At 74.1% G+C, this 57,671-nt stretch carries 46 protein-coding genes; 26 read left to right on the top strand and 20 right to left on the bottom strand.

The genetic code is table 11. The features are described 5' to 3' along the window. The first annotated feature begins 1 nt into the window (after position 1). A complete protein-coding gene (gene fxsA, locus ABT041_RS28065; protein WP_351189351.1) occupies positions 2–595 on the top strand; it encodes an FxsA family membrane protein in 594 nt (197 codons plus the stop codon). 238 nt (positions 596–833) lie between these two features. Here fxsA and ABT041_RS28060 read toward each other — a convergent pair whose 3' ends face one another. The 4 genes from ABT041_RS28060 to yczE all read right to left on the bottom strand — a co-directional run bounded on the left by ABT041_RS28060 (position 834) and on the right by yczE (position 4,403). Next, positions 834–1,208 (bottom strand): RNA polymerase-binding protein RbpA, encoded by a 375-nt coding sequence (locus ABT041_RS28060; RefSeq protein ID WP_015032218.1) that lies wholly within the window; start codon positions 1,206–1,208, stop codon positions 834–836. 255 nt (positions 1,209–1,463) lie between these two features. Next, positions 1,464–2,834 carry an MFS transporter gene (locus ABT041_RS28055; RefSeq protein ID WP_351189348.1) on the bottom strand — a complete coding sequence of 457 codons (1,371 nt, stop codon included), beginning with the start codon at positions 2,832–2,834 and terminating at the stop codon, positions 1,464–1,466. A gap of 40 nt (positions 2,835–2,874) precedes the next feature. Beyond that, positions 2,875–3,639, bottom strand: a complete 765-nt coding sequence (locus ABT041_RS28050) for a glycerophosphodiester phosphodiesterase family protein (protein WP_351189345.1) — start codon at positions 3,637–3,639, stop codon at positions 2,875–2,877. Next, a complete protein-coding gene (yczE, locus tag ABT041_RS28045; RefSeq protein ID WP_502976607.1) occupies positions 3,636–4,403 on the bottom strand; it encodes a membrane protein YczE in 768 nt (255 codons plus the stop codon). The genes ABT041_RS28050 and yczE overlap by 4 nt, the downstream gene beginning before the upstream one ends. A gap of 103 nt (positions 4,404–4,506) precedes the next feature. Here yczE and ABT041_RS28040 point away from each other — a divergent pair, with 103 nt between their 5' ends. Then, entirely contained in the window at positions 4,507–6,006 is a 1,500-nt protein-coding gene (locus ABT041_RS28040; RefSeq protein ID WP_351189339.1) for an SCO1417 family PLP biosynthesis transcription factor, read from the top strand. A gap of 70 nt (positions 6,007–6,076) precedes the next feature. Here ABT041_RS28040 and ABT041_RS28035 read toward each other — a convergent pair whose 3' ends face one another. Both ABT041_RS28035 and ABT041_RS28030 read right to left on the bottom strand, forming a co-directional pair. Further along, positions 6,077–7,834 carry a hypothetical protein gene (locus ABT041_RS28035; RefSeq protein ID WP_351189336.1) on the bottom strand — a complete coding sequence of 586 codons (1,758 nt, stop codon included), beginning with the start codon at positions 7,832–7,834 and terminating at the stop codon, positions 6,077–6,079. A 37-nt stretch (positions 7,835–7,871) separates the two neighbouring features. Continuing rightward, positions 7,872–8,066: a hypothetical protein gene (locus tag ABT041_RS28030; RefSeq protein WP_015032212.1), complete on the bottom strand. Its 195-nt coding sequence runs from the start codon at positions 8,064–8,066 to the stop codon at positions 7,872–7,874. Between the two features lie 308 nt (positions 8,067–8,374). Between ABT041_RS28030 and ABT041_RS28025 the strand changes: the two genes are divergently transcribed. The 7 genes from ABT041_RS28025 (at position 8,375) to ABT041_RS27995 (ending at position 18,009) form a co-directional block, all read left to right on the top strand. Next, entirely contained in the window at positions 8,375–8,767 is a 393-nt protein-coding gene (locus ABT041_RS28025) for an ankyrin repeat domain-containing protein (RefSeq protein ID WP_351189332.1), read from the top strand. A 259-nt stretch (positions 8,768–9,026) separates the two neighbouring features. Further along, a complete protein-coding gene (locus ABT041_RS28020; protein ID WP_351189329.1) occupies positions 9,027–10,442 on the top strand; it encodes a HEAT repeat domain-containing protein in 1,416 nt (471 codons plus the stop codon). Positions 10,443–10,739: 297 nt separating this feature from the next. Then, positions 10,740–11,861 carry a glycosyltransferase family 4 protein gene (locus ABT041_RS28015; protein WP_351189326.1) on the top strand — a complete coding sequence of 374 codons (1,122 nt, stop codon included), beginning with the start codon at positions 10,740–10,742 and terminating at the stop codon, positions 11,859–11,861. Then, positions 11,858–12,073 carry a hypothetical protein gene (locus ABT041_RS28010; RefSeq protein WP_502976606.1) on the top strand — a complete coding sequence of 72 codons (216 nt, stop codon included), beginning with the start codon at positions 11,858–11,860 and terminating at the stop codon, positions 12,071–12,073. The genes ABT041_RS28015 and ABT041_RS28010 overlap by 4 nt, the downstream gene beginning before the upstream one ends. Beyond that, positions 12,070–13,254: a glycosyltransferase gene (locus ABT041_RS28005; RefSeq protein WP_351189323.1), complete on the top strand. Its 1,185-nt coding sequence runs from the start codon at positions 12,070–12,072 to the stop codon at positions 13,252–13,254. Before ABT041_RS28010 ends, ABT041_RS28005 begins: the two co-directional genes overlap by 4 nt. A 226-nt stretch (positions 13,255–13,480) precedes the next feature. Further along, positions 13,481–14,419: an SGNH/GDSL hydrolase family protein gene (locus tag ABT041_RS28000; RefSeq protein ID WP_502976608.1), complete on the top strand. Its 939-nt coding sequence runs from the start codon at positions 13,481–13,483 to the stop codon at positions 14,417–14,419. Beyond that, the gene (locus ABT041_RS27995) at positions 14,416–18,009 is read left to right on the top strand and encodes a hydantoinase B/oxoprolinase family protein (protein WP_351189320.1); all 3,594 of its coding nucleotides are present in this window, start codon (positions 14,416–14,418) and stop codon (positions 18,007–18,009) included. Before ABT041_RS28000 ends, ABT041_RS27995 begins: the two co-directional genes overlap by 4 nt. Positions 18,010–18,037: 28 nt before the next feature. On the opposite strand, the gene ABT041_RS27990 is transcribed toward ABT041_RS27995, so the two are convergent. From ABT041_RS27990 to ABT041_RS27975, 4 genes are all read right to left on the bottom strand, one after another. After that, positions 18,038–18,901, bottom strand: coding sequence for a 5-oxoprolinase subunit C family protein (locus ABT041_RS27990; protein WP_351189317.1), 864 nt, complete (start codon positions 18,899–18,901; stop codon positions 18,038–18,040). Next, complete coding sequence (gene pxpB, locus ABT041_RS27985) at positions 18,898–19,518, bottom strand: 5-oxoprolinase subunit PxpB (RefSeq protein ID WP_351189314.1); 621 nt, start codon at positions 19,516–19,518, stop codon at positions 18,898–18,900. Before pxpB ends, ABT041_RS27990 begins: the two co-directional genes overlap by 4 nt. Continuing rightward, on the bottom strand, positions 19,515–20,279 hold the full coding sequence (locus ABT041_RS27980; RefSeq protein WP_351189311.1) for a LamB/YcsF family protein: 765 nt from the start codon (positions 20,277–20,279) through the stop codon (positions 19,515–19,517). The genes pxpB and ABT041_RS27980 overlap by 4 nt, the downstream gene beginning before the upstream one ends. A 179-nt stretch (positions 20,280–20,458) precedes the next feature. Continuing rightward, a complete protein-coding gene (locus ABT041_RS27975; protein ID WP_351189308.1) occupies positions 20,459–21,739 on the bottom strand; it encodes an MFS transporter in 1,281 nt (426 codons plus the stop codon). Positions 21,740–21,900: 161 nt separating this feature from the next. Between ABT041_RS27975 and ABT041_RS27970 the strand changes: the two genes are divergently transcribed. The 5 genes from ABT041_RS27970 to ABT041_RS27950 all read left to right on the top strand — a co-directional run bounded on the left by ABT041_RS27970 (position 21,901) and on the right by ABT041_RS27950 (position 30,602). Beyond that, positions 21,901–22,611, top strand: a complete 711-nt coding sequence (locus ABT041_RS27970) for a GntR family transcriptional regulator (RefSeq protein WP_351189305.1) — start codon at positions 21,901–21,903, stop codon at positions 22,609–22,611. An 88-nt stretch (positions 22,612–22,699) separates the two neighbouring features. Beyond that, the gene (locus ABT041_RS27965) at positions 22,700–24,244 is read left to right on the top strand and encodes a hypothetical protein (protein WP_351189302.1); all 1,545 of its coding nucleotides are present in this window, start codon (positions 22,700–22,702) and stop codon (positions 24,242–24,244) included. A gap of 392 nt (positions 24,245–24,636) precedes the next feature. Beyond that, positions 24,637–25,005: a hypothetical protein gene (locus tag ABT041_RS27960; protein WP_351189300.1), complete on the top strand. Its 369-nt coding sequence runs from the start codon at positions 24,637–24,639 to the stop codon at positions 25,003–25,005. Then, the gene (locus tag ABT041_RS27955; protein ID WP_351189297.1) at positions 25,002–25,904 is read left to right on the top strand and encodes a hypothetical protein; all 903 of its coding nucleotides are present in this window, start codon (positions 25,002–25,004) and stop codon (positions 25,902–25,904) included. The genes ABT041_RS27960 and ABT041_RS27955 overlap by 4 nt, the downstream gene beginning before the upstream one ends. 39 nt (positions 25,905–25,943) lie before the next feature. Continuing rightward, on the top strand, positions 25,944–30,602 hold the full coding sequence (locus ABT041_RS27950) for a hypothetical protein (RefSeq protein ID WP_351189294.1): 4,659 nt from the start codon (positions 25,944–25,946) through the stop codon (positions 30,600–30,602). A 93-nt stretch (positions 30,603–30,695) separates the two neighbouring features. Here the strand turns inward: ABT041_RS27950 and ABT041_RS27945 are convergent, their stop codons facing one another. Next, positions 30,696–31,064 (bottom strand): hypothetical protein, encoded by a 369-nt coding sequence (locus ABT041_RS27945; protein ID WP_351189291.1) that lies wholly within the window; start codon positions 31,062–31,064, stop codon positions 30,696–30,698. A gap of 436 nt (positions 31,065–31,500) precedes the next feature. On the opposite strand from ABT041_RS27945, the gene ABT041_RS27940 reads away from it, so the two are divergent. Genes ABT041_RS27940 through ABT041_RS27925 form a run of 4 tightly spaced genes read left to right on the top strand, consistent with a single transcriptional unit; the run spans position 31,501 to position 35,725 of the window. After that, a complete protein-coding gene (locus tag ABT041_RS27940) occupies positions 31,501–34,266 on the top strand; it encodes a sensor histidine kinase (RefSeq protein ID WP_351189288.1) in 2,766 nt (921 codons plus the stop codon). Beyond that, positions 34,263–34,709, top strand: a complete 447-nt coding sequence (locus tag ABT041_RS27935; protein WP_351189285.1) for a roadblock/LC7 domain-containing protein — start codon at positions 34,263–34,265, stop codon at positions 34,707–34,709. Before ABT041_RS27940 ends, ABT041_RS27935 begins: the two co-directional genes overlap by 4 nt. A gap of 10 nt (positions 34,710–34,719) precedes the next feature. Beyond that, positions 34,720–35,145, top strand: a complete 426-nt coding sequence (locus ABT041_RS27930; RefSeq protein WP_351189282.1) for a DUF742 domain-containing protein — start codon at positions 34,720–34,722, stop codon at positions 35,143–35,145. Next, positions 35,126–35,725: a GTP-binding protein gene (locus tag ABT041_RS27925; RefSeq protein ID WP_351189279.1), complete on the top strand. Its 600-nt coding sequence runs from the start codon at positions 35,126–35,128 to the stop codon at positions 35,723–35,725. The genes ABT041_RS27930 and ABT041_RS27925 overlap by 20 nt, the downstream gene beginning before the upstream one ends. A 66-nt stretch (positions 35,726–35,791) precedes the next feature. On the opposite strand, the gene ABT041_RS27920 is transcribed toward ABT041_RS27925, so the two are convergent. The 3 genes from ABT041_RS27920 to ABT041_RS27910 form a co-directional block, all read right to left on the bottom strand. Continuing rightward, positions 35,792–36,949 (bottom strand): lipid-transfer protein, encoded by a 1,158-nt coding sequence (locus tag ABT041_RS27920; RefSeq protein ID WP_351189508.1) that lies wholly within the window; start codon positions 36,947–36,949, stop codon positions 35,792–35,794. A 26-nt stretch (positions 36,950–36,975) separates the two neighbouring features. Then, positions 36,976–37,449 (bottom strand): Zn-ribbon domain-containing OB-fold protein, encoded by a 474-nt coding sequence (locus ABT041_RS27915; RefSeq protein WP_351189276.1) that lies wholly within the window; start codon positions 37,447–37,449, stop codon positions 36,976–36,978. 68 nt (positions 37,450–37,517) lie between these two features. Beyond that, a complete protein-coding gene (locus ABT041_RS27910; RefSeq protein WP_351189273.1) occupies positions 37,518–38,339 on the bottom strand; it encodes a M15 family metallopeptidase in 822 nt (273 codons plus the stop codon). 58 nt (positions 38,340–38,397) lie between these two features. Here ABT041_RS27910 and ABT041_RS27905 point away from each other — a divergent pair, with 58 nt between their 5' ends. The 4 genes from ABT041_RS27905 to ABT041_RS27890 all read left to right on the top strand — a co-directional run bounded on the left by ABT041_RS27905 (position 38,398) and on the right by ABT041_RS27890 (position 42,379). After that, complete coding sequence (locus ABT041_RS27905) at positions 38,398–38,916, top strand: NUDIX domain-containing protein (protein WP_351189270.1); 519 nt, start codon at positions 38,398–38,400, stop codon at positions 38,914–38,916. Between the two features lie 246 nt (positions 38,917–39,162). After that, positions 39,163–39,492 (top strand): hypothetical protein, encoded by a 330-nt coding sequence (locus ABT041_RS27900; RefSeq protein WP_351189267.1) that lies wholly within the window; start codon positions 39,163–39,165, stop codon positions 39,490–39,492. Between the two features lie 36 nt (positions 39,493–39,528). Then, positions 39,529–40,296: an ATP-binding protein gene (locus ABT041_RS27895; protein ID WP_351189264.1), complete on the top strand. Its 768-nt coding sequence runs from the start codon at positions 39,529–39,531 to the stop codon at positions 40,294–40,296. Positions 40,297–40,303: 7 nt separating this feature from the next. Further along, entirely contained in the window at positions 40,304–42,379 is a 2,076-nt protein-coding gene (locus ABT041_RS27890; RefSeq protein ID WP_351189261.1) for a hypothetical protein, read from the top strand. 194 nt (positions 42,380–42,573) lie between these two features. Here ABT041_RS27890 and ABT041_RS27885 read toward each other — a convergent pair whose 3' ends face one another. Next, positions 42,574–45,024, bottom strand: coding sequence for a glycoside hydrolase family 31 protein (locus ABT041_RS27885; RefSeq protein WP_351189258.1), 2,451 nt, complete (start codon positions 45,022–45,024; stop codon positions 42,574–42,576). 215 nt (positions 45,025–45,239) lie between these two features. On the opposite strand from ABT041_RS27885, the gene ABT041_RS27880 reads away from it, so the two are divergent. Next, complete coding sequence (locus ABT041_RS27880) at positions 45,240–47,213, top strand: acetoacetate--CoA ligase (RefSeq protein WP_351189255.1); 1,974 nt, start codon at positions 45,240–45,242, stop codon at positions 47,211–47,213. A gap of 86 nt (positions 47,214–47,299) precedes the next feature. Here ABT041_RS27880 and ABT041_RS27875 read toward each other — a convergent pair whose 3' ends face one another. Further along, complete coding sequence (locus tag ABT041_RS27875) at positions 47,300–48,358, bottom strand: CU044_5270 family protein (RefSeq protein ID WP_351189252.1); 1,059 nt, start codon at positions 48,356–48,358, stop codon at positions 47,300–47,302. Further along, entirely contained in the window at positions 48,355–49,428 is a 1,074-nt protein-coding gene (locus ABT041_RS27870; RefSeq protein ID WP_351189250.1) for a sigma-70 family RNA polymerase sigma factor, read from the bottom strand. The genes ABT041_RS27875 and ABT041_RS27870 overlap by 4 nt, the downstream gene beginning before the upstream one ends. A gap of 121 nt (positions 49,429–49,549) precedes the next feature. Between ABT041_RS27870 and ABT041_RS27865 the strand changes: the two genes are divergently transcribed. Further along, on the top strand, positions 49,550–51,214 hold the full coding sequence (locus ABT041_RS27865; RefSeq protein ID WP_351189248.1) for a serine protease: 1,665 nt from the start codon (positions 49,550–49,552) through the stop codon (positions 51,212–51,214). Between the two features lie 104 nt (positions 51,215–51,318). Here the strand turns inward: ABT041_RS27865 and ABT041_RS27860 are convergent, their stop codons facing one another. Next, entirely contained in the window at positions 51,319–52,638 is a 1,320-nt protein-coding gene (locus tag ABT041_RS27860) for an aminotransferase class I/II-fold pyridoxal phosphate-dependent enzyme (protein WP_351189245.1), read from the bottom strand. Between the two features lie 45 nt (positions 52,639–52,683). On the opposite strand from ABT041_RS27860, the gene ABT041_RS27855 reads away from it, so the two are divergent. Next, positions 52,684–53,973, top strand: a complete 1,290-nt coding sequence (locus ABT041_RS27855) for an MFS transporter (protein ID WP_351189242.1) — start codon at positions 52,684–52,686, stop codon at positions 53,971–53,973. A gap of 23 nt (positions 53,974–53,996) precedes the next feature. Further along, complete coding sequence (locus ABT041_RS27850) at positions 53,997–54,887, top strand: DUF8829 domain-containing protein (protein ID WP_351189240.1); 891 nt, start codon at positions 53,997–53,999, stop codon at positions 54,885–54,887. A gap of 78 nt (positions 54,888–54,965) precedes the next feature. Here the strand turns inward: ABT041_RS27850 and ptsP are convergent, their stop codons facing one another. Both ptsP and ABT041_RS27840 read right to left on the bottom strand, forming a co-directional pair. Further along, positions 54,966–56,636: a phosphoenolpyruvate--protein phosphotransferase gene (ptsP, locus tag ABT041_RS27845; protein ID WP_351189238.1), complete on the bottom strand. Its 1,671-nt coding sequence runs from the start codon at positions 56,634–56,636 to the stop codon at positions 54,966–54,968. An 80-nt stretch (positions 56,637–56,716) separates the two neighbouring features. Continuing rightward, positions 56,717–57,166 carry a PTS sugar transporter subunit IIA gene (locus tag ABT041_RS27840; protein ID WP_351189236.1) on the bottom strand — a complete coding sequence of 150 codons (450 nt, stop codon included), beginning with the start codon at positions 57,164–57,166 and terminating at the stop codon, positions 56,717–56,719. Positions 57,167–57,671: the final 505 nt, after the last annotated feature.

The following is a 57,671-nucleotide window of genomic DNA, read 5'->3' as shown; positions in this document are numbered from 1 at the left end:
CATGACGACCGGCGCACCGCCTCCCCTCGCCCCGAAGCGCTCACGCGCGCGTACGTACCTTCCGCTCGGCCTCGCCGCCTGGCTGGTCCTGGAGATCTGGCTGCTCACGGTGGTGGCGGACGCGGCGGGCGGACTGACCGTCCTCGCGCTGCTGGTCGGCGGCGCCGTGCTCGGCGCCACCGTCGTCAAGCGGGCCGGCCGCCGCGCCTTCGGCAACCTCACCTCGACCTTCCAGCAGGCCCAGGCAGCCGCGCAGAGCGGCGTGGCGCCCTCGCCCGCCGACCGGGCCGGGTCGGACGACCGCAACGGCTTCCTGATGCTCGGCGGCCTGCTCCTGATGATCCCCGGCCTCCTCTCGGACGCGGCCGGCCTGCTCCTGCTGATCCCGCAGGTCCGCTCCTTCCTCGGGCGGTACGCGGAGAAGGCCGTCGAGCGCCGGATGAGCGCCGCGCCTCCCGGCAGCCTCCAGGACGCGTTCCAGCAGGCCCGTATCCACCGGCCGGACGGGAAGGTGGTCCAGGGCGAGGTCATCCGCGAGGACACGCCCCAGGGCCCGCACCGGGCCGACGAACCGCGCCCGCCCCTGATGCCCTGACCTGACCCGTGCCCCGCTCCCCGGAGACGCTCCGGGGAGCGGGGCACGTCGACGCTCCGGGGGACAGCAAGGCTCGCAGCGCCCCAGCGCCCCGGGGCACGTCAACGCTCCGGGGGAGCGGGCCCCCGAACACGCTCCGGGGGAGCGGGCCCCCGAACACAGGGCACGGGAACGCCGCGGGGCCCGGTACACGATGCGTGTACCGGGCCCCGCGGCGTTGTGCTTGTGCGGCGATCCGCTAGGCGGACTTGCGGCTGTCGCGCGGATGCACGGCGATGTTCATCGCGCCGGAGCGCAGGACGGCCAGCCTCTCGGCGAGGACCTCCTCCAGCTCCTCGCGGGTGCGGCGCTCCATGAGCATGTCCCAGTGCGTACGCGCAGGCTTGCCCTTCTTCTCCTCAGGTCCGTCCCCGTCCACCAGGAGTGCCTGGATTCCGCAGACCTTGCACTCCCACTCCGGCGGAATCTCCGCCTCGACCGAGAAGGGCATCTCAAAACGATGTCCCTTCTCGCATGCGTACTCCACCGCCTGGCGCGGGGCCAGATCGATGCCGCGGTCGGTCTCGTAGCTCGTCACCACGAGGCGCGTGCCGCGAAGAGCTCGCTCACTCATGAATCGTGCCTCCCGGGCTTGTCGCCCACAGGACAGGTGTCGCTGTCGTCGTTATCCGGTCAACGTCCGGTCGGCGGTAAAGATTCCCGTGCCGGGTCATGCGTCGCCCGTCGTGCCGCCCCTTGTTGTACCCACCAGTGCCCGTTTTGTCACATCTGACGGCAGATGTGACCCGGTGTCTTCACCAAAGCAGCACGCAGTAACGGTCCGCCTGGCAGGCCAAACGCGTACACTACCGCCCTTTCACCGCCACGTCTAAATACGGTCGGGTATCGGGTTCCCCGCGGCCTCCACCGCACGCCGGACCGGGACCCGGGCGAGCAGTGTGAAACCGACGGCGAAGAAGATCACCAGGGAGATGATGGCATCCCGGTAGCTTCCGGTCAGCTGATACGCGAGACCGAACACCAGCGGACCGAGCCAGCTGAGCCCCCGGTCGCTCATCTCGTACGCCGAGAAGTACTCCGCCTCCTTGCCGCGCGGCACCAGATGCGAGAACAGCGAGCGCGACAGCGCCTGGCTGCCGCCCAGGACCAGGCCGATCGCGGCCGCCAGGAAGTAGAAGAACACCGGTGAGTGGGCCGGTAGGAAGTAACCCGCCGCCAGGATCAGCGTCCAGACCGCCAGCGAGCCCAGAATCGTCCGCTTGGCGCCGTACACCCGGGCGAGTCGCCCCATCCCGAGGGCGCCCGCCACCGCGAGCACCTGGACGAGCAGGACCGCCGTGATGAGCGTCGTCTGGTCGAGGTCCAGCTCTTCGGAGCCGTAGATCGAGGCCTGCGAGATCACCGTCTGCACGCCGTCGTTGTAGATCAGGTACGCGAGGAGGAAGGAGAGCGTCAGCGGGTGCCGGCGCATGTCCTTCAGCGTCGCCCGCAGCTGGGCCCAGCCACTGCCCACCGCCCCCTCGGCGGCCCGGCCGGGCCGCTCCGGGCGGACCTGCCGGTCGCGCAGCCGGCGCAGCGGCACGAGCGTGAAGGCGCCCCACCACAGGCCGGCCGAGGCCAGACAGATCCGGACCGCCTCGCCCTCCGTGAGGCCGAAGGAGTCGTGCCCCGAGTAGAGGACCAGGTTCAGGACGAGGACCAGCGCGCCGGACGTGTAGCCGAAGGCCCAGCCGCGCGAGGAGACGGCGTCCCGCTCGTCGGGCTCCGCGATCTGCGGCAGATAGGCGTTGTAGAGCACCATCGAGACCGACAGTGAGGCGTTCGCCACGATCAGCAGGAAGGTGCCGAGGAGGTAGCGGTCGCCCGCGAGGAAGAACATCCCCGTCGTGGCCGCCGCCCCCAGGTACGCCGAGGCCGCGAGCAGCGGCTTCTTCCGGCCCGTACGGTCGGCCGCCGCGCCCACCAGGGGCATCGCCAGGATCGCGACCACGAGCGAGGCGGACACGGCGTACGCGAAGAGCGAGCCGGCCCGCACGGGGACGCCCAGCGGGTGCACGAAGCCCTCGGCGTCGGCCGCGGCCCGTGCCACCGAGGTCAGGTACGGGCCCAGGAAGACGGTGATCACGCTCGTCGAGTAGACCGAGCACGCGAAGTCGTAGAAGTACCAGCCCCGCTGCTCGCGCTTCCGCTCGGCGGGACCGGTGGCGTACTCCTCCGGCTCGGTGGTGTCAGCGGTCACGGCCGCGCCCCCTCGTTCGTCCCCGTGGTCGGGACGCGGCTCAGACCCATGCTCCACGGTCGGTGAGCACGTCGCGCAGCGTCTCCAGATGATCGGTCATGATGCCATCGACCCCCAGGTCGAGGAGAGAGTTCATCCGCGCCGGATCGTTGACGGTCCACACGTGGACCTGGAGCCCGCGCGCGTGCGCCTCCCGCACGAACCGGCGGTCGACCACCGGGATCCCCGCCTGGCGCTCCGGGACCTGGGCCGCCACGGCCCCCGCCCGCACCGCCGCCGGGATCCCCCAGGAGCGCAGCCGCAGCCCGGCGACCCCGCGCACCCCGTACGAGGTGGCGAGCCGGGGACCGGCCAGGCGCTGTGCCCGCGCGATCCGGGACTCGGTGAAGGAGCCGACGCAGACCCGGTCCCAGGCGCCGGTCCTGCGGATCAGGTCGACGAGCGGGGCCAGGGCCGACTCGGCCTTGAGGTCCACGTTCCAGCGGGCCTCGGGGAACTCCTCCAGGAGGTCCTCGAAGAGCGGCAGGGGCTCGTCGCCCGCCACCCGGGCCTCGCGCACCGCCGCCCACGGCAGGTCGCGGATCCGGCCCGTGGTGTCCGTCACACGGTCCAGGGTCGCGTCGTGGAATGCGACGAGCACGCCGTCGGACGTGGTGTGCACATCGGTCTCGAAGTAGCGGTAGCCCGCCGCGGCGGCCCGGCGGAAGGCGGCCGCGGTGTTCTCCAGGCCGTTCGCCGTGCCGCCGCGATGGGCGAACGCGAGCGGGGAGGGGTGGTCGAGGTAGGGGTGGCGTACGCGAGTCACGGGCGCAGTATGGCGCCTTCCGGTGTCTCGCTGTCTACGGCGGAGGAGACGGAGCCCGGCTCCTGGGCGGCCACGGTGCTCGCGGAGTCCGGCCCCGGGGCGACCCCGGTGCCCGCGGCATCCGGTCTCTGAGCCACCATGGTGCTCGCGGCATCCGGCTCCGGAACGGTGAACCGGCGCAGGAAGAACTGGGCGAGGGGTCCGATCGCGAGCGCGTAGAGGACCGTGCCGACACCGACCGAGCCGCCGAGCAGGAAGCCTGTGGCGACCACCGCCACCTCGATCGCCGTCCGCACCAGCCGGATGGACCGGCCGGTGAGCCGGTGCAGACCGGTCATCAGGCCGTCGCGCGGGCCGGGCCCGAACCGCGCCGCGATGTACAGGCCCGTCGCGACCCCGTTGAGGACGATGCCGAGCAGAAGCAGCGGCACCTGCTCGACCAGACCGTCGACGTCGGGGACGAGTGCCAGGGTGCCGTCCATCGCCAGACCGATCACGAACACGTTGGAGACCGTGCCGAGCCCGGGCCGCTGACGGATCGGGACCCACAGGAGCAGCACCACCGCCCCGACGACGATCGACACCACGCCGATGGTCAGCCCGGTCTTCTCGGCGAGACCCTGGTGGAGGACGCCCCAGGGCTCAAGGCCCAGCCCGCTGCGCACGAGCATCGCCGAGCTGATCCCGTACAGCGCCAGCCCGGCGTACAGCTGGACGAGCCGGCGGGTGAGATGCCGGCCATGGAGTCCGGAGGCGATGGACAAGGAACTGCCCCCCAAGGTGGTGGTAGTGGACTGACTCATGACACTCTGTGGCGGGGGATCGGGTGTCGCCCATGGCCAATTCGAGGAAGGTGGACTGATTTCCATGGCTCAGTGGACTTCGGCGGTGGGACCCGCTCAGCTCGCCCGGCAGCTCCAGGCGCAGCAGCCCCGGCCCGCCGGACCCGGCGCCCGCAAGCCGCCCGCCTACCGCGCCCTGGCCGACGGCATCCGTCTGCTCGTCCTGGAGGGCCGCGTCCCGGTCGCCGCCCGGCTGCCCGCCGAGCGGGAACTCGCCCTCGCGCTCACCGTCAGCCGCACCACCGTCGCCGCCGCCTACGAGGCGCTGCGCACCGAGGGCTTCCTGGAGTCACGGCGCGGCGCCGGCAGCTGGACCGCCGTGCCCGCCGGGAACCCGCTGCCCGCGCGCGGCCTCGAACCGCTGCCGCCCGAGTCCCTCGGCTCGATGATCGACCTCGGCTGCGCGGCGCTGCCCGCGCCCGAGCCCTGGCTCACCCGGGGCGTCCAGGGGGCCCTGGAGGAGCTGCCGCCCTACGCCCACACGCACGGCGACTACCCGGCCGGGCTGCCCGCGCTGCGGCAGATGCTCGCCGACCGGTACACGGCGCGCGGGATCCCCACCATGCCCGAGCAGATCATGGTCACGACCGGCGCCATGGGTGCCATCGACGCCATCTGTCACCTCTTCGCGGGGCGCGGCGAGCGGATCGCCGTCGAGTCGCCCTCGTACGCCAACATCCTCCAGCTGATGCGCTCGGCGGGCGCCCGGCTGGTGCCCGTCGCCATGGCCGAGGGCCTCGGCAGCTGGGACCTGCCCCGCTGGCGGCAGGTGCTGCGGGACGCGGCGCCGCGCCTCGCGTACGTGGTGGCCGACTTCCACAACCCGACGGGCGCGCTCGCCGACGAGGACCAGCGGCGCCAGCTGGTCGAGGCGGCCCGCTCGGCCGGCACGGTCCTCGTCGTCGACGAGACCATGGCCGAGCTGCACCTGGACGAGGACCTGGAGATGCCCAGGCCGGTCTGCGCCTTCGACCCGGCGGGCGCCACCGTCCTCACGGTCGGCTCGGCCAGCAAGGCCTTCTGGGCGGGCATGCGGATCGGCTGGGTCCGGGCTGCGCCCGACGTCATCCGTTCCCTGGTGGCCGCGCGCGCGTACGCCGATCTGGGCACCCCCGTCCTGGAGCAGCTCGGCGTGAACTGGCTCATGCGGACGGGCGGCTGGGAGGAGGCCGTGAGCCTCCGCCGCGAGCAGGCGAGGGAGAACCGGGACGCGCTCGTCGCCGCCGTCCGCCGGGAGCTCCCGGAGTGGGAGTTCTCGGTCCCGCGCGGCGGTCTGACCCTCTGGGTCCGCACCGGCGGTCTGTCCGGCTCCCGGCTCGCGGAGGCGGGGGAGCGGGTCGGCGTCCGCGTCCCCTCCGGTCCGCGCTTCGGCGTCGACGGCGCCTTCGAGGGCTTCGTCCGGCTGCCCTTCACGGTCGGCGGCCCGGTCGCCGACGAGGCGGCGGCGCGGCTGGCCGCGGCGGCCCGCCTGGTCGAGTCGGGCGCGGGCGGCGGAGCGGAACCGCCCCGGTCGTTCGTGGCCTAGGACTCCCGGACACAGCCGAAGGGTCCCCACGCGCGCGCGTGGGGACCCTTCGTCCATCCGTCGTCCGGTGTCAGCCCTCCGCGGGGACCGGGGTGTGGAACGGGGCGGCGCCGGAGTCCGGTTCGGCGCGGGGCGCCGGGGCCGGCTCGGGGGCCGAGCCGGGGACCGTCTCGACCGTGGCGGCCGAGATCGTGACCGTGTCCGAGGCGGTGACGGCGGTCGCGGCCTGGGTCCTGACCGTGTCCGGAGTCGTGATCGCGGGCGGCGCGGTGGGCGCGGGAGGGGCCTTGACCAGGACGGCGGTCGCGGCCGCGACCGGGGTCGCGCGGCGCTCCGGGAGGAGGTCCAGGACCGCCTGGCGGTGCGTCTCGCACGTCGCGTCGTCGTACGGGTCGGGCGTCGCCGGCACCTGGAGCCGCAGGACCGGACCGGTGCCCAGGCGCGCGTACCCACGGCCCGCCGGGACGTCAGGCGTCGGCGTGGTGTGCGGCCGGGCGCCGAGGACGGCCGCGATCTGCTCCGGCGTCGCGGGGCCGAGGACGATCCGGGCCCTGGTGTGGGTCCGTACCGACTCGCTCAGCGTGTCCGTGGAGTCGAACTGCTCGGCCACCACCACCGTGACCTGCGCCGCCCGCCCGTGCCGCAGCGGCACCTGGAGCAGCTCCTGCGGGTCGGGGCGGCCGTCGGCGGCGGCCAGGTGGCCGAGGACGCTCGGCCGGTCGAGCAGGATCCACAGCGGGCGCCGGGTGTCCTCGGGCGCCGGCTGCCCGGCCTGCCGGGCCCGGTTCGCGGCGATCAGCCGCCGCTCCGTCTCGTGCGCCGCCCACTCCAGGGTGGCGAGGGCGCCGGAGAGCCCGCACTCGACCGCGAGGACGCCGTCGCGGCCGGTCAGGCACGCGTACTCGCCGGTGCCGCCGCCCTCGACGATCAGCACGTCGCCGTGGGGGAGGGCCTGGAGGGCGATCGAGCGGAGCAGGGAGGTGGTGCCGCTGCCGGGCTGGCCGACGGCGAGCAGGTGCGGCTCGGTGGAGCGGGGGCCGGTGCGCCAGACGACGGCGGGCGCGTCCTCCGTGCCGTCCGCCGCGACGACGGGCACGGTCCGCTGCACGGCGTCGGCGTCGGTGAAGCCGAGGACCGTCTCGCCCGGCACCGTGACGAAGCGCTGGGCGGCGATGGTGGTGGGCAGGGCGGGCAGCACGCTCATGTCGAGCCGGTTGCCCTCCTCGTCCCAGTCGAAGCGGTACTCGCGGCCGCGCCCCGACTTGGCGTGCAGCAGCTGCTCGATGCGGGCGCGGGCGGCCGGTTCGCCGTCGGTGAAGTACGGGGGGTACGCGATGCGCAGCCGGGTGAGCCGTCCGTCCTCGTCGAAGGCGTACTCCCCGAAGGCTCCGCTCCACTCCCCGCCGTGCGCGAAGAGCGGCGAGGGGTCCTCGGGGACGGAGAAGTACGGGACGAGCGCCTCGTACAGGCCCTTCAGGCGGGCGATCTCCGCGTCGTCGGGCCCGGTCTTCACGACCGGGCGTTCCCGGCCCTTCCAGGCGGCCGCGGCCATGAGCACGACGAGCGCCAGCAGCGGCCCGTACGGCATGAGGGCGACGACCAGGACGCAGGCCGCGACCAGGAGCAGCGTGGGACCACGCCGCTCCTTCGGCGTCGCGGCCCACTTGGCGCGCGCGGTCGCGGCCAGCTTCCGCAGACCACGAGAGACCGTGATCAGCGGATGGAGCACGTCGGTGGCGCTGTCGGCGGCCGAGCGCGCGATCTCTCTACTACGAGCGATCTGTGCGCTGCCGCTGCTCAGAATGCGGGGGAGTGGTCGCCGGGCCACGAAGTACTCCTGAATCGCTGGAAGGGACTGGAGGGCGTCAGAACTTGATCCCGCCCAGGAGGCCGGCGAGGCTCTGCCCACCCGCCGTGATGCTCGGGGCGATGGCGGTGCCCGCGAGGTAGAAGCCGAACAGCGCGCTGACGAGGGCGTGCGAGGCCTTCATCCCGTCCTTCTTGAAGAACAGGAAGCAGATGATGCCGAGCAGGACCACGCCTGAAATGGACAGGATCATTGGTTGTTCTCCTGGTTGAGGGGACAGTCACCATGAGTCCTTCCAGGTTCACAGCAAGTATCTATGTGACTAAAGGTTCATTAGGGTGAAAAACGGCTGATTTCACTTGACCGGCGGACGTCGGACGCCTCGCCGGGTGGCGAAATGCCCGGCGTGCGCTAGAGGTGGGTCCCGGGGCGGGATGACGTGATCTTTGCCTCGGCCGCGCGCGGTCATGTCGCCGGACGGGCAGTACCCTGTCGATTCACTCGTACGGCCGCGCTTGCCGTGCACACGTCGACAACGCAGGAGAGAGGCGGTCCCACCTGATGAGCGAGACTCCGGACCCCGAGGTCATCGAGCTGGCGTCCAAGGTCTTCGACCTCGCCCGCACGGGTGACACCGACGCCCTCGCCGCCTACCTCGACGCGGGCGTCCCCGCGAACCTCACCAACGACAGGGGCGACACCCTCGTCATGCTCGCCGCCTACCACGGCCACGCCGCCGCGGTCACCGCCCTCCTGGAGCGCGGCGCCGAGGCAGACCGCCCCAACGACCGCGGCCAGACCCCGCTCGCCGGCGCCGTCTTCAAGGGCGAGGACGCCGTCGTCCGCGCCCTCCTCGCCGGGGGCGCCGATCCGGAGGCCGGGACTCCGTCCGCGCTCGACACCGCCCGCATGTTCGGCAAGACCGAACTCCTCGAGCTCTTCGGAGCCAGGTGAACGGCGGCTGAACCCCAGGTGGGAGCGGCGTCGTAAATGTGGTCGCGGTGGCGAAATGGGTGGGTCATCATGACGTCGGGCCCGGCAAAACGGGCCACCGACGAGAGGCTGAGGAAGATGGTCACTGGCAGGCGAATGACGACGACGGGCGGCCCCGAATGTTGCCGCACGGCCTAGGCGTACGGGCGATGTACCGCCCGACCGGGTTGCCCCCGGTATCCCCCGGTCGTGTCGACAGCTTGATGTGAGGCGTCTTCCCATGTTCGATCCAGTCATAGCGCCGAGCGGCACCCTGCTCGGTCTGCTGCAGCGGGGCCGCGGCGACGGCACCCTGCACGCGCTCGCCGCGCCACGCGCCGAGGCCCTCGCGGCCCTCAACCACTGCGTTCTCGACGACCCCCGCCACGACTGGCAGGTCGAGAACCGCTCCCTGTACTACGCCCGTCTCTACCTGGACCTCCACGGAGGCCTGGACGAGATCGAGGCGCACCTCTTCGATGCCGAGGACCACCTCGACACCGAGGAGTCCCGGACCGGGCTCGCGCTCGCCGTCCTCGGGCACCTCGCCTCCTACGGACGCCAGGACGCCCTGCTGCTGCTCCGGCGGTACGCGGCGACCGGCGCCAACTGGGCCTGGGCCCTCGACGAGCTCGCCCTCCGCGACGACGACGCCGGACTCCGCGCGCTCGCCCTGCCCGTCCTCGCCCGCTTCCCGGCCGACGCCGAAGGCGAAGCCGAGCTGGCCCGCACCGTCCGCGACGCCTTCGAGCCCCGGCCCTGGCGGCTGTGGGCCGAGGACCCGCGCGAGTCCGTCGGCGCCCGCGTGAGGGCCGCCCGGGAACAGGGCTCCTTCGACCGCTGGCAGCGCCAGATGCGCCCCGCCGGGCCCCGCCCCGGCTGGAGCGTCAAGGCCGTCCTCGACTGGGCGCAGGAGGGGTACGAGCGCGGAGCCGTGCTCCACGGACCCGCCGCGCGCTGCCTGACCGCCGTCGCCGGGCCCGAGGACCGGCCCGAGCTGCTCGCCGCCGCCCGCCACGGCGCGCCAGGAGCCCGCGGCGCCGCCCTCCACCACCTCGCCGAGTCACGGGACCCCGCCGTCCTCGACCTCGTCGAGGCCGCGGCCGACGGCGACTCCCGTGAGATCGCCGACGCCGCCGTCGCCGCCTACCGGCGGATGTGCGGCGACGACGCCGTCGCCCGCGCCCGCGCGTGGGTCCGGCGCACCGACGCCCTCGGGACGGCCGCCGCCGAGGTCCTCGCCTGCCGCGGCACCGCCCAGGACGCCCCCCTCGTCCTCGGCGCCCTGCGCGGCACCGTGCGCTCGGCGGGCCCCGACGCCCCCGAGCTCGGCTGCCTCGTCGACGGCGCCGGACGCCTCGGCATCGCCTGCGCGGCGCCCGTGCTGCGCCACGTCTACCGCGAGACGACCTCCTCGCAGCTGCGCGGCCGCGTGGCCCGCGCCCTCGCCGCCACCGACACCACCTTCGCGACCGGCTTCGCCGTCGAATGCCTGTGGGACTGCGAGGAGACCACCCGCGAGGTCGCGGCCCAGCACGCCGAGACCGGTGACGTGCGCGTCGCCGAACGATTGCGCAGGCTCGCCGCGGATCCGGCCGAAGAGGTCGAGGTCCAGACGGCGGTACGCAACCGGATAGGGCCGGACCTCCAGGTCTGACCCCGGCTCCGGGGCAGCGACAGGTCCGACCACCCCCTCCCGGCCCGACCTGCCACCCCCGAGCCACTCGCCACCCGGCCCCCGGGGCGGCGCGGCCCGCGGCGGACGAACCGCCGACCGTGGCCCCGCCCCGGGTGCCGGAGCGCTACCCGGGGGACCCTCTCGCCTTCCAGGCGCCCCCTTTCCGGCCTTCCAGGAGCACCCCTACCGCTTTCCAGGGGAAACGCTCATGGGACGTTCCCTCCCCGTCAAGATCCACGTTGGCGGGGACACTCCGAGCGCGACGAGAACACCCGTATGCGTGTCGTCATCGTCACCGAATCCTTCCCTCCCGACGTCAACGGTGTGGCGCACTGCGCCCTGCAGACCGCGCGCCACCTCGTCCGGCGGGGCCACACCCCGCTCGTCATCGCCCCCGCCGTCGCCGACCCGGCCGCGGACGCCGACGCCCCCTGCGCGGTCGTCCGGGTGCCCTCCCTCCCGCTCCCCGGCTATCCGCAGGTACGGGTCGCCCTGCCCAGCCGGCGGGTCGCCGCCGCCATCGCCGCCCACCGCGCCGACCTCGTCCACCTCGCCGGCCCGTTCGTCCTCGGCGTCCGGGGGATGACCGCCGCCGCCCGGCTCGGCATACCCGCCGTCGCCGTCTACCAGACCGACCTCGCCGGCTACGCGCGCACGTACGTCGGGACCGGCGAGAACGCCGCCTGGCGCCGCCTGCGCGCCGTGCACGGCGCCGCCGACCGCACCCTCGCCCCGTCCTCCGCCGCCGTGCACGACCTGGAGGCCCACGGCATCGGCCGCATCCGGCGCTGGGGACGCGGAGTGGACACCGACCGCTTCCGCCCCGGCCTGGCCGACACCGCCCTGCGCCGGGAACTCGCCCCCGACGGCGAACTCCTCGTCGGCTACGTGGGCCGGCTCGCTCCCGAGAAGCGGGTGGACCTGCTCGCCGGGGCCTGCGCGCTCCCCGGCGTCCGGGTGGTGGTCGTCGGGGATGGCCCCAGCGGGCCCGCCCTGCGCGCCGCCCTGCCGGGCGCCCGGTTCCTGGGCCGCCGCACCGGCGCCGACCTCGCGCGGATCTTCGCCTCGCTCGACGTCTTCGCCCACACCGGCCCGTACGAGACCTTCTGCCAGACCGTCCAGGAGGCCATGGCGAGCGGGGTCCCGGTGGTCGCCCCGGCCGCCGGCGGCCCCCTCGACCTCGTCGACCACGGCCGCACCGGACTCCTCGTACCCCCGGGCGACCCGGACGCGCTGCGCGAGGCCGTCGCCGCGCTCGCCGCCGACCCCGGGACCCGCGCCGCGTACGGCCGGGCCGGACGGGCCGCCGTCGAGGGGCGCACCTGGGAGGCGCTCGGCGACGAGCTGATCGGCCACTACCTGGAGGTGCTGCACGAGCGGACGGCGGTGGCGGCATGAGCGGCGCCCGTACGGGACTCCTCGTACCCCCGGGCGACCCGGACGCGCTGCGCGAGGCCGTCGCCGCGCTCGCCGCCGACCCCGGGACCCGCGCCGCGTACGGCCGGGCCGGACGGGCCGCCGTCGAGGGGCGCACCTGGGAGGCGCTCGGCGACGAGCTGATCGGCCACTACCTGGAGGTGCTGCACGAGCGGACGGCGGTGGCGGCATGAGCGGCGCCCGTACGGGGAGCGGCCCCGGGCTGCGGATCGTGCGGCTCGCGAACTTCGTGACGCCCACCTCGGGCGGCCTGCGCACCGCCCTCGACCAGCTCGGCCGCGGCTACCTGGCGGCCGGCCACGAACCCGTCCTCGTCGTCCCCGGCGACGTCGCGAGCGACCACCACACCGCGCAGGGCCGGGTCGTCACCCTGCCGGGTCCCGTCCTGCCCGGCACCGGCGGCTACCGCGTCCTCGCCGACCGGAGTCGCGTCCGCCGGCTCCTCGACGAGCTCGCCCCCGACCGGATCGAGGTCTCCGACCGCACCACCCTGCGCTGGACCGGGGAATGGGCGCGACGCGCCCGCGTGCCCTCGGTCATTGTCTCCCACGAGACGGCCGACGGGGTCCTGCGCACCTGGGGCGTGCCGCCCTCGCTCGCCGCCCGCGCGGCGGACCGGCTCAACCGGCGCACGGCCTGGGCCTTCGCACGGATCGTGTGCACGACGGAGTGGGCGGAGCGCGAGTTCGTACGGATCGGGGCGCGCAACGTCGTACGGGCTCCGCTCGGCGTGGACCTGGAGCGCTGCCGGCCCGGCCGCCGCAGCAGCGTGCTGCGGGCCCGGTACGCGGGCGGGGAGCGGGTGCTGCTCCTGCTGTGCTCGCGGCTCTCGGTCGAGAAACGGCCGGGCACGGCCCTGGACGCCCTGGAGGAGCTGCGGGGCCTCGGGATCGCGGCGGCGCTCGTGGTCGCGGGGGACGGGCCGCTGCGGGGCTCCCTGGAGCGGCGGGCGCGCGAGCGGCGCCTCCCGGTGCGGTTCCTCGGGCACGTGGCCGACCGGGAGGCGCTGGCGGACCTCCAGGCGGCGGCCGACGTGTGCCTGGCCCCGGGGCCGGCGGAGACCTTCGGACTCTCCGCCCTGGAGGCCCTCGCCTGCGGGACCCCGGTCGTGGTCAGCTCCTCCTCCGCCCTGCCGGAGGTCGTGGGCACCGCGGGCGCGTCCGCCGCCGACAAGCCCGGCGCCTTCGCCGACGGGGTACGGGGTCTCCTCGCGGCCCCGGAGACCGTCCGCCGCCGGGCCGCACGCGCGCGTGCGGAGGTCTTCTCCTGGGACCGCGCCGTGACGGCCTTCCTCGACGCCCACGACGCCCTTCCCGCGGTCCGGCCGCTCGTGCCGGAGGAGGCCCACCGATGACAGGGCGGACAGCGGGGGCGGGTAGGGGTACGGGTACGGCGAAGGTCGAAGCAGCTCCGGCGGCCGCGGCACCCGTCCGGTCCTCCGCTCCCGGTGTCCCGGCCGCCCGGAACGGTGTGTTCGCCCCGTCCGAGGTCCCGGCCTCCCGGGCCGGCGGCGCCCCCGACGGGGGACCCGTTCGGTTCGTCGTGCTCGGGGACTCCTTCAGCGAGGGCGTCGGGGACCGCTGCTCGCCGACGGGCTCGCGGCGGAGGGGCCGGGGACCGAGGAGCTCGGGACCGAGGAGCTCGGGGCCGAGGGGCTCGGGGCCGAGGGGCTCGGGGCCGAGGGGCTCGGGGCCGAGGGGCTCGGGGCCGAGGGGCTCGGGGCCGAGGGGCTCGGGGCCGAGGGGCTCGGGGCCGAGGAGCGGGCGACGGAGAGGGCAGGTGGGCCGGGGACGCCGGGGCAGGGGACGGTCTTCCTCAACCTCGCCGTCAGCGGGGCGCTCAGCGCCGACGTCGCCGAGCAGCAGGCGCCCCGCGCCCTCGCGTTCCGGCCCCACCTCGCCTCCGTCGTCGTCGGCGTGAACGACACCCTCCGCCGCGGCTTCGACATCGCGCTCCTCGCGGGCCGTCTGGACCGGGTCTGCGCCGACCTCGACGCCCTCGGAGCCGTACTCCTGACGGCCTGTCTTCCCGATCCGGGCCGGATGCTCGGCCTGCCCCCGCCCCTGGCGCGCCCGCTCGCCCGCCGCCAGCGCTCCGTCAACGCGGTCGTGCACGCGCTGTCCGCCCGGTACGGGGCCGTCCATCTGCACCTGGCCGACCCCGCATGGACCGAGGACCGCGCCCTGTGGAGCGCGGACCGGCTGCACCCGGGCGAGCGCGGCCACCGGGCCGTCGCCGCGGGCTTCCACGGGCTCCTCACGGCCCGGGGACTCGCCCACGGCGCCCCGCCGTCGACGGAGCCCGCCCAGCCGCCGCCGACCCGCACCGAGGCCCTCCTCTGGCTCGCCACCGCCGGCACCGGCTGGGTGCTGCGCCGCAGCCGCGACCTGCTCCCGCAGCTCGTCCTGCTCGCCGGCGCCGAACTGCGCCACTGGGCCGACGGCACCGGCACGGCACCGCTCGACGCGCGCGCGGACGACGCCCTCGCGGCGGCACTCGCGGCCACAATGGGGGGATGACCGGGCGCTGGGAGTTCTGGATCGACCGCGGCGGCACCTTCACCGACGTCGTGGGCCGTCGGCCCGACGGCCGGCTCGTCACCCGCAAGGTGCTCTCCCACGACCCCGCCCGCCGACGGGACGCGGCCGTCGCCGGCATCCGTCTCCTGCTCGGCCTCGGCCCGGACGAACCCGTCCCCGCCGACCGGATCGCCGTCGTCAAGATGGGCACCACCGTCGCCACCAACGCCCTCCTGGAGCGGCGCGGCGAGCCGACCGTGCTGCTGATCACCGAGGGCTTCCGCGACGCCCTGCGCATCGCCTACCAGAACCGGCCCCGGCTCTTCGACCGCCGGATCGTCCTGCCGGAGGCGGTGTACGCGCGCGTGGTGGAGGTTCCGGAGCGGGTCGACGCCCATGGTGGCGTCGTCCGCCCGCTGGACGAGTCCGCCGTCGCCGAAGCGCTCGCCGCCGCGCACCGCGACGGCTTCCGCTCCGCCGCCGTCGTCCTCCTGCACGGCTACCGGCACCCCGAGCACGAGACCCTGGTCGCCGAGGCGGCCCGGAAGGCGGGCTTCACGCAGGTCAGCTGCTCGCACGAGGTCAGCCCGCTGATCAAGCTGGTCCCGCGCGGGGACACCACCGTCGTCGACGCCTACCTCTCGCCGATCCTGCGCCGGTACGTCGACGAGGTCGCCGACGAACTCGCCGGAATCCGCCTCATGTTCATGCAGTCCAACGGAGGGCTCCGCGAGGCGGCCCACTTCCGCGGCAAGGACGCCGTCCTGTCGGGACCGGCCGGCGGCGTCGTCGGCATGGCCCGCACCTCGGCGCAGGCGGGACACGACCGAGTCATCGGCTTCGACATGGGCGGCACCTCCACCGATGTGTCGCACTACGCGGGCACCTTCGAGCGTGAACTCGGTACACAGGTCGCCGGGGTGCGGATGCGGGCGCCCATGATGAGCATCCACACGGTCGCGGCGGGCGGCGGCTCCGTCCTCCACTACGACGGGCGCCGCTACCGCGTCGGCCCCGACTCGGCCGGCGCCGTCCCCGGGCCCGCGTGCTACCGCCGTGGCGGCCCCCTGACCGTCACCGACGCCAACGTCATGCTCGGACGCGTCCAGCCCGACCACTTCCCCGCCGTCTTCGGCGAGACCGGCGACCTCCGCCTCGACGCCGAGGTCGTACGGGAGCGGTTCACCGCCCTCGCCGGGGAGGTCGGCGGCGGCCGCACCCCGGAGGAGGTGGCCGCCGGCTTCCTGGAGATCGCCGTCCTCAACATGGCCAACGCCGTCAAGAAGATCTCCGTGGAGCGCGGCCACGACATCACCCGGTACGCCCTCACCAGCTTCGGCGGCGCCGGCGGTCAGCACGCCTGCGCCGTCGCCGACGCCCTGGGCGTCGACACCGTCCTCGTACCCCCACTGGCCGGGGTGCTCTCGGCGTACGGGATCGGGCTCGCCGACGCCACCGCCATGCGCGAGCGGTCCGTCGAGGCCGAACTCGACGCCGACGGCACCCACGAGCGCGTGACGGACCTCTGCGACGAACTCGCCGACCGCACCCGCGAGGAGCTGCGCGCCGACGGACTGCCCGACGAGGCGATCACCACGCACGCACGCGTGCTCCTGCGGTACGCGGGCACCGACGCGAGCCTCCCCGTCGACCTCGGCTCAGCCGACGAGCTGAAAGCCGCGTTCACGGACGTGCACCGCGCGCGGTACGCCTTCACCCTGGACCGGCCGCTCGTCGTCGAGGCCGTCACCGTCGAAGCCGTCGGCACCGCCGGACCGCACGGCCCCGTCCTCGTGGACACCCAAGAGCGCGCCGCCGCACCCGCACCGGTGGCCACCGTCCGGATGCACAGCGCCGGCACGCCCCACGACGCCTTGCTCCACCGTCGTGCGGACCTGCGGCCCGGCGACACCGTGGACGGACCCGCGATCCTCGCCGAGGCGGACGCCACGACCGTCGTCGACACCGGCTGGCGGGCCACCGCGACCGACGGGGGCCACCTCCTGCTGCACCGCGTCGTCCCCCGCCCCGCGCGCGTGGCGGCGGGAACGGACGTGGACCCCGTCCTCCTGGAGGTGTTCAACAACCTCTTCATGTCCATCGCCGAACAGATGGGCGTCCGCCTGGAGAACACCGCCCAGTCCGTCAACATCAAGGAACGCCTCGACTTCTCCTGCGCGCTCTTCGACGCCGAGGGCAACCTGATCGCCAACGCCCCCCACATCCCCGTCCACCTCGGCTCCATGGGGGAGTCCATCAAGGAGGTGCTCCGCCGGCGCGGCGACGACCTGCGCCCCGGCGACGTGTACGCGATCAACGACCCGTACCACGGCGGCACCCACCTCCCCGACGTCACCGTCGTGACCCCGGTGTTCGACGACAAGGGGCAGGAACTCCGCTTCCTGGTCGCTTCGCGCGGGCACCACGCCGAGATCGGCGGCATCACCCCCGGCTCCATGCCCGCCTTCAGCCGGACCGTCGACGAGGAGGGCGTCCTCTTCGACAACTGGCTGCTCGTACGCGACGGAAGGCTGCGCGAGGCCGAGACCCGCGCGCTGCTCACCGGCGCCCGCCACCCCTCCCGCGACCCGGACACCAACCTCGCGGACCTGCGCGCCCAGATCGCCGCCAACGAGAAGGGCATCGAGGAACTGCGCCGCACGGTCGAGGAGTTCGGGCTCGACGTCGTCCAGGCCTACATGCGGCACGTCCGCGCCAACGCCGAGGAGTCCGTGCGGCGCATCGTCGCGCGCCTCGACGACGGCGCGTACCGCTACGAGACCGACGGGGGAGCGGTGATCCGGGTCGCCGTCCGGGTGGACCGCGAACGGCGCTCCGCCGTCCTCGACTTCGCCGGCACCTCCCCGCAGCTGCCCGGCAACGCGAACGCTCCCACCGCCGTCGTCATGGCCGCCGTCCTGTACGTCTTCCGCACCCTCGTCGACGAGGACATCCCGCTCAACAGCGGCTGCCTGGAACCCCTGGAGGTCCGCGTCCCGCCCGGCTCCATGCTCGCCCCCGTCCACCCGGCGGCCACCGTCGCCGGGAACGTCGAGACCTCCCAGGCCGTCACGGGCGCCCTCTACGCGGCCCTCGGCGTCCAGGCCGAGGGCTCCGGCACCATGAACAACGTCACCTTCGGCAACGCGCGCGTGCAGTACTACGAGACCGTCGCGAGCGGCTCGGGCGCGGGCGACGGCTTCGACGGCGCCGACGCGGTCCAGACCCACATGACCAACTCCCGCCTCACGGACCCCGAGATCCTGGAGTGGCGCCACCCGGTCCGCGTCGACGCCTTCGCGGTACGGGAGGACAGCGGCGGGCGCGGGCGGTGGCGCGGCGGCCACGGCGTGGAGCGACGGCTGCGCTTCCTGGAACCGATGACGGTGGCCCTCCTCACCGGACACCGCAGGGTCCCGCCGTACGGAATGGCGGGCGGCGAGCCGGGCGCCCTCGGCGAGAACCTCGTGGAACGAGCCGACGGCACCGTCGAACACCTCGCAGGCGCCGACACCACCGACGTGGGCCCCGGCGACGTCCTCGTCCTGCGCACCCCCGGCGGCGGAGGCTACGGCCCACCGCCCCTCTGAGCCGCCGGCCCGCCGCCCCCCTGAGGCGTCACCGCACCGGCACGAACCGCACCGGCGTCCCCGGGACCGCCTGCGCGGCCGCACCGAGGTCGGCCTCCCGCACCACGGCGACCACCGGATAGCCCCCGGTCGTCGGATGGTCCGCGAGGAACACCACCGGGCGCCCGTCCGGCGGCACCTGCACCGCGCCCAGGACCATGCCCTCGCTCGCCAGCTCACCGGGAACGGCCCGCTCCAGGGCCGGGCCGTCCAGGCGCAGCCCGATCCGGTTGCTGGCCGGCGACACCCGGTACGCGCGCGTGGTGAAGGCGCGCAGGGCCTCGGCGGTGAACCAGTCGTCCCGGGGGCCCGTCCGGACCCGCAGGACGAGTTCGTCCGGCGGGCCCGGCCAGGGAGGAGCGTCGACCGGCCCCCGTACGGCCGTGGCCGCTCCCAGCGGCAGCACCGCCCCCTCCGCCAGCGGCGCAGGACCGAGGCCCGAGAGCAGGTCGGTGGAGCGGCTGCCGAGCACCGGCGCGACGGCGATCCCGCCGCCGAACGCCACGTACGAGCGCAGCCCGCGCACGGCCGCGCCGACCTCCAGGACCGAGCCCGCCCCGACCCGGAGCGTCGTCCCCCAGGGTGCCGGGCGGCCGTCCACCCGGACCGGGCACGGCGCGCCGCCCACCGCCACGGTCACCGCGCACCGGGGCCGCAGCGCGCACCCGCTGACGGTGGTCTCCAGGACCGCCTGGTCCTCGGTGTTGCCGACGAGCCGGTTGACGAGCCGTACGGCCGCGGGGTCGAGCGCGCCGGAGCGGGGGACGCCGAGGTGTGCGTATCCCGTGCGGCCCAGGTCCTGCACGGTCGTCAGCGCCCCGGCCCGGACGACGGCGACGGCCCGGTCGCTCATCGCCCGCCCTCCGCCGTGAAGCGGACCCGGGTGCCGGGGGTGAGCAGGGCGGCCGGTTCCCGTTCGGCGTCCCACAGCACCACGTCCGTGGTGCCGATCAGCTGCCAGCCGCCGGGGGAGGAGCGCGGATAGACGCCCGTGTAAGGCCCCGCCAGGGCGACCGAGCCGGCCGGGACGGCGGTGCGGGGTGTGGCCCGGCGCGGCACCTCGTACCGCTCGCCGAGCCCCGTCAGGTAGCCGAAGCCGGGCGCGAACCCGCAGAAGGCGACCCGGAACTCGGCCGCCGTGTGGATCCGTACCGCCGCCTCGACGGACACCCCCCAGAGAGCGGCGACCTCCGGGAGGTCGGGCCCGTCGTAGCGCACCGGCACCTCGACGGCCTGGCCCACGCGCGCGTGGAGCGCGGCGGGCTCCCAGCCGGTCAGCTCGGCCGCGAGCCGCTCCGGAGCGTCCACCCCGTCGAGGAGCACGGTCCGCGCCGCCGGCACGATCTCCCGTACGGCGGGCAGCGCACCGGTCGCCCGCCGGCGCAGCAGCTCGGCGTGGAAGGCCTCGGTCGCCGGGCCGCCGTCCAGTTCCACCAGGAGGGCCCGGTCGCCCACCTTCAGCACCTTCACGCGAAGGCCTCCACGCGCACGCCGGAGGCTTCCAGCCGCTCCCGGACCCGCCGGGCGAGGCCCACCGCGCCCGGGGTGTCCCCGTGCAGGCAGAGCGAGCGGGCCCGGACGGGGACGGAGCTTCCGCAGTGCGCCGTGACGACCCCGAACCGGGCCATGGACACGGACCGTTCGACGACCTCGTCCGGGTCCGTGACGACGGCCCCGTCCTGCCCCCGTGGCAGCAGGGAGCCGTCCGCCCGGTAGGCCCGGTCGCCGAAGGCCTCGGCGACGACCGGGAGTCCGGCCGCCGCGGCGGCCTCGTGCAGCCGGGAGCCCGGCAGCCCGAGCACCGGCAGCGTCCGGTCCGCGAGCAGCACGCCGTCGACGACGGCCGCCGCCTGCTCCGCGTCCCTCACCACCCGGTTGTAGAGCGCCCCGTGCGGCTTCACGTACGAGACCCGGGAGCCCGCGGCCCGGGCGAAGACCTCCAGGGCGCCGATCTGGTACGCCACCTCGGCGGCCAGTTCGGCCGCCGGGACGTCCATCGCGCGCCGCCCGAAGCCGGCCAGGTCGCGGTAGGACACCTGGGCCCCGATCCGTACCCCGCGCGCCGCCGCGAGCTCGCAGACCCGCCGCATGGTGGCCGCGTCCCCGGCGTGGAAGCCGCAGGCCACGTTGGCGCTGGTGACGACGGACAGGAGCTGTTCGTCGTCGGTCAGCGTCCAGCGGCCGAAGCCCTCGCCGAGGTCGGCGTTGAGGTCGATCGGGACCCAGGTCATGTGGTGCTTCCTCTCTCACCTGGTGGTGCGGTGGTGCGTGTCGGCTTCGTTCGGACGGAGATGCGGTAGTGCCCTCGGACTGGCCTGCGCGTGGCCCGGCGCCCACCCGGCCGTCGGTCCCGCCGTCCCGGCCCGGGCACGCGCGCGTGCCTCGCGCGGATCGAGAACCACCCTCCCGCTCAAACGAGTTCCCTCCCGCGCGTCTCGGGCAGTCCGAGCAGGGCCAGGACGGCGAGGCCGTAGCCGACGGCGCCGAAGACCAGGGCCCCGCCCACGCCCCAGCTCTGGGCGAGGAAGCCCACCAGGGTCGGGAAGACGGCACCCACCGCGCGCCCGGTGTTGTACGTGAGTCCCTGCCCCGTGCCGCGTACCGCCGTCGGGTACAGCTCCGCGAGGAAGGAGCCGAAGCCGCTGAAGATGGCCGACATGCAGAAGCCGAGCGGGAAACCGAGCAGCAGGAGCAGGGTGTTCGCCCCGGCGGGGATGTGGGTGTACGCGAGGACGGACACCGCGGACAGCACGGCGAAGAGGGCGATGTTCTTCTTCCTGCCGAGCCGGTCGGTGAGGTATCCGCCGGTCAGATAGCCGGTGAAGGCCCCGGAGATCAGCAGGGTCAGATACCCGCCGGTGCCGACGACGGTCAGGCCGCGCTCGGTCTTCAGGAAGGTCGGGACCCACGTGGCGAGCGTGTAGTAGCCGCCCTGGACACCGGTCGAGAGCAGGATCGCGAAGAGCGTGGTGCGCAGCAGCCCGGGTCTGAACACCGCCCGGAACGAGCCGCGCCCGGCGCCCGAACTGCGGGCCTCCGTCGCCTGCGGGGCGTCCTCGACGTTCCGCCGTACGTAGACGACGAGGAGCGCGGGCAGGGCGCCCGTCCAGAAGAGGATCCGCCAGGCGAGGTCCGCATCGGCCCACTGGAACACCAGGGTGTACACGAGCACCGCGAGCGCCCATCCGGCCGCCCAGGCGCTCTGGACGGCGCCGAGGGTACGGCCCCGGTGCCTCGCGGAGGCGTACTCGGCGACCAGGATCGCGCCGACGGCCCACTCGCCGCCGAAGCCCAGGCCCTGGAGCGCCCGGAAGACCAGCAGGGTCTCGTAGTCGGGGGCGAAGCCGCAGAGCACGGTGAAGACCGCGTAGGTGACGACCGTGATCATCAGGGCCTTCACCCGGCCGACGCGGTCGGCGAGGACGCCGGCGAGCGCGCCGCCGACCGCCGAGACGACGAGGGTGACGGTGGTCAGGAGGCCGGTCTGGCCCTTGTCGAGGCCGAAGTAGGCGGCGATCGCCACCATCGACAGGGGCAGGGTGAAGAAGTCGTAGGAATCCAGGGCGTATCCGCCGAAAGCGCCGCCGAAGGCGCGCCGGCCGCGCGGCCCGAGGCCGCGCAGCCAGGCGAACGCGCCCGTGTCGTCGGGCCGTTCGCCCTGGGAGTGCTGCCGGGTCTGTGTCGTGCTCATCTGCACCTCGCGGGAGAAGGAGGCGTGCCTGAGAGACGTACTGAGGAACCGTGCGGTGCCGTCAAGGTAGAGGATTGTTCAACGATCCGACAAGAGGCGTGTTGTCGGTTCCCCGTTTCTGCGGTTGACTCGGCCGCGGACGACGGAAGGGGCGAGGCGCTGTGGACCTGAGTGGGACCGGAGGGCTGACGGACGACCGGGTGCTGCTGGGGCGCACGAGCACGGCGGAGCGGGTCGCGGACATCCTGCGCACCCGGATCGCCGAGGGTTACTTCCCGCCCGGCTCGCGGCTCTCGGAGGAGAGCATCGGCGGCGCGCTCGGTGTGTCCCGCAACACACTCCGCGAGGCGTTCCGGCTCCTCACCCACGAGCGCCTGCTCGTCCACGAGCTCAACCGGGGCGTCTTCGTCCGCGTCCTCGCCGTGGGTGACGTGGACGACATCTACCGCACCCGCCGGCTCGTCGAATGCGCCGTCGTCCGGGGGCTCGGGCAGCCGCCGTTCGCCGTCGACGGGCTCACCGCCGCCGTCGCCGAGGGCGAGGCCGCGGCCCGCGCCGACGACTGGACGGGGGTCTCCACGGCCAACATCCACTTCCACCGCGAACTCGTCGCCCTCGCGGGCAGCGCCCGCACCGACGAACTGATGCGCGGCGTCCTCGCCGAACTCCGCCTCGCCTTCCACGTCGTCGACGACCCGCGCGCCCTCCATGAGCCGTACCTCCGGCGAAACCGGGAGATTCTGGACGCCCTGCGCGCCGGTGAGCGGGCCTCCGCGGAGCGGCTCCTCGCCCGCTACCTCGACGACTCCCGCACCCGGGTCGCCGCTGCCTACGCGCAGGCCGTGGACGATCCCACGGCCCCCGCCGGCTGAGGGCAGAGCCCGTACGAGGCTACCGAGAGCGCCGGTCGCATCTGCGCCGTTTCGACCGTTGTCAGGGTGAGGACCTAATCTGTGCACCGTGACTTCGCCTGCCTCGACGGACCTCGCTCCGCCCCAGCTCAGCGCGGGGCCGCGCCCCGCGCAGGGCCCGGCCGCCGACGAAGGGCTCGCGCGGCGCCTCCGTGCGCTCGCGTGCACCGCCCCGCTGCACGACCTCGACGCGCGCAAGGCGAACCTGGCCGGCGAGTACACGGTCTACGCGATGGCCGAGGTGGCCCTCGCGGCGATCGACCTCATCACGCTGAACATGGACTTCGACACCGGCGCCGACCACGAGCAGATCGTCGCCCGCCTGCTGCCCCGCGTCGCCGCCCAGGCCCCCACCCGCCCCGCCGCCGAGCACGAGCGCGTGGCCCGCTGGGTCCTGGAGAACCTGATCAACGTCGGCAGCGTCGACCGCGGCTTCCGCGCCGTCTACGGCACCTTCGGCACCGACGGGGTCTACGTCCGCCGCGACTACGACTTCAAGCTCATCGAAGAGGTCCCGGGATACGGCGGCGGGGTCTACCTCCGCACCACCGACGAAGCGGTCAACGTCCTCGTCGGAGCCCTCGACACCGACGTCACCAGCGCCCAGATCGCCGCCGAGGTGAAGCTGGAGGTCCTCATCAACCGGGGCCGCCTCGCCGACGCCCAGCTCGCCGCCGAGCAGGCGCGCTACCGGACCGTGCAGTACGCCGAGACCCTCCGCAAGACCCTGGAGGCCACCCGGCGCAACGTCCGCGCCGTCGACTGGCTCCACACCGTCCCCGACATGATCGCCGAGGCGCTCGACCACGTGGCCGACCGCTACCGCCACGAGAACGCGATCCTCACCAACATCCGCAAGGCCCGCGACGAGGCCGAGGCCACGTCCGACGCGAAGACCGCGGAGCACAAGCGGCGCGCCGCCGAGCTCGTCGACATAGTCAAGGACTGCATCCGGCGCCACACCCAGCTCCAGTCCCGCCTCCTGGAAGCCGGACCGCTCTTCCGCGCCGAGCAGGACCGGCAGGCCTTCGCCGCCCCCACCGCGTACACCGGACTCGACCTGTACGGGCAGCTGGTCGCCCCCGTGCTGCCGCTCCCCGTCGAGCAGGCGACGCGCGTCACCGACGCCTTCTTCGCCCACGGCACCGGACTGCGCACCCCCGCCTCCGTCCGTCTCGGCGACCTCGTCGACCTGCTCCTCACCCCGCCCGTCGAGCGCGAGCACCTCGGCGCGGAGATGCCCGAGCCCGACCTCATCGCCACCCCCGACGACTCCCGCTTCAGCGAGGAGCAGCTCGCGAGCGCCATGCGCCTGCTCGACCTGGAGCACGACGCGCCGCGCCGCCTCTCCGGCCTGCTCGCCGAGGCCCGCCGCCTCGACCCCGACCTTCCGTACCTCGTCGCCCTCCTCGCCGTCCACGCGGCGAGCCCCCCGGTCGGCACCGCCTACCGGCAGGGCGAGGAGCGGCTCCTCTTCGCCGTCGACGACGGCACCCCGCTCGACGACCCCGAGTTCGGCGGCGCCGATCTCATCGTCGGTACGGCACTGCTCGACGCGGTGGGCATGGCCGCGGACCGCACGGAGGCCACGTGACCCTCGTCCCCGAGGCCCGGGCGAACGCCGACCACGCCCGGTCCGGCGCGCCCGCGCCCACCGCCGTACCCGCCGAGGAGGCGGACACCGAGCCCGTACGCGCGTCCCTGCCGGGACCCGCGACGGAGCCCCTGCCCGCGCCTGCGACCGGGCCGGCACCCGTACCCGTGCCTGGGGGCGAGTCGGCGCCCCCGCCCGGATCCGAGTCGGACCGGGAAGCGTTCGCGGCGGAGCCGGGAGGGGAACGACACGCGGCCGATCCGGAATCCGCAGCCGTGACCGAGCCTGACCCGGAAGCGCCGGAATCCGCAGCCGTGACCGAGCCCGACCCGGAAGCGCCGGAATCCGCAGCCGTGACCCAGCCCGACCCGGAAGCGCCGGAATCAGCATCCGTGACCGAGCCCGACCCGGAAGCGCCGGAGCCCGACCGCGATGCGTCCGAGCCCGAGCCGGACCGGGAGGCGCACGCGGGCGAGGCGTCCGGGCCCGACCCCGACCGGGCCGCCCCCGACCGGGACGTGCCCGGGCCCGACGGAGAAGCCCCCGCCGGCCGCCCGCGGTTCGGCACCGTGTCCGTGCCCGAGCCGTCCCGTACCCCGCCCGCGCGGCGCCGGGACCTCCCGTCCGTGCGTGCCGTGCGGCTCACGGACGCGCCGCCCGCGCCCGCCGACCGCCGGGGCCCCGCCGCCGTCACCCCCGTCCCGCTGCCCGTACCCCGCGCCGTACCGACCGAGAGCCGTACCGAGGAGCCCCAGCCGTGAGCGAAACCCACGCCGAGTACGCCGACGCGTGGAGCGAGCAGGAGCCCCCGCAGCCCGCGGCCGCACCCACCGCCTCCGCCGTCACCCCCGCGGACGCCGCCGACGCGGCCCGCCTCGTGTCCTTCGGGCTCCAGCCCAAGCTGCTCCCGGCCCGCGACGCCGAGTACACCGAGCTGCTGCGCCGCTACCGCGAGGACCCCGCCTTCGCGCGCCTCGCCGACGCCGTCGCCACCGGCCTCGGGCTCGTCGTCCTCGAAGTGTCCCCGCGCGCGGGGATGGCCGTCACCGCGGGCGAGGACTCCGTCTTCGCCGTCCGCATGGGCGACTACGCCCGCCGCGCCAACACGGACTCCGCCGACCGCTTCCTGCACGGCCTGGCCCACCTCGCGGTCGCCGCCATGGCCTTCCCGCGGCCCGAGGACCTGGCCGACGACGCGTACATCGGCCGGCTCACGGTCAACGGCGTCGACGCCTTCGTGCGCCAGGCCTGTCTGCGCCTGGAGCAGCGCGCCGAGGAGCAGGGCGAGAACACCGACCCGGCCTCCGACGCCCCCGGCCTGGAGGCCGCCTGGCGGATCTACGCCCGCCGCAGCGCCACCGGAGCCACCAAGGACGCCCGCCGCCTCGCCGGTTCCACCACCGGCATCGTCGGCAAGGCCGCCGCGTTCCTCACCGACTCCGGCTTCCTCCAGCGCACCGGCGACGAGGGCGGCGGCTCCTACCGCACCACCGCCCGCTACCAGCTCCAGGTCCGCGACATGGCCGGCTCCGCCGCCATGGCCGAGCTCCTCGAACTCGGCGTCGTCCCCGTCAGCGACGGCTCCGCGACCCTCCTCCCGCCGCCCGAGGGCGACGACCTGGAACTCGCCGCCGACGCGGGCCTGCCCTTCCACGCCTGATCACACCTGATCACGAACGAGACGACGAGAGTCCGCCCCATGTACGAGCTGTCCCGGGTCCGCCTCTACTCCATCGGTCCCGCCGGTGCGCGCTATGCCGACACCGTCCTGGACCTGCGCGGAGTCGGCGCGCCCGTGCCCCACCCCGCCCCCACCCAGGCGGAGTTCTTCGAGGAGGAGCCGGTCGGCCCGCCGCGCCGCCCGGCGCCCGCGGGCGTGCTCTTCCTGGAGAACGGCGGCGGCAAGTCCGTCCTCCTCAAGCTGATCTTCTCGGTCATGCTGCCCGGTCACCGCAACACCCTCGGCGGCGCCAGCTCCGGCGTGCTGCGCAAGTTCCTCCTCGCCGACGACTGCGGCCACGTGGCCCTGGAGTGGCAGCACACCCTCACCGGCGAACTCGTCGTCGTCGGCAAGGCCAGCGAGTGGCGCGGCCGCCAGGTCTCCAACGACCCGCGGAAGTTCGCCGAGGCCTGGTACTCCTTCCGTCCCGGCCCCGGACTCAGCCTGGACAACCTGCCCGTCGCCGAGGCGACCTCCGTCCGCCCGCCCGTCGAGGGCGCCTCCGGCGCGAGCGGCCGCCGCCGCACCATGAAGGGCTTCCGCGACGCGCTCACCGAGGCCGGGAAGGCCTATCCGCACCTGGAGGTGGTCTGGGAGGAGATCCACGACCGCTGGAACGAGCACCTCGGCGACCTCGGCCTCGACCCCGAACTCTTCCGCTACCAGCGCGAGATGAACGCCGACGAGGGCGAGGCCGCCGGCCTCTTCGCGGTCAAGAAGGACTCCGACTTCACCGACCTCCTGCTGCGCGCCGTCACCGACACCCGCGACACCGACGGCCTCGCCGACCTCGTCGGCGGCTTCGGCAACAAGCTGGGGCGCCGCGCCGAACTGACCGCCGAGCGCGACTTCACCGCCGGCTCCGTGGACCTCCTCGGCCGGATCGTCGAGGCCGCCGGAACCCGTGCCCACGCGCGCGAGGTCCACACCGGCGCCGAGCGCCGCACCCGCACGCTCGCCCGCCGGCTCTCCGCCCGCGCCGCCCAGGAGCGTGGCCGCGCCGCCGAACTCGCCCAGCAGGTCACCTCGGCCGGGCACGCCGTCGCCGAGGCCGAGACCGCCCGCAGCCGCAGCTCCCTGATCGCCGCCGAACTCGCCTACCGGCACGCCTCCCTGGCGCTGACCGCCGCCGAGAAGGGCGCCGCCGCCCAGCGCCGCGAACTCACCGACGCCCGCACCCTGCACTCCGCCTGGCAGGCGGCCGAGGCGGTGCTGCGCCACCGCGCCGCCGGCGACCGCTCCGCGCGCGTGGCCGCCGCCATCCGCGAGGCCGAGCGCGACGCCGCCCCCGCCCTCGCCGCCCGCGCCAAGGCCGCCGCCGATCTCGTACGGGCCCTGGCCGCCGCCGCCGAGGAGGGCGAGCGCCACGCGGCGGAGGAGGAAGAGCGCTCCACCGCCCTGCAGGACGCGAGCGAGACCGCCCACCGCGACGCCACCGCCGCCGCCACCGAGGCCCAGCGGGCCCGCAGCGAGGCCGGCCACCTGCGCCAGCGGCTCGCCGAGGTCGAGCAGGAGACCGCCGAGGCCGTACGGGCCGGCTGGCTCGACGACACCGCCCCCGACGCCGACCCGGCCCGCGCCGCGCTCGCCGCGAGCGACGCCGAGAAGACGACCGTCGCCGCCTGGGACACGGCCCGCGAAGCCGCCCGCACCGCGACCGAGCGCGCGCGTGAGGCCGCCGCCGCCGAGTCCCGCGCCGAACTCGCCGCCGCCCGCGCCGCCGACGCCGCCGAGGCAGCCGGGAACGCCTACGACGCGGAGCGCCGCGCCGCCGAGTCCCTCGCCTCCGAGGAGCGCCTCGCGGAGCTCCTGAGCCTGCCGTCCTCCGGCTCCCCGCTCCCGGGCCAGCGCGCCGCCACCGCCTCCGACGCCGAGCCCGAGGAGGACGCCGGAACCGGCCAGGAGCCCCAGGGCCCGCTCACCGTCACCGAGTTCGACCGGTACGCCGACGAGCTGCGCGGCCTGCTCGACCAGGCCGTCGCCTCCGCCGAGCGCCAGCTCTTCGAACTGCGCACCGCCGCGGCCGACGACTCCCGCATCCTCGGCGCCCTCGGCGACGGCGGCCTGCTGCCGCCGGGACCCGACGTCCTGGCCACCGTCGAGTACCTCGGCGAGCACGGCATCCCCGCCCTCCCCGGCTGGCGCTACCTCGCCCAGGCCGTGGACCCCGCCGACCACGCCCGGGTCCTCGCCGCCCGCCCCGAGCTCGTCGACGGTGTGGTGATCACCGACCCCGTTTCGTACGGACGCGCCCGCGAGGTCCTCGGCAGCGCCGCCCTGCTGCCCCGCTCCGCCGTCGCCGTCGGCACCGCCGCCGCCCTGCTCGCCCCCGTACCCGCCCAGGAGACGGCCGAGGACACGGGCGTCTTCCTCGTCCCGCCGAACCCGGCCATGCACGACGAGCACGCGGCCGACGAGGAGCGGCACGCGCTGCGCGCCCGCGCGACCGCCCGCGACGAGGAGATCCGCACCCTCGCCGCCCGCCTCGCCGGCGACCGCGCCCTCGCGTCCCGGATCGGCGCCTGGCGCGCCGACTGCCCGTTCGGGATGCTCGCCGAGCTCGCGTCCGTCGCCACGACCGCCCGCGAGACCGCCGAGGCCGCCGCCACCACCCTGGAGGAGGCCCGCACGGCCCGTACGGAGGCCGACGAGGCCGCCACCGAGGCCGCCCGGCTCCGGGACGAGCGCCAGGAGGCCGCCCAGCGCGCCCGCCGTGTCGCCGACGCCCTCGCGGGCCTGGCGTTCCGGCTGCGCGAGCGGTCCGCCTGGCAGGCCAAGCTCCGCGAACTCGCCGACGACGCCACCGAGTCCGAGGCCCGCGCCCAGACCTGCCTGGAACGCGCCCGCGCCGCCGACGAGGACCGCCGCGCCGCCCAGCGCGCCGCCGACGACGCCCACCGCACCGCCCGCGCCCTGCGCGCCGAGCGCGCCGAGATCGCCGGAGCCCCCGACACCCTCCCCGAGGAGGACCCGGACGCACCCCGCGCCGCGCTCCCCACCCTCCGCGAGGCCTACCGGGCGGCCTCCCAGGTGTACGAGAAGGTCGGCGTCGGCGCCGACCTGCGCGCCGAGCAGGCCCGCGCCGAGAGCGACGAGTCCGCCGCCCTCGCCGAGCTCGACCGCCTCACGAACAAGGTCCGCACCCGAGCCGAACAGCTCCTGGAGTCCACCGACGGCGCCGACGGCCCGTCCCGGCAGGCCGCCGCCGCCCGCGCCGAGGCCCTCGTCCAGATGCTGGAGACCCGCGCCTCCGAGGCGAGCGAGAAGCTCGGCCGGCTCCGCGGCGAGGCCGAGCGCCTCGCCCCCGAGGACGGCGAGGCGCACACCGAGCTGCCCGAGGAGCTGGTGCCGGCCGACGCCGAGCGGGCCCAGGGCCTGCTCCGTACCGCCACCGGCGAACTCGCCTCCCGCACCGATGCCCTGGAGGCGGCCCGCGCCGCCCACGCCGGACTCCTCCGGGACCACCGGGCCGCCGAGGACGCGGCCGGCGGCTTCGACGAGACGGCGGCCCTGCTGCGGGACCTGCTCCGCGACCACGCGGACGAGGAGCGGGAGGAGACCGAGCCGTACCCCGGCACCCTGGAGGAGGCCCGTACGACGGCCGCCGAGGCGCGGCGCGCCCTGCGCGGCTGCACCGCCGAGCTGTCCGCCGCCGACGCCGCCGTGCGCGAGGCGAGCGACATCCTCGTCCGGCACGCCAACTCCACCCGCTACGAGCAGGTCCGCACCCCCGCCCGTCAGCAGATCCGCGAGCTTCCCGCGTCCGCGCTGCCCGAGCACGCCGCCAAGTGGGCCGAGGCCTTCGCGCCCCGGCTGCGGGTCCTCACCGACGAGCTGGAGCAGCTGGAGCGCAACCGCGACTCGATCGTCGACCGGCTGCGCGGCCTCGTGGAGTCCTCGCTCGCGACGCTCCGCTCCGCCCAGCGGCTCTCCCGGCTCCCCGAGGGCCTCGGCGAGTGGTCGGGCCAGGAGTTCCTGCGGATCCGCTTCGAGGAGCCCGACCAGGCCACGCTCGCCGAGCGGCTCGGCGAGGTCGTCGACGAGGCGACCCGCGCCGCCGTCAAGAAGAACTCCGACCTGCGGCGCGACGGCATGTCCCTGCTCCTCAGGGGCGTCCAGGCGGCGCTGGAGCCCAAGGGCGTCTCGGTCGAGATCCTCAAGCCGGACGCGGTGCTGCGCGCCGAGCGGGTCCCCGTCGGGCAGATGGGCGACGTCTTCTCCGGCGGCCAGCTGCTCACCGCGGCCATCGCCCTGTACTGCACGATGGCCGCGCTGCGCTCCAACGACCGGGGCCGCGACAAGCACCGGCACGCGGGCACGCTGTTCCTCGACAACCCGATCGGCCGCGCCAACGCCACGTACCTCCTGGAGCTCCAGCGGGCCGTGTCGGACGCGCTGGGCGTCCAGCTGCTCTACACGACGGGCCTGTTCGACACGACCGCGCTCGCCGAGTTCCCGCTGGTGATCCGGCTGCGCAACGACGCGGACCTGCGGGCGGGACTGAAGTACATCAGCGTGGAGGAGCACCTGCGTCCCGGGCTGCCGCAGCCCGGCGCGGAGGGGGAGACGATCCACGGCGAGATCACGGCGACGCGGATGTTCCGCCGCCACCAGTCCGACGACCCGGACGCCGCGTAGGACCTCGGCACCTGATGCACAACGGCGAGTGGCCCGGCCCCCCTTCGGGGACCGGGCCACTCGCCGTCGTTGCTCAGGCCGTCACGTCTTCGCTCAGGCCGCCTCGGACAGCGGGGTCGTCTCCGCCCGGCTCTCCTCGCGCCGCGCCCGTATCGACGGACGCGCCGTGCTGCTCGGCTCCGACACCACGCCGTTGCGCTGACGCCACACCTGACGGGTGATCCACACGTCGAGGACGCTCCAGGTGGCCACGACGGTCGAGGCCACCGCGGTGACGGTCATCGGGAACGCGAGCCAGGCGCCCGCGACCGAACAGTAGAAGGCCACCACGCCCTGGATGAGTGTCACCGACGTGATCATCACGGCCCGAACCGCGGCGTTGCGCACCGGATCGGGCATCCGCCGCCGGCCCCGCTCCTCCTCCACCCACAACGGCCGCAGCGACCGCCCCTCGTCTTCCATTGTCCTGTCACTCCCCACCACTGAACGACTTCAGGAGTGGCTGCCCGTCTTGAGCCCCTTTACGCGGACAGGACCCTCCCCGTACTCATTGACGCACGAGAGAGGGAAAAGGTTTCGTCCGGGTGGGGTCGAACCTGTCCCATGTCGCTGCGGAACGAACAGTTCCAGCCATCCGCGCAGGCAGGAGAAATGGCACACCATCAGGTGTCCTGCGCCACAGTGGCCGATCCCAACTCCTGTAATACCAGGACATCTCATGATCAACACTCACTCGACAGGCTGAAAATAGCTCGGACACGCCTTCGGGATGGCCGTGATGCAGTAGTAGGCTCGCGCCGCCGTTTGTTGAAATTCAAGGTTGACGCCGCGTGTTGACGCCGGACGTCACGAACGTGAAGGACCCCCGTCGCGCACGGGGGCCGAGCTGGGGGAGGCCATGCGCTTTCGCGGGAAGTCCATCCGCAGGAAGATCGTGGCGTTGCTGCTCGTACCGCTCGTCTCCCTCACCGGACTGTGGGGTTTCGCCACGGTCCTGACCGGCCGCGAGGCCGACCAGCTCCTCGACGTCGGCTACATCGTCGAGAAGGTCGGCTACCCCCTGGAGGACACCGCCCGGGTCATCCAGATAGAACGCCGCCAGTCGCTCATCTACCTCGCCGACCCCCGCGGCTCCGACGCCCTCGCCTCCCTCCGCGAGACCCGCCGGGCCACCGACCGGCAGATCGCCCGCATCCGCGCCAACGCCGACGACCCCGGCGTACGCGACGAGATGAGCCCGGTCACCACCCAGCGGCTCAACTCCCTCCTCGACGCGCTCGACGACCTCGGCTCGCTGCGCCGCTCCGTCGAGAACCGCGGCATCGGCCGCATGCAGGCCCTCGAGTTCTACAACCGGCTCGTCGACCCCTGCTACAGCTTCCTCATCACCCTCCACGCCCTCGAGAACGTGGAGATGGACAAGCAGGGCCGCGCCCTCGTCGGCATCACGCGTGCGCGTGAGCTGCTCTCCCGCGAGGACGCCCTCGTCCTCTCCGCGCTCGTCGCGGACCGCGTCACCGCCGAGGAGATCCGCGAGATCTCCGACCTCGTCGCCAACCGCGTGGCGTTCTACGAGGTCAACCTCGAACTCCTGCCCGCCACCGAGCGCCTGCGCTTCGAGAAGTACTGGCGCAGCCCCAAGACCCTGCCGCTGCGCACCGCCGAGAACGCCGTCATCGAAGAGGGCGCCACCGACAGCCCGCGCGCCATCACCGCCGAACGCTGGCAGGACCAGGCGAGCCCCGTCCTCGACGACCTCGCCCGCGAGAACACCGCCGCCGGCGACCGCTACCAGGAGCGGGTCCAGCCCGCCGCGTACAGCGTCCTCCTCAAGGTCGGCATCGCCGGGGTCCTGGGCTTCCTCGCCCTGCTCGCCTCGATCGTCATCTCCGTCCGCGTCGGCCGCTCGCTCATCCGCGACCTGCGCCGCCTGCAGAAGGAGGCCCAGGAGGTCTCCGGTGTCCGGCTGCCCAGCGTCATGCGCCGCCTCGCCGCCGGCGAACAGGTCGACGTCGGCACCGAGGTGCCCCACCTGAAGTACGGCGAGGACGAGGTGGGCCAGGTCGGCCAGGCCCTCAACACCCTCCAGCGCGCCGCCGTCGAGGCCGCCGTCAAGCAGGCGGAGCTGCGCCGGGGCGTCTCCGAGGTGTTCGTCAACCTCGCCCGCCGCAACCAGGTCCTGCTCCACCGCCAGCTCACCCTCCTCGACACCATGGAGCGGCGCACGGAGGACACCGACGAGCTGGCCGACCTCTTCCGCCTCGACCACCTCACCACCCGTATGCGCCGGCACGCCGAAGGCCTCGTCATCCTGTCCGGCGCCGCCCCCTCCCGCCAGTGGCGCAAGCCCGTCCAGCTCATGGACGTGGTCCGCGCCGCCGTCGCCGAGGTCGAGGACTACGAGCGGATCGAGGTGCGCCGGCTTCCCCGCCTCGGCGTGGGCGGCCCCGCCGTCGCGGACCTCACCCACCTCATCGCCGAACTCCTCGAGAACGCCACGGTGTACTCGCCGCCGCACACCGCCGTCCAGGTGCTCGGCGAGCGGGTGGCCAACGGCTTCACCCTGGAGATCCACGACCGCGGCCTCGGCATGAACCCCGACGCCCTGCTCGACGCCAACCTCCGGCTCGCCGAGACCCCCGAGTTCGAGCTCTCGGACACCGACCGCCTCGGCCTCTTCGTGGTCAGCCGGCTCGCCCAGCGCCAGAACGTCCGCGTCTCGCTCCAGACTTCCCCGTACGGAGGGACCACCGCGGTCGTCTTCATCCCGGCCGCGCTGCTCACCGACGCGCCCGAGACCCAGGGCGCCGGATTCCGGCTCGACCGCAAGACGCTGGAGCGCCCGGGGCGGCCCGACGAGGCCTCCGCCGACGGCGGCGCCCTGCCCACCCGCAGGCCGGCCCTCACCAAGGTCCCCGACGTGACCGAGGTCCCCGGACCGCTCGACGGACCCGTGGAGCTGGAGGCGCCGCTCGGCACCGAGGACTTCGACGTCCTCCTCGACCGCTCCGCCGACCTCCTCGACACCGACAGCGAGCGCGGCGGCCTCTTCCGGCCCCGCGACCGGCGCCGCACCGGCCTCGCGCCGGCCGGCGACCAGCACGAGCAGGCCCAGGACCGCACGGCGGGCCTGGACGCCCCCGCCGAGGGGACGCGCCTCAGCCCCGTGCCGCTGCCCCGCCGCCGTACCCCGACGCTCGTCGTGGACCACGGCCGCCGCCTCGACGAGCCGGACGGCACCCACACGCGGCCGGACCGCGCGCACCCGCAGGACGACCCGTGGGGAGAGCGCCGGGACACGGGCCCCACGCTCGTCCCCGTACGCCCGGAGGCTCCCGGGCGCCCGGGAAGTCCCGTACGACCGGAGGAGCAGGCCCCCGGCCCGTCGCCGGAGACGCCGGACCCGTTCGGCGGTCTGCCCCGCCGCGTCCGCCAGGCCAACCTCGCGCCCCAGTTGCGCGAGACCGAGGGCCCGGCCGGCAAGGGAGCCCGTACGGGCACCGGGGCGCCGGCCGAAGGACCCGACTCCTTCGAGCGCGACGCCGAGCAGGTACGCGCGCGCATGGCCGCCATGCAGCGCGGCTGGCAGCGCGGCCGGCGGGACAGCACCGAGCCGGACGACACGACAGCACCAGGAACGACACCGGAGGGGGACGGTCGATGACCGCACCGAACGCCGCAGCACCCAGCACGACCGGACACGGACACGGAAACGGCGAGCTGAACTGGCTCCTCGACGAGCTCGTCCAGCGCGTCGGGTCCATCCGGAAGGCCCTGGTGCTCTCCAGCGACGGACTCCCCACCGGCGCCTCCCAGGAGCTCACCCGGGAGGACGGCGAGCACCTCGCCGCCGTGGCCTCCGGTTTCCACAGCCTCGCCAAGGGCGTCGGCCGCCACTTCGAGGCGGGCAAGGTCCGCCAGACGGTCGTCGAGCTGGAGGACGCCTTCCTCTTCGTCACGGCCGCCGGGGACGGCAGCTGCCTCGCGGTGCTCGCGGACGCCGACTCGGACGTCGGCCAGGTCGCCTACGAGATGACGCTGATGGTGAAGCGGGTCGGGGCCCACCTCACGACGGCTCCCCGGACCGGCCTGCCCTCGGGAGGGTGAGTGGGACGGCATGAGTGACGAAGCCGAACGGACACAGCGGAAGCGCGACCTGACCCCCGGTCACCACCACTGGTTCGACGACGATGCCGGGCCGGTGGTCCGTCCGTACGCGATGACCCGCGGCCGGACGAGCGCCGCCACCCGGCACAGGCTCGACCTGATCGCGGTGGTCGTTCCCGAACCCGCCGCCGACGACCCCGGTCGGGACCAGACGCTCTCCCCGGAACACGTGGAGATCGTCGAACGCTGCTCCGAGCAGCCCCAGTCGATCGCCGAGCTCGCCGCCGGACTCGACCTCCCCGTCGGGGTGGTACGGGTCCTCGTCGGCGACCTCGTCGAGGACGAACTCGTCCATGTGACCCGCCCCGTTCCGCCGGCCGAGCTGCCGGACGTGAGCATCCTTCGCGAGGTGATCAATGGCCTTCGGGCGCTCTAGCCGCACCAAGCCCTACGTCGAGCCGGTGACCCTGAAGATCCTCGTCGCGGGCGGGTTCGGGGTCGGCAAGACGACGCTGGTGGGCGCGGTCAGCGAGATCAGACCGCTGCGGACCGAGGAGATCCTCAGCGAGGCGGGCCGGCCCGTCGACGACCTGCACGGCGTCGAGACCAAGACGACCACCACGGTCGCCATGGACTTCGGCCGGATCACGCTCCGCGAGGACCTGGTCCTCTACCTCTTCGGCACCCCGGGGCAGGACCGCTTCTGGTTCCTGTGGGACGAGCTGGCGCAGGGGGCCCTGGGCGCGATCGTCCTCGCGGACACCCGCCGCCTGGAGGACAGCTTCGCCGCCATCGACTACTTCGAGCGGCGCGGCATCCCCTTCACGGTCGCCGTCAACTGCTTCGAGGGCGCCCGGCGGTTCCCGGCGGAGAGCGTGCGCGGCGCGCTCGACCTGGACCCCGAGGTGGAGCTGCTGATGTGCGACGCCCGGGACCGCGAGTCCGTGAAGAACGTCCTCGTGGCGGTCGTCCAGCACGCCCTCGTCCTCGCGGACAGGAGCCCGGTCACCACGTGACGGTACGGGCGGTCGGCGCAGCGCCACCACCTGGGGTGGTCGTCGCACCGCCACCACCTGGGGCGGTCAGCGCACCGCCACCACCGCCGAACCGTGCCCGAACAGGCCCTGGTTCGCGGTGATGCCGACCCGCGCCCCCGGCACCTGCCGGTCGCCCGCCGCACCGCGCAGCTGCCAGGTCAGCTCGCAGACCTGGGCGATCGCCTGGGCGGGCACCGCCTCCCCGAAGGAGCCGAGGCCCCCGCTGGTGTTGACCGGCACACGCCCGCCGAGGGCCGTCGCGCCGTCCCGCAGCAGCTTGGCGCCCTCGCCCGGCGCGCAGAGCCCGATGTCCTCGTACCACTCCAGCTCCAGGGCGGTGGACAGGTCGTACACCTCCGCCAGGAACAGGTCCTCGGGCCCGAGCCCGGCCTCCTCGTAGGCGGCACGGGCGATCGAGGCGCGGAAGGCGTGCGGGGCGGGGGAGACGGCCGCCGCCGAGTCGGTCGCGATGTCGGGGAGGTCGAGCACCGCCTTGGGGTACGTGGGGGAGACGGTGGAGACGGCCCGGACCCGGACCGGGTCGGGGTGCCCGCGCCGGCGCGCGAACTCCATGCTGGACAACACGAGCGCGGCGCCCCCGTCCGAGGTGGCGCAGATGTCGAGGAGCCGCAGCGGATCGGCGACGACGGCGGAGGCCGCGACCTCCTCGGCCGTCACGCGCGCGCGGTAGCGGGCCAGCGGATTGAGCGCGCCGGCCGCCGCGTTCTTCACCTTCACCCGGGCGAAGTCCTCGGCCGTGTCGCCGTACAGCGCCATCCTGCGGCGGGCGTAGAGCGCGAAGTACGCCGGATTGGTCGCCCCGAGCACCCGGAACCGCAGCCAGTCCGGGTCACCCGGCCGCTCGCCGCCGGCCGGGGCGAGGAAGCCCTTCGGCGTCGAGTCCGCGCCGACGACCAGGACCACGTCGGCGAGGCCCGCGAGGATCTGGGCCCGGGCGGTCCCGATGGCCTGGGCGCCCGAGGCGCACGCGGCGTACACGCTGGTGACCCGCGCCCCCTGCCAGCCGAGTGCCTGCGCGAAGGTCGCCCCCGCCACGTACCCCGGATATCCGCACCGCATGGTGTCGGCGCCGACGACCGAGCCGATGTCGGACCAGTCCAGACCGGCGTCGGCGAGCGCGGCGCGTGCGGCGGCCGTCCCGTACGAGACGAAGCTCCGTCCCCATTTGCCCCAGGGGTGCATCCCGGCCCCGAGCACGGCGATGTCGTTCACGACCGCTCCTCCCGCTCCGGGCGCGCGACGGGGCGCCAGTTCCAGGTGGTCCAGATGTGCCGCTCGTCCACGTTCAGGACGCCGGGCACCACCTCGACCTCCGTCCCGACGGCGAGGTCGGCCGTCGTCACGCCGGGCGCCGCCTGCCCGAGCACCACCATCGCCTCGGCCGCGAGCTCGACCGCGACCAGGGTGTACGGCTCCCAGGGCGCGTCCGGGTCGGAGACGTAAGGGGCGGGCGGACGGTACCGGCCGTCGGTGTACGACCAGACCCGGCCGCGCGGCGAGAGCGGGACCTCGGCCAGCTCGCCGCCGCCCGGGCACCCGGGGTTGCGGCACCAGTCGTCCTCGCGCGGGAAGAAGACCGACGCGCAGGCCGTGCAGCGGGTGCCGAGCAGCCGGAACTCCGTCTCGGGCACGGTGTCGTCGGTGAACCACCCCGGCACCACAGGTCTGCGCGTCCGAGTCATCTCTCCGGCCTCCCGTGATCTGACGAAGCGTCAGAAGTGTGCCACGGGAGGCCGGTGCTGAGAAGGGATCAGTGACCGGCCACCGACCTCCGCGCCACCGGGAAGTCGAAGAAGGTCGACGGGAACGGCTCCGGCTTGAACGTGAAGTGCCACCACTCCTCCGGCAGGTTCACGAAGCCCTGCTCGGCCAGCGTTCCCCTGAGCAGATCCCGGTTGGCCCGCTGCTCGCCCCCGATCCGCGGATCATCGGTGTGCGAGAGGGTGTCGAAGCAGTCGAAGCCGGTGCCCATGTCCACGGAGTTGTCCGGAAAACGCTCCTCCTGGGGCGCGGTGCACTCCACGAGCTCCTCGCCCGGCACGTACGCGCGCGTGGGCGCCGCCGGCAGCCGCACGATCGTCAGATCCACCGTCGAACCCCGGCTGTGCCCGGACTTCTCCGCGATGTAACCGTCCGCGAACAGCCTCGACTTGTCGACGAGCGGATAGAACTCCTTCTTCATCCGCTCGTCCTCCAGGTCCTTCGCCCAGCGCACGAAGTGGTCCACGGCCCGCTGCGGCCGGTAGCAGTCGTACACCTTCAGCGTGTACCCCCGCGCGAGCAGCCGGAGCTGCGCCCGGTGCAGCGCCTCGGCCGCGGGGCGGGTCAGGATGCACAGCGGCTGTCGGTAGCCGTCCACCGGCTCGCCGACGAAGTCGTGCTCGGTCGTGTAGCGCATCTCCTGGAGGATCGTCGGATCCACGGAGCTCAGGGCCACGAACTCCCGGGGTGCCTTCGGCTCCGGCACGGCCGAGGCCGGGGGTGCGGGCGCGGCGACGGTTCCGGCGAAGGCGAGAAGCCCGGCCGCGGCCGTGACGGCGAGGGTACGGAGAGCGGTTGCGAGTCCTGTCATGCGCACCGTCTATCAGTAACGGCAGCGCCGGGAAAGGGTGATCGCATACGGTCGGGCCGTGAAGGACTCCCACTGCTCCGCGTGCGGCGCCGCCCACCTGCCCGACGCCGGCTGGCCCCGCACCTGCCCGGCCTGTGGCCACACCGCCTACCGCAACCCGCTGCCCGTCGCCGTCGCCCTCCTCCCCGTCACCGACGCGACGGGGACGGGTCTCGTGGTCATCACCCGCACCATCGAACCCGCGAGCGGCGGGATCGCCCTGCCCGGCGGCTTCATCGACCACGGTGAGGACTGGCGCGCCGCCGTCGCCCGCGAACTCCGCGAGGAGACCGGCATCCGGGCCTCGGCGGAGGACGTCCGCCTCGCCGACGCGCTGAGCTCCCCGGCCGGCCACCTCCTCCTCTTCGGCCTCCTCCCGCCCCGCCCGTCCGCACAACTCCCGCCGTCCACCCCGACGGACGAGACGAGCGGCCATCACGTCCTCAAGAAGCCGGCGGAACTGGCCTTCCCGCTCCACACGGAGGCGGTACGGAAGTGGTTCGCGGGGGAGTACGGCCGAGAGCGGGGCGCACGCTGAGCACGGGGCACACGCTGGTCGAGAGCGGGGCGCACGCTGAGCACGGGGCACACGCTGGCCGAGAGCGGGGCGCATGCCGAGCACGGGGCACACGCTGGTCGAGAGCGGGGCGCATGCTGAGCACGGGGGCGCACGCCGGGGCGGCGCGCGCCAGACGGATCGTCCAACTCTCCCGTGATAATGGGCTGTTATGACATGCTGTTCGCTCGCCGTCGTCCTTGGGCGACGCGGAGGAGGGGAGCGTCCATGAACGTCGGCTGGCCCGAGGCCGTCATCGCCCTGGCCGGTTTCGCGGCTGTCGTCGGCATGTTCTTCGCCATCAGGCACAGGATGCGCAAGGCGACCGTCCGCATGCCCGGTGTCACCGCGGGCTTCGAGGCCAACGACGAACAGCGAGGCCTCGCGGACCAGGAGTTGCAGGTCCACGACTCCGTACTCAAGCGCTCCGAGTTCGAGCTGTGGAAGGGTGTGCGGACCGCCTTCTTCCGCTCGAAGGTCAAGGGTTCGACGGTCAAGATCATCGGGGCGGACGGCACCGACACCACCGGAGCCCCGACCGGCACCGAAGGTCCCTGACGGACCGCACCGACACATCGGGAACGGGGCCACGGGATGCCGAACCGAGAACACGTCCACGTCGACCGCGCGGAGCAGCTGGCGCGGTCCGCAGCCGTCGTCGACCGGAGCGACGAGCAGCAGGCGCTCTTCTTCGAAGGGCCCGAGGGCATCGGGAAGACCTCGCTGCTCCGGGAGATCTACCGCCGCCACGCCGCGACCGGTGTCTACTACGTCGATCTGGAGCGCGTCGTCGAGAAGGACGACGTCCTGAGGGACCTGGCCCGGCAGGCACGTCGCCAGGACGTCCCCCTCCCCGGCTACCAGGCGGTGCGTTCGCAGCTGGCCCAGTCGGCGACCGTGAACGTGCACGACATGAGGGCGCGGAACTCCACCATCCAGATGGTCGTCAACACCTCAAGGGACCACAGGATCCAGCTGGAGGCCAAGACCGACGCCCTGCTGGACACCCTCGCCGGGGATGCCCGCAGTCCCGTCGTCTGTCTGGACGGCTTCGAGCACTGCGAGGCACCCATGCGCGGCTGGCTCGGCACGGAACTGCTCCCCGAGCTGCTCAGCCGACGCGGCACCAGCGTCTTCGTGGCCGGACGCCACGTGCCGAGCCTCGCGTACCCCCATGTCACCGCGGTCCGCACCCTGGCGTTGCCTCCCTTCGGCGTCGACGCCGTCGAGGAGTGGATCACCACGCTCGGCTTCGACAGCCTCAAAGGACAGGCGGCGAAGATCCACCGGAGTCACGACGGCGTCCCGGGACTGATACGGGAGTTCCTCGACCTCCACATCGAACCGCTCGGGACCGGGTGAGGCTGTCATGAACGACGAGTTGGTGCTGCGCGCGTTCGACCGGTTCGACCGCCTGCCCGCCGACGAGTGCCGGCTGATCGAGGCGCTGTCCGTGCACGACTTCTTCGACGCCCCGGTCGTCTCGTACACCGCGCGGGCGCTCGGCCTGGACATCGGCACCCGCGAGGTCGCAGCGAACCCCTTCGTGCAGAAGGACGCACTCGCGCACCCCTGGGCCGGGGAGGGGGAGGGCGGGAACGAGCGCGAGGCGGAGTCGTACGTCCTCCGGGGGTTCTTCCGGTCGGCGCTGACCGACCGTCTCCGCGAGACGGCGCCCGACCGCCATGCCCGAGCCCATCGCCTCGCCGCCGCCTACTACCACCAGCCTCTGGAACCGCTCCGGACCGACCGGCTCGACCGGTACGTGAAGGAGGTCCGTCACCTGGCCGCGGTCCGGCCGGACGCCTCCGTCACCCGGCTCGCCTCCTTCGCCCACAGCGCCCTCCTCGCCGGACGCGCCGAAGCGGCGGGCCGGGCCGCGACGGCGACGGTGAACGGCCTCGCCGCTTCCACCCCCGAGGCGCTCTCCCTCGCGACGATCGTCCGCTCCGTCGCGGAGATCCTCGGCGCGCCGGACAGGGCGGAGCACGGCACGGTCATGGCCCTGGAACAGCACCTCGCCGAGTACCCGCCGTCCCAGGACCCCGCCGTCTCACGGATCGTCATGCTCGCCGCCGACCTGGTCGCCTACTACACGGAGAGACGGGCCCCGGTGCTCTCCCTGACCGCCTCCGTCATGCCGGCGGCGGTGACCACCGTGGACCCGCGGGGCCTGCCCGCGTCCCCGGGCTGGGACGAACTGCGCATGTTCCAGGAGCTCGACGCGTTCTCCGCCACGATCAGGACCCGCACCCACCGCCTGGAGTTCCCGGATCGGAACGTCACGCGCCACCAGGTCAGGACGAAGCTGCGTGCGGCCCTCGGCGTGGAGTTCCAGGCGGCTCCCAGCACACCCGTGATCGTGGACCTCGTGCCCTGGGACGAGGACGGATTCCTGGACGACCTGCACCTCAAGGACCGCAACGGCGGCCCGGTCAACATGCTCACCTCGACCAACGTGAGGCTCCAGATCGCGAGAGGCGTCCACCGGCTCCTCACCTCGGAGGGGGACACCGACGCCGCGCCGGGTCGGGAGATCGTCCGGAGCCTCCAGGCCCTCGCGTGGAGCCCCGAGACGGACGAGATCACCTCCGTACTCCAGCTGGCGGCCCAGAACGACGACCTGGACGACGGACACCGGTGGCGGATCAGCCGACTCGTCCGCTACATGCCCGTGGTGGCGCTGATCGACGCCCACACGGGCCTGTCGTCCGAGGTGAACTACGCCTACAGCGACAAGCCCCGGGTGGACCGGATCGGCTGGGGCACCGTCCTGGTGTCGACGGAGCTCACGTTCCCCAGGGAGGTGGCTCAGAACCGGCTGCACGTCGTCACTCCGGCGGGACTGGAGGTCGCCGGCCCCCCGCGGGTGAGCGAGAACGCCGAGATCCGGCCGCTCGTCGAGGCCGACGCGACCGACGACGTCCAGGAGTTCGTCCTCGATGCCACGGAGGACGCCGAGAGCGCCTGGGAGCGCGGTGAACGCCTGACGCGGATCAACGTGGAACTGCCTTACGTCGTACCCCGGGAGAACTTCGTCCAGGCCCTCGCGGCGACCGCCCTCGGCACGGTGGTCTCCGTGGCGGCCGCGGTCCTGCAGGTCCTGCTGGACCCGTTCGTCTGGGCCCAGGTGGGTTCGGCGCTCCTCGCCGCCGGAGCCCTCGTGGTGGAGGTGGCCCGCAAGGGCCCCCGAGGCGGCGAGGCGAACCACGACAGCCTGTACGCCGTCGCGGACAGGCCCCTGAACAACGTGCGGAGGGTCAGCCTCGGGGTGGCGGTCGGCGCCCTGGCGACCACACCCCTGGGCAACGTCGTGGGGTGTGTCCTGTCCGCCGCGGCCGGACTGCTCTGCGCCTTCCTGGCCGCGGCCGTCCTGACGAGGATGCGCCACCGACATCTGCCCGCGGTCGGGGGCCGCGGCCGTGCGCGGGCACTGAGCGGCTGAGCCGCGCGCCGGTTCGGAGGGCGGGGCGAGGCCTCCCCGCTCTCAAGGGAGGCGAACGCCCGCACACCGGCAGGCCACGCTGTCGACCGGGCCGCGAGGCCACGTCCGTGCCCCGTCGGCAGGGGCGCGAGACGTGGATCCGTCAGCCGGGGATCGAACCGGGTCCCCTGGCGTCAGCCGCCGGCCCGAGGCCCTCACAGCCCCCGCACCACCACCGGCAGCCCCGCCTCCTCCATCCCGTCGTCCGTGACGCGTTCCACCACCACCCGGCCGTCCACGAGCCGCGACTGGTAGCGCTCGATCGTGGCCGGCTCCCAGCCGTCCCCGGTGTCCCGTACGACGAGCCCGCCACCGGTCCGCCCCGCGGCCGGCGCCCACACCTCCAGGACGAGCTCGTCCCCCTCTCCCCGCACGGGGAGCACCGCCCCCGCCCGGGCGAGCACCGGCACCCGGGAGAGCGGCGCGTCGAGCAGGACCTGCCCGGGACCCTCGTACGCGCGCCCCGTCGCCGTGTCGTACCAGCGGCCGCGCGGCAGCCGCACCGCCCGCCGGTCCGCGCCACGCGTCAGGACCGGCGCCACGAGCAGCGCGTCGCCGAGCAGGAACGCGTCCTCGCAGTCCCGCAGCACCCGGTCCTCGGGATTTCCCCACCACAGGGGGCGGACGTACGGCGCGCCCGTCATCCGGGCGAGCCGGGCGAGGGTCGTGAAGTACGGCCGCAGCCGCTCCCGTTCGGCCAGCGCCACGCGCGCGTGCTCCAGGACCTCCGGCCCGAACTCCCACGGTTCGCGCCGCCCCGCGTCGATCGCCGCGTGCGTACGGAAGAGGGGGAGCCACGCGCCCAGCTGGTACCAGCGCAGGAACAGCTCCGGGGACGGACTGCCGTCGAATCCGCCGACGTCAGGCCCCGAGTAGGGCACCCCGCACAGCCCCAGGCCCAGGACCAGGGCGAGCGAGGCCCGCAGCCCCGGCCAGCCGGTCGACACGTCGCCGGACCACGTGCCCCCGTACCGCTGCATGCCCGCCCAGCCGGACCGGGAGAACAGGAACGGCCGCTCGTCGGGGCGCAGTCGGCACAGCCCCTCGTACCCGGCGCGGGCCATCGCGAGCGCGTACACGTTGTGCGCCTCCCGGTGGTCGCCGCCCCGGCCCTCCAGCGCGTGCCGTGCCGAGCGGGGAAGCGTCGGGTCACCGAAGGGGACGAAGGACACCGGCTCGTTCATGTCGTGCCAGACCCCGGCGAAGCCCTGCCGCAGCCGCTCCTCGTACAGACCGCCCCACCACTCCCGTACCGCGGGATCGGTGAAGTCCGGGTAGGCGCACTCGCCGGGCCACACCACCCCGTGCACCTCCTCGCCGCGCGCGTCCTTCACGAAGACGTCCGCCGCCGACCCGCCGTCGTACACCGGGTCGCCCGGTTCCGCCTTCACCGCCGGGTCCACGATCGACACCAGGCGAACGCCCTGCTCCCGCAGCTCCTGCGCCAGCGCCGGCAGATCGGGGAACCGCTCCCGGTCGACCGTGAACACCCGGTGCCCGTCGTAGTGGTCGATGTCCAGGTGTACGGCGGACAGCGGCAGTCCCCGCTCCCGGTACCCGGCCACCACCCGCCGCACCTCCCGCGCGCTGCCGAAGCCCCAGCGCGCGTGCTGCGGCCCGAGCGCCCAGGACGGCGGCAGCGCGGGCGCGCCGGTCAGGGCCGCCCAGCCGTGCAGTACGCGCGCGGGGGTGCCGACGACCACCCAGCAGCGCAGCGGCCCGCCCGACATCCGCACCTCGCTGGTGCCGGGACGGTCGTGCCCGGACCCGGCGCCTTCCTCACCCTCGGCGAGGGTGACCAGGCCGTCCCAGGAGTTGTCGTGGAAGGCCAGGTGCGTGCCGGCGTCCGAGACCACGAACTGCACGGGCATGGTGATGTAGAGCGGATCGTCGCCGGGGCCGAAACGGCCCTTGGGGTCGGTGTTCCACAGCCGGTACGAGCCGTCCCGCAGGCGCGGCCCCGCCGACCGCCCGCCGAGCCCGAAGAACCGCGCGTCGGCCGGCACCTCACTGCGCTGCACCCAGCGCGCGCCTCGCGAGACCGTGCCCCTGCCTCTGGCCCTGTCGCCCAGGGCGGCCCCTGCCGAAGTCCGACCGCCCGGGCTCGCCACCGCCACCGCCCCCGGCCCGTCGCTGGGGCTCGTCACCGGCTCCCACCAGCGCGGCGGCAGGTCCCGGCGGAGCAGCACCCCGCCCGGCGTCCGCAGCTCCACCGCCCCGTGCCGGGAGACCGTCACCGTCACCCGCTCCGACACGATCCGCCAGCCGCCGTCGGTGTCCGGTTCGAGGGAGGCCCGGGGGTCCGCGTCCGGTGCCTCGCCGGCCAGGGCGTACGAGGGAAGCGGCTCCGCCCCGTCCCACCCCCAGAACACCGTGCCGCCCGACGACACCCGGATCCGCAGCGAGGACCGGGCGAACCGCACGGTCCCACCGCCCGGCGCCGCCTCCGCTTCCAACGCCGGTCCGGGCACCCTGGCCCGCTCCGGCCCCCGGGGCGGCAGCCCCCACGCGTCCGTACGGCGCTGCCGCCACGCCGAACGCACCACCCGCAAGCCCTGAACCGAACCGAACACCTTCATCGAACGCAGCAGTTCCCGACCGTCCATGCAGCTCACCCTGCCATCCGCCGGAGGCCGAACCAGCTCCGTTCAGCTGCCGTTCACCCATGGTGGGAGCACATGTTCAACTGCCTGACCATGGGCCGGCAGACCTGGTGCGAAAGACGATCACATGGCATCGTCCTGTCAGCCGCGTCACGCGCACACCCCAGCACGTGCGCGAGACACACGCAGACCCGCGTACAGCCAGGGAGCAGCCCCAAATGACATCTCCAGCGCCGATCGAGCCCCTCTGGCAGCCGGACGAGGAACGCATCGCCACGGCCGCCGTCACCCGCTTCCAGGCCTGGGCCGCCGAGCACCACGGCGCCCCCGCCGAGGGCGGGTACCCGGCGCTCCACCGCTGGTCGGTCGAGGACCTCGAAGCCTTCTGGCAGGCCGTCGTCGAGTGGTTCGACCTCCGCTTCTCGACCCCGTACGAGCGGGTGCTCGGCGACCGCTCCATGCCCGGCGCCGACTGGTTCCCCGGCGCCACCCTCAACTACGCCGAGCACGCCCTGCGCGCCGCCGACGAGCGCCCCCACGACACGGCCCTGCTCCATGTGGACGAGACACATGAGCCCACGCCCATCACCTGGGGCGAGCTCCGCCGCCAGGTCGGCTCCCTCGCCGCCGAGCTGCGCGCCCTCGGCGTGAACCCCGGCGACCGCGTCAGCGGCTACCTGCCCAACGTCCCCCAGTCCGTCGTCGCGCTGCTCGCCACCGCCGCGGTCGGCGCCGTGTGGACCTCCTGCGCCCCGGACTTCGGCGCCCGCAGCGTCCTCGACCGCTTCCAGCAGGTCGAGCCGGTCGTCCTCTTCACCGTCGACGGCTACCGATACGGCGGCAAGGAGCACGACCGCCGCGACACCGTCGCCGAGCTGCGCGCCGAGCTCCCCACCCTCCGCGCCGTCGTCCACATCCCGCTCCTCGGCACCCCGGCCCCCGAAGGCACCCTCGCCTGGTCCGACCTGGTCGCCGCCGACGTCGAGCCGGTCTACGAGCAGGTGCCGTTCGCGCACCCGCTGTGGGTCCTGTACTCCTCGGGCACGACCGGTCTGCCGAAGGCGATCGTCCAGTCCCAGGGCGGCATCCTCGTCGAGCACGTCAAGCAGCTGGGCCTGCACTGCGACCTCGGCCCCGAGGACGTGTTCTTCTGGTACACCTCCACCGGCTGGATGATGTGGAACTTCCTCGTCTCCGGCCTGCTCACCGGCACGACCGTCGTCCTGTACGACGGCAGCCCCGGCTACCCGGACACCGCCGCCCAGTGGCGCGTTGCCGAACGCACCGGAGCCACCCTCTACGGCACCTCCGCCGCGTATGTGATGGCCTGCGCCAAGGCGGACGTCCACCCCGGCCGGGACTTCGACCTCTCCGCCGTGAAGTGCGTCGCCACCACCGGCTCCCCGCTGCCTCCCGACGGTTTCCGCTGGCTCCACGACGAGGTCCGCGAGAACCTGTGGATCGCCTCCGTCAGCGGCGGCACGGACGTCTGCTCCTGCTTCGCGGGCGCCGTCCCCACGCTCCCCGTCCACATCGGCGAGCTCCAGGCGGCGGGCCTCGGCACCGACCTCCAGTCCTGGGACCCCTCCGGGAAGCCCCTGATCGGCGAGGTCGGCGAACTCGTCGTCACCAACCCCATGCCGTCCATGCCGATCCACTTCTGGAACGACCCCGACGGCAGCCGCTACCGCGACAGCTACTTCGAGATGTTCCCGGGCGTCTGGCGCCACGGAGACTGGATCACGATCACGGACCACGGCTCGGTCGTGATCCACGGCCGCTCCGACTCCACCCTGAACCGCCAGGGCGTCCGGATGGGGAGCGCCGATATCTATGAGGCCGTCGAGCGCCTCCCCGAGATCCGTGAGTCGCTGGTCATCGGCCTGGAGGAGCCGGACGGCGGGTACTGGATGCCGCTCTTCGTGCACCTCGTGGAGGGCGTCACCCTGGACGACGAGCTGATCGACCGCATCAAGCGGACGATCCGCAGCGAACTCTCCCCGCGCCACGTCCCCGACGAGATCATCGAGGTCCCGGGCGTCCCGCACACGCTCACGGGCAAGCGCATCGAGGTCCCGGTCAAGCGCCTCCTCCAGGGCACCCCGCTGGCCAAGGCCGTCAACGCCGGCTCGGTCGACGACCTCGGCCTGCTTCACTTCTACGAGACCCTGGCGGCCAACCGCCGCGGCTAGATCTCGTCATGGCAGGGGCCCCGCCGATCCGACCGGATCGGCGGGGCCCCTGGCACTTCGGACAAGCCCTCGGACAAGCCCCCAGGTCAGCCCCTCGGCAGTTCGCCGGCCGCCGGAGCCACCGCCTTGGCGAGCACCGCAGAGACCCCGAGGACCGTCCCCGCCCGTCCGGCCGAAGTCGTCTCGGTGAGGACGGTGCGCTCACCGAGGAACGCCGACGTCGTGCGGTCGAAGATCCACTGGGTCTGCTCACCGTGCGCGGTACGGGCCACGGCGACGCCCTCGCGCCCTGCCGCGTCCTTCGCGGACGGCAGGACGGTCACCCCGGGGATCCGCGCCGCCGCGTCGTACAGCGCGGCGGTGACCTTCGGCGGAGCCCAGGTCTCGGCGAGCAGGGTCCCGATCGCGGTGAACGCCCGCTGATCGGCGTCGCCCACGCCCGCGCGGGTCTGCTCCCGGACCAGGCGCAGCAGCGCGTCCGGATCCGTGGGGAGGGCCGCCACGTACGCGTGGGTGGGATTCGTGACGGAGGGCGCCGCCGTTTCCAGGGTGGTCTTCCGGGGCGTGGCGCCGGGACCGTCCAACTCGTACACGGGCCCTTCGGCACCCAGTTCCGTGTCGGCGGCACCGGGCTCACGCAGCAGCCCCGGCCGGCTGCCGTCGACGGAGAGCCACACCTCGCGCTGATGCGCGGGCGGCAGCGCGGCGGGACCGCCGGAAGCTCCGCGCCCCGCGTGGGCGACGAGGCTCTTGACGTACACGTAGCCACCGGGCGGGGCATCCGGCGCGGGAGCGGCGGCCGCGGCGAGCGCGGCACCTGACAGAACCCGCACGGCCTCGGGCGAGGCCTGCTGCCGGACCGTTGTGCCACCGTCCCGGGGCGCGAGCACGGCGACCCCGGCGACGATCGCACAGGCGGCCATGGGCGCGGCGATCCAGCCGGGCCGAAGCCTCCGGCGCGCACGCACCGGGCGGGCGGTCGGGCCGTCACCGGCGGCGAGGGCGGTCCGCAGAACGGCGTGCCGGAGGTGCTGCTCCCGCTCCGCCGTCAGCTCGGGCACCGGAGGCGGCGGCAGCAGCACGGCGAGCTCGGCACACAGAAGCTCGTCGGCGTCGGCGTGCGGGCGGGGGGCGAAGGCGTTCATGCCTGGTTCTCCGAGGTGGGTCGGGGCCCGCGGGCCGGCGGGACGGACGAGTGGACGACGACGGGGGTGGCAGGGGCAGGGGCCACGGCCCCCGGTACCGCGAGGGGTTCGGCGTGGTCCGAGGACAGGGAAGCGGGGGAGCGGAGGCGAGCGGCTTCGGAGCTGGCCGCGGGCCCGTTCACGGAGCCGGCTGCGGTTCCGGGCGCGCAGCCGGCCACGGGCACGGGCAGGGAGCCGGCCGCGGACCCGAGCTCAGAGCCGATCACGCGCTCGGTCACGGGTCCGGTCACGGAGCCGGCCACGGCCCCGGGCGCGCAGCCGGCCACGGGCACGGGCAAGGAGCCGGCCGCGGCGCCGGGCTCGTAGCCGGTCACGCGCCCGTTCACGGAGCCGGCTGCGGCCCCGGGCGCGCAGCCGGCCACGGGCACGGTCACGGAGCCGCCGTCCAGAGGCTCACCCGCCCCCGCCGCGCCGACGGCGCCCGGCCGGCCGCCCGAGCGGATCGCGGCAGCGGCGGAGCGCTCCCGGCGCCTGCCCGCGCGCAGTTCGGCCTCGGCGAGCTTCCGGAGGCGTTCGCGGGCCCGGGACAGCCGGGAGCGGACGGTGCCGACCGGGATGCCCAGCGCCTCGCCGGCCGCCGCGTAATCCAGGCCCGCCCACACGACGAGCGTGAACACCTCGCGTTCGCGCCGCCCGAGCCTGCCGAGAGCCACGCGCGCGGCGCGGATCTGCTCCCCGTCCGTCATCCGGGCGAGGACGTCGTCGGCGAAGTCCGGCAGGACGCCGCGCTCGGGGATCCTGGCGAGCGCCGCGTCCCGCCGACGCGCCTCGCGGGCCGCGCCGCGCAGGATGTTGGTCGCGATGCCCAGCAGCCACGGGCGCAGGCTGCCGCCGTCGGCGTGCACCTTCCCGCGACAGCGCCAGGCCTCCAGGAACGCGGCGGACACGACGTCCTCCGCGGCCGCCCGGTCCCCGCACACCCGGTACGCGTAGTGGTAGAGCACGCGTGCGTGCTCGTCGTACGCCTCTCCGAGCGCCGCGGGGTCCCCGGCGCGGAAACGATCTCTCATTGGTGATTCCACATCTGGCACTGGGCGGTGGTTCGTCCGGGTTCCGGTGACCTGGACCACACGCCCCGCCGATGTGGCCCAGGTCACGGGAACGCCCAGCCCGGCGCGAGCAGTGCTGGGCATGAACGATTCCTCGACACCCCGCAGTACGCGCCGAACCACACCCCGAAGCACCGACTCCCCGACCCCCGACACCCGCAACGCAGACCCCCGTACCCCCGGCCGCCGCACCGTCCTGCGCACCCTGGCCCTGGCCGGAGTCCTCGCCGGTACCACCTTCTCCGCCCTGCCCCCGACCGCCCTGGCGGCGTCCGGCACCCCCGAGACGCACACCCTGACGATCCGGCACCTCGACCGCGCGGGCGCCGCCACCGGTGGCTACACCACCCACGTCACCGGCATCTCGGGCCCCGGCGCGCACGAGGAGGCCGCGCCCTACGACGAGTCCGGCACGGTCACCGTCCGCCTGCCCGAGGGGCGCTACCTGCTGGACTCCACGCTGTACGGCTCCGATCCCGCGACCGGCACCGACTGGGTCGTCCAGCCCCGCCTGGACCTGAACCGCGACACGACCGTCACCGTCGACGCCCGCACGACCGCCCCGGTGGACGTCCGCCCGCCGGAGTCCGGGGCCCGCTACCTGAACGGCATCGGGTTCGTCGAGGTCACCCACGAGGGGACCACTCGCTCCGCGAACATCATCACGGCCCGTGAGGGCGTGCGGGTGGCCCACCTCGGCCCGGCCTCCGAACCGGGTTCGGTCAAGGAGTGGTTCGACACCTACTGGTCCGGCGCGCGCGCCGACTACGGGCTCGGCTACACCTTCACCTCGGACCGCGCCCTGACCGGTCTCGTCCGGCACCCGGCGGCCGACAAGCTGGCCACCCTCAAGATCCGCGGAGCCGCCCCCGAGGGCCCGACCGGAACGGGGTTCGTCTCCGTCCAGCCCAGCGCGGGCCCCACCATCGGTCTCGCCCGGTCCCTCGACCTCCCCGCCGCCGCGACCGTCATGGTCAATCCGGAGCGGGGCCGCTGGGACGTCGAATACACGGGTCCTTCCGCCCCCGAGACCCCGCCCAACCGCTACGTCGCGAACGGAATCGCGGTCCACGCGGGCGCGACCACCACGCACACCTTCGACAACGCCGTCTTCGGCCCCGCGCTCGACGCCTCGCCCGGCGCCCGCCCGGCCGGTGTCCGGGACGGCGACAGGATCGCGCTCGACGTTCCGCTCCTCGCCGACGGGGACGGCCACGCGCCCAGCGCACCGCGCTTCCACAGCGCGACCACCACGCTCCACCGCGACGGCGTCCTGATCGGCACCCGCCGGGGCGAGCCCGGCCGTGCCGAGTTCACCACGACCCCCGGAGCGGCCTCGTACCGCCTGACCGCCTCGGCGACCCGGGGCGACGGCTCGGCTTCGAGCGGGCGCGTCACCGCCTCCTGGACCTTCACCTCGGCCCAGGCAGCCCGCCCGGCAGCCCTTCCCCTCAGCGCGGTCCGCTTCACCCCGGACCTCGCTCTCGACGGCGCCGCCCCCGCGGGCACGGTGCTGCGCGTGCCGTTCTCCGTCCAGGGCGCGGCCGCGCGGACCGGCGTCCGGTCCCTGAGCGTGTCGATGTCCGCCGACAACGGCGCCACCTGGACCCGTGTGCCCGTCGTCGACGGCCGGGTGGCCTTCCGCACCCCGGCCCACGGCCGGACCGTCTCGCTCCGCGCCGAACTCACCGACGCGCACGGCAACACCCTCACCCAGACCCAGCGCAACGCCTTCCGCACCCGCTGAACAACGGCCCCCGAACGCTCCGGGACAGACCCAGGCCTGTCCCGGAGCGCCCGCACCTCACGAACCAGGCTCCGCACCGGCGGAAGGACAACCCGCCCAGGCCGTCACCCGCCGTACGTCGCCTGCGCGTCCCCCAGGACCTCGGCGAAGTCCGCCGCAAGACGCACGGCGTCCGCAGGCGCCAGCGTCGCCGTCGTGATCCGTACCGCGGGCGGGGCCGTGATGCGGAACCGCGCCCCGGCCGCGACCCACCACCCCTGCGTCCGCAGCCCGTTGACGACCGCCGACTCGTCGCGCACGGGCACCCACACGTTCAGGCCGCTCGCCCCGACCGCACGGATCCCGTACGCGCCGAGCGCCCCGATCAGCGCCGCGCGCCGTTCCGCGTACGCCTCCTCGCCCGCCGCCACCAGGTCGCGTACGGCCTCGTCGGCGAACAGGCCGGCCACCGTCTCCTGCAGGACGTGACTGACCCAGCCGGAGGTCATCAGCATCCGCCCGTCGTGCCGCGCCAGCGTCACCGCGTCGCACGCGACCCCGGCCCAGCGCAGGTCGATGCCGAGGTGCTTCGACACGGTCCGCACCTGCGCCCACCGTTCGAGCCCCGCCGCCGCGAGGGTGTACGCCGCGGCCCCGCCGACCTCCGCGTTGTGGTCGTCCTCGACGACGAGCACCTCGGGGAACTCCCTGAGCACCGCCACCAGTTCGTCCCGACGCGCGCGCGTGAAGAACGCGCCGGTCGGGCACTGGCCCCGCGGACTGCACACCACCGCACGCACTCCGCCCCGCAGCGCGGTCCGCAGCGAGTCCGGCACGAGCCCCTCGCCGTCCACCGCCACCGGGACCGACCGCAGCCCCAACGCGGGCACCAGGTCGAGGAGATGGTGGAAGCCGGGGTCCTCCACCGCCACGGCGTCCCCGGGCCGCAGCTCCGTCGAGAGCAGCCGGGCGATGCAGTCCAGGGCGCCGTGCGCGAACGTCACATGCTCCGCCGACACCCCGTCCCGCTCGAACCACGCCCGGGTGGACTCCTCCAGGTGCGCGAGCCGAGGCGCGGCACGATGGGACCCGTACACCGGGGCGACCGCCGCCGGGGGCCGCAGTACGGGCAGAAAGGCCGGGTCCGGATGGCCGCCGGCGAGGTCCACCAGGCCGGCGGGCACGCGCGGCGGACGCCGCGAGGCCACCGAGGGCACCTCGGCGACCACGGTTCCGCCACGCCCGCGCGTGACGATCAACCCCCGCTGCCGCAACTCCTTGTAGGCCGTCGCGACGGTCCCCGGACTCACCCCCAGCTCGTCGGCGAGCCGCCGCACCGGCGGCAGGGCGTCGCCCGGGGCGAGCCCGCCCTCGGACACGCCCCGCTCCACGGACGCGGCAATCCCCTTGGCCGTCGCCCCTTCGATCGCATATTGTGCTGCCACGTAATCAAGTATGTATCAATACAAAGAAGTTGGCAAGGGGGACCCATGAGCCGCAGCACCGCCCGACCCGCCCGCCCACCCCTCAAGGAACGCATCCCCGGCGGCACCGACGGCCGCCGCATGCTGCTCATCGGCTTCATCGACAAGTGCGGCACCGGACTCTGGTCCACGGCCATGGCCCTCTACTTCACCTACGTCACCGGCCTCGGCCTCGGCCAGGTCGGCCTCCTCATCGCCCTCTCCGGCGCCGCCGGCATCGCCGGCGCCCCGCTCGGCGGCCGTCTCGCCGACCGCTTCCCCCTCGTCCGCGTCATCATCTGCACCCAACTCCTCCGCGCCGCCGCCCTCCTCGCCCTCCTCACCACCGACGACTACCTGCTGCTCGTCCTCTTCTCCGCAGCCGGCGCCCTCCCCGACCGCGCCACCAACGTCCTCACCAAGCTCTACGCGGCCCGCGTCGCCGGCCCCGACCGCGTCCGCTACCAGGCCATCAACCGCACCACCTCCAACCTCGGCTGGACCCTCGGCGGCCTCGGCGCCGCCGCCGCACTCGCCATCGGCTCCACCACGGCCTTCCAGCTCCTGCTCATCGGCGACGCCCTGTCGTACCTCGTGATGGCCGCCCTCACCCTCCGCTGCGCCGAACCCCCCGCCCCCGCCGCCTCCCGCATCGCCGCGGCCTCCACCGACCCGGCCCCCACGACCAAGCCCTCCAACCCCTGGCGCGACCGCGGCTTCCTCGCCTTCACCGCCGGCGAGGCCGTCTTCTTCCTCCACGACTCGATCCTCCAGGTCGCCCTGCCGCTCTGGATCGTCCACGCCACCGACGCCCCCGTCGGCCTCGCGCCGCTCCTGATGGTGATCAACAGCGCGCTCGTCGTGCTCTTCCAGGTCCCCCTCTCCCGCTTCGGCGCCACCACCGACGCCGCCCGCCGCCTCCTCGGCCCCCTGGCCGGACTCTTCGCCGCCGGCACGCTCGCCCTCGCCGTCTCCGCCCTCGGCGGCCGCACGCTCGCCGTCACCTCCCTGATCACCGCCGCGGTCGTCCTCACCTTCGCCGAGATGATCCACACCCTCGCCTCCTGGGAGATCTCCGTCGCCCTCGCCCCCGAGGACGCCCAGGGCGCCTATCTCGGAGTCCACGGCCTCGCCCAGTCCACCCAGCGCTTCGCCGGCCCCCTCCTCATGACCGGCCTCGTCTCCGCAGGCCCCCTCGCCTGGCCGTTCCTCGGCGCCGCCCTGGTCGCGACCGCCGCCGCCCAGAACCGACTCGTCCGCCGACGCCTCACCGAACCGTCACTGTCAGTGGCGGAGGTTACGGTGAGTGAGCACTGATCGGAGCGTCACCAGGGGGAGACATGACCCGCACCGGCACCACGACCGCACAGCTTCGCCGCGCCCTGCGCCGCGAAGTCCCCAGCACCGTCGGACTCCTCGCCGACGAGCAGGACTTCGCCGCCATGCGCCAGTACGAGACCTTCGCCTTCGACGACCACCGCACCTACCTGCGGCAGATCGAGGCCCTCCTCAGGACCCTCGCCCGGCAGGGCGGCCACACCACCGTCACCCTCTTCGACCCCGAGGAGTACGCGGCCTGGTGCACCGAGACCGGCACCGACCCCGACCACCCCACGAGCCGCAGCCGCTTCACCGCCCACCTGGCCACCACCGGCCCCGGCGTCACCTACACCGGACAACCCCTCACCACCCTCCTTCCCGAGCTCGTCGACACCGCCGTCCGACAGGCCACCTGGGAGTACGCCACCACCGTCCTCGCCACCGCCGGCGACTGCGCCGACTGCGGCCAGGACATCGGCAAGGCCGCGTACGAGCGGGCGGGCCGACTTCTCGTACGACTCCTCGAAGCCGCGGGACCCGGTACCCACCACCTCGTCTGCAGCGTCCAGGCCGCCGACGACCAACTCCTCGCCGTCCTCCACACCCACGGCACCACACCCCCCGAGGACGCCACAGGACCCGAGTTCACCGCCGTGCTCGCCGCCGGCATCGCCCTCGCGGCACCCGGCGGCGTCGTCCTGCGAACCACCACCCCCGGCGCCCCCGACCGACTCCACGGCTGGCGCCTCGCCGCCGACACCCTGATCCCCCTCACCGAGGCCGAGGTCTTCGCCGCCTACTGCACCGACGCCCGGACCGGCGAACCCCTCTCACCGGAACCGGGCGTCGAATACCGCGCCGGCCACCCCCTCGAACCCGACCCCCACGACGACTGGACCACCCACCACTGAGAGCCCGCGCCCACACACGACGGAGGGGCTCCCCGCCACCAAGTGACGGGAAGCCCCTCCATCGACCACCTCAGGGGATCACTCCCCGGACAGCACCGCCTGCGCGGCGATCCGCGCCTCGTGCGCCGTGTCCGCGGCCCGCGCCGCGGCCGCGGCACGCTCGCACTGCGCCAGCGTGTGCTTGGCGAGCGTCGCCCGCACATACGGAATCGACGCCGCACCCATGGAAAGGGAGGTGACACCCAGACCCGTCAGCACACACGCGAGCAGCGGATCCGAAGCGGCCTCGCCACAGACACCACAGCTCTTGCCCTCGGCCTTGGCCGCCTCGGCGGACAGCGCCACCAGGTCGAGCAGCGCCGGCTGCCACGGGTCCTGGAGCCGCGACACCGCACCCACCTGACGGTCGGCCGCGAAGGTGTACTGCGCCAGGTCGTTCGTGCCCAGCGACAGGAACTCGACCTCCTGCAGGATCGAGCGCGCCCGCAGCGCGGCCGAGGGAATCTCGACCATCGCACCGAACTTCGCCCGCAGCCCCGCCTCACGGCAGGCGTCGGCGAACGCCTTCGCGTCCGTACGGTCGGCCACCATCGGAGCCATGACCTCGAGGTACACCGGCAGCCCCTCGGCCGCCTTCGCCAGCGCGGTCAGCTGCGTCCGCAGCACCTCCGGGTGGTCGAGCAGCGACCGCAGACCCCGCACACCGAGCGCCGGGTTCGGCTCGTCCGCCGGCGTCAGGAAGTCCAGCGGCTTGTCGGCACCCGCGTCGAGCACCCGCACGACCACACGGCCCTCGGGGAAGGCCTCCAGAACCTTGCGGTACGCCTCGACCTGCTTCTCCTCGGACGGCGCCTTCTTGCTGTCGTCCAGGAAGAGGAACTCCGTACGGAACAGACCGACACCCTCGGCACCGGCCTCCACCGCCGCCGGCACGTCCGCCGGACCACCGACGTTCGCGAGCAGCGGCACCTTGTGACCGTCGGAGGTCGCGCCCGGACCGCTGGACGTCGCCAGCGCCGCCTTGCGCTCGGCGGCCGCCTTCGTCAGCGCCGCCTTCTTCTCCTCGCTCGGGTCCACGAAGAGCTCACCGGTGGAACCGTCGACCGCGATGAGCGTGCCCTCGGCCAGCTCACCCGCGCCCGGCAGCGCCACGATGGCCGGCACGCCCAGCGCCCGCGCGAGGATCGCGCTGTGGCTGGTCGGACCGCCCTCCTCCGTCACGAACCCGAGCACGAGCGCCGGGTCGAGCAGCGCCGTGTCGGCGGGCGCCAGGTCCCGCGCGATCAGGATGTACGGCTCGTCACTGTCCGGCACGCCGGGCATCGGCACACCGAGCAGCCGCGCGACGATACGGTTCCGCACGTCGTCCAGGTCCGCGACCCGGCCCGCCATGTACTCGCCGGCACCCGCGAGCAGCTCGCGGTAGTGCGAGAACGCGTCGTAGATACCGCGCTCGGCGGTGCTGCCGACCGCGATCCGGCGGTCGACGTCGGCGATGAGCTCCGGGTCCTGGGCGATCATCGCCTGGGCCTCCAGCACCGCCTGGGCCTCACCACCGGCCAGATTGCCCCGGGCAATCAGGTCCGCGGCCACAGCCTCCACGGCCTGACGGGCGCGCCCCTGTTCGCGCTCCGCCTCGTCCGCGGGGATCTGCTTGGCCGGCGGCTCCAGGACCGCGGTACCCATGTGCCGGACCTCGCCGATCGCCACTCCGTGGCTGACGCCGACGCCTCGCAGCGTTGTCTCCATCTCACCCGTCTCCGATAGAGCGACGGCCCCTGCCGTCGCGTTGAATGTCGAACTCGCGGTCGTCACGAGGACGGACCGGCTCAGCTCCAGCCGAAGAGCACGTCGTCGGCCTTCACATCGCCGTCCTCGACGACATCGGAGAGCGAGTCCGCGGTGGCCTCCAGGGCCACGATGGGACAGATGGGGGACTTGCCGGCGGCCTCGACCTCGGCGGGGTTCCAACGGACGACGGCCTGCCCGCGCGTCACCCGGTCACCCTTGTTCACGAGGAGCTCGAAGCCCTGCCCGTTGAGCTGGACGGTGTCGATGCCGAGGTGCGTCAGCACGCCGTGTCCCTCGTCGTCCACGACGACGAAGGCATGGGGGTGCATGGAGACGACGACCCCGTCGAGCGGGGAAACGGCCTCAGAGGGCTCACGTACGGGATCGATGGCGGTACCGGGACCGACCATCGCACCGGAGAAGACCGGGTCGGGAACTGCGGCGAGACCGATGGCGCGTCCAGCAAGCGGCGACGTCACGGTTGTCATGGGAAGCCTCCCAGGGGCGGAGATTGTGTTGCGCCGTCACTACCTGTCCTGGACGGCGTACTGTTCTGAAGCGTATGTCATAGGAAGTCCCGGTTCCGCACGAGACGTACCCGTTGTGCGGAGCCAGGTACTACCGGAACGATTTGCCTCTACTGACGGTGGGATGTACTGTCGTACTCCTGCCTGACCCCAACGCGGCCTTGAGTCGCGGGTCGGCAGCACCTATCAAGCCAGATCCTAACCCCAGTGGTCTACACCTCTGCGTGCTCGCAGGGGATGTGGTCAGGGGGGCCGAGAAAGCCTGGTAATGTTCAACCCCGCCGGGAACGGAAAACGCGAAAAGCGAATTTCGACCCCAGCAGCCCGCTCCAGCGGGTGGCAGAAACGGAAATCGGATCTGCTAAGCTGGAAAACGAAGGAAGCGCCCGGAGGGCCTGGAAACAGGAACGAAGGAAGCGTCCGCACCTTGAGAACTCAACAGCGTGCCAAAAATCAACGCCAGATT

Source organism: Streptomyces sp. NPDC002825, assembly GCF_040295385.1.
Taxonomy (GTDB): Bacteria; Actinomycetota; Actinomycetes; order Streptomycetales; family Streptomycetaceae; genus Streptomyces.
This window is presented reverse-complemented; position numbering and strand designations above follow the sequence as displayed.

Excerpts from the sequence above, each read along its gene's own strand:
- ABT041_RS27980 (WP_351189311.1), bottom strand. The coding sequence starts at position 20,279 with ATGACCTGGGTCCCGATCGACCTCAACGCCGACCTCGGCGAGGGCTTC.
- ABT041_RS27875 (WP_351189252.1), bottom strand. The coding sequence starts at position 48,358 with ATGAACGCCTTCGCCCCCCGCCCGCACGCCGACGCCGACGAGCTTCTG.
- ABT041_RS27990 (WP_351189317.1), bottom strand. The coding sequence starts at position 18,901 with ATGAGCGACCGGGCCGTCGCCGTCGTCCGGGCCGGGGCGCTGACGACC.
- ABT041_RS27840 (WP_351189236.1), bottom strand. The coding sequence starts at position 57,166 with ATGACAACCGTGACGTCGCCGCTTGCTGGACGCGCCATCGGTCTCGCC.
- ABT041_RS28025 (WP_351189332.1), top strand. The coding sequence starts at position 8,375 with ATGAGCGAGACTCCGGACCCCGAGGTCATCGAGCTGGCGTCCAAGGTC.
- ABT041_RS28040 (WP_351189339.1), top strand. The coding sequence starts at position 4,507 with ATGGCTCAGTGGACTTCGGCGGTGGGACCCGCTCAGCTCGCCCGGCAG.
- ABT041_RS27890 (WP_351189261.1), top strand. The coding sequence starts at position 40,304 with ATGAACGACGAGTTGGTGCTGCGCGCGTTCGACCGGTTCGACCGCCTG.
- ABT041_RS27885 (WP_351189258.1), bottom strand. The coding sequence starts at position 45,024 with ATGGACGGTCGGGAACTGCTGCGTTCGATGAAGGTGTTCGGTTCGGTT.
- ABT041_RS27975 (WP_351189308.1), bottom strand. The coding sequence starts at position 21,739 with ATGAGCACGACACAGACCCGGCAGCACTCCCAGGGCGAACGGCCCGAC.
- ABT041_RS27865 (WP_351189248.1), top strand. The coding sequence starts at position 49,550 with ATGAACGATTCCTCGACACCCCGCAGTACGCGCCGAACCACACCCCGA.
- ABT041_RS27925 (WP_351189279.1), top strand. The coding sequence starts at position 35,126 with ATGGCCTTCGGGCGCTCTAGCCGCACCAAGCCCTACGTCGAGCCGGTG.
- ptsP (WP_351189238.1), bottom strand. The coding sequence starts at position 56,636 with ATGGAGACAACGCTGCGAGGCGTCGGCGTCAGCCACGGAGTGGCGATC.
- ABT041_RS27920 (WP_351189508.1), bottom strand. The coding sequence starts at position 36,949 with ATGCACCCCTGGGGCAAATGGGGACGGAGCTTCGTCTCGTACGGGACG.
- ABT041_RS27995 (WP_351189320.1), top strand. The coding sequence starts at position 14,416 with ATGACCGGGCGCTGGGAGTTCTGGATCGACCGCGGCGGCACCTTCACC.
- ABT041_RS27895 (WP_351189264.1), top strand. The coding sequence starts at position 39,529 with ATGCCGAACCGAGAACACGTCCACGTCGACCGCGCGGAGCAGCTGGCG.
- ABT041_RS27870 (WP_351189250.1), bottom strand. The coding sequence starts at position 49,428 with ATGAGAGATCGTTTCCGCGCCGGGGACCCCGCGGCGCTCGGAGAGGCG.
- ABT041_RS27950 (WP_351189294.1), top strand. The coding sequence starts at position 25,944 with ATGTACGAGCTGTCCCGGGTCCGCCTCTACTCCATCGGTCCCGCCGGT.
- ABT041_RS27945 (WP_351189291.1), bottom strand. The coding sequence starts at position 31,064 with ATGGAAGACGAGGGGCGGTCGCTGCGGCCGTTGTGGGTGGAGGAGGAG.
- fxsA (WP_351189351.1), top strand. The coding sequence starts at position 2 with ATGACGACCGGCGCACCGCCTCCCCTCGCCCCGAAGCGCTCACGCGCG.
- ABT041_RS27900 (WP_351189267.1), top strand. The coding sequence starts at position 39,163 with ATGAACGTCGGCTGGCCCGAGGCCGTCATCGCCCTGGCCGGTTTCGCG.
- ABT041_RS27880 (WP_351189255.1), top strand. The coding sequence starts at position 45,240 with ATGACATCTCCAGCGCCGATCGAGCCCCTCTGGCAGCCGGACGAGGAA.
- ABT041_RS27855 (WP_351189242.1), top strand. The coding sequence starts at position 52,684 with ATGAGCCGCAGCACCGCCCGACCCGCCCGCCCACCCCTCAAGGAACGC.
- ABT041_RS27910 (WP_351189273.1), bottom strand. The coding sequence starts at position 38,339 with ATGACAGGACTCGCAACCGCTCTCCGTACCCTCGCCGTCACGGCCGCG.
- ABT041_RS28010 (WP_502976606.1), top strand. The coding sequence starts at position 11,858 with ATGAGCGGCGCCCGTACGGGACTCCTCGTACCCCCGGGCGACCCGGAC.
- ABT041_RS28060 (WP_015032218.1), bottom strand. The coding sequence starts at position 1,208 with ATGAGTGAGCGAGCTCTTCGCGGCACGCGCCTCGTGGTGACGAGCTAC.
- ABT041_RS28005 (WP_351189323.1), top strand. The coding sequence starts at position 12,070 with ATGAGCGGCGCCCGTACGGGGAGCGGCCCCGGGCTGCGGATCGTGCGG.
- ABT041_RS27930 (WP_351189282.1), top strand. The coding sequence starts at position 34,720 with ATGAGTGACGAAGCCGAACGGACACAGCGGAAGCGCGACCTGACCCCC.
- ABT041_RS27935 (WP_351189285.1), top strand. The coding sequence starts at position 34,263 with ATGACCGCACCGAACGCCGCAGCACCCAGCACGACCGGACACGGACAC.
- ABT041_RS27940 (WP_351189288.1), top strand. The coding sequence starts at position 31,501 with ATGCGCTTTCGCGGGAAGTCCATCCGCAGGAAGATCGTGGCGTTGCTG.
- ABT041_RS28030 (WP_015032212.1), bottom strand. The coding sequence starts at position 8,066 with ATGATCCTGTCCATTTCAGGCGTGGTCCTGCTCGGCATCATCTGCTTC.
- ABT041_RS28020 (WP_351189329.1), top strand. The coding sequence starts at position 9,027 with ATGTTCGATCCAGTCATAGCGCCGAGCGGCACCCTGCTCGGTCTGCTG.
- ABT041_RS28015 (WP_351189326.1), top strand. The coding sequence starts at position 10,740 with ATGCGTGTCGTCATCGTCACCGAATCCTTCCCTCCCGACGTCAACGGT.
- ABT041_RS27850 (WP_351189240.1), top strand. The coding sequence starts at position 53,997 with ATGACCCGCACCGGCACCACGACCGCACAGCTTCGCCGCGCCCTGCGC.
- ABT041_RS27915 (WP_351189276.1), bottom strand. The coding sequence starts at position 37,449 with ATGACTCGGACGCGCAGACCTGTGGTGCCGGGGTGGTTCACCGACGAC.